The 55,785-nt window shown below is 72.1% G+C and carries 52 protein-coding genes, 1 tRNA gene and 2 pseudogenes (2 of these 55 cut by a window edge); 18 read left to right on the forward strand and 37 right to left on the reverse strand.

Annotated elements, in window-relative coordinates; all coding sequences use genetic code 11:
* The 7 genes from DQE82_RS19690 to DQE82_RS19720 all read right to left on the reverse strand — a co-directional run.
* Positions 1–97, reverse strand: partial view of an AlpA family transcriptional regulator gene (locus DQE82_RS19690; protein ID WP_018784531.1) — the 5' portion only. Its footprint begins 89 nt before the window's first position; the window shows 97 of its 186 coding nt (coding positions 1–97); it begins with the start codon at positions 95–97; the stop codon falls past the left edge of the window.
* Positions 94–1,860, reverse strand: a complete 1,767-nt coding sequence (locus DQE82_RS19695) for a replication initiator (RefSeq protein ID WP_113973449.1) — start codon at positions 1,858–1,860, stop codon at positions 94–96. The genes DQE82_RS19690 and DQE82_RS19695 overlap by 4 nt, the downstream gene beginning before the upstream one ends.
* Positions 1,857–2,411, reverse strand: coding sequence for a DUF2637 domain-containing protein (locus DQE82_RS19700; RefSeq protein ID WP_113973450.1), 555 nt, complete (start codon positions 2,409–2,411; stop codon positions 1,857–1,859). Before DQE82_RS19700 ends, DQE82_RS19695 begins: the two co-directional genes overlap by 4 nt.
* Positions 2,408–2,599, reverse strand: a complete 192-nt coding sequence (locus DQE82_RS19705) for a hypothetical protein (protein WP_113973451.1) — start codon at positions 2,597–2,599, stop codon at positions 2,408–2,410. The genes DQE82_RS19700 and DQE82_RS19705 overlap by 4 nt, the downstream gene beginning before the upstream one ends.
* A 5-nt stretch (positions 2,600–2,604) precedes the next feature.
* The gene (locus tag DQE82_RS19710) at positions 2,605–2,859 is read right to left on the reverse strand and encodes a hypothetical protein (protein WP_091426450.1); all 255 of its coding nucleotides are present in this window, start codon (positions 2,857–2,859) and stop codon (positions 2,605–2,607) included.
* Positions 2,856–4,472, reverse strand: a complete 1,617-nt coding sequence (locus DQE82_RS19715) for an FtsK/SpoIIIE domain-containing protein (protein WP_233514723.1) — start codon at positions 4,470–4,472, stop codon at positions 2,856–2,858. The genes DQE82_RS19710 and DQE82_RS19715 overlap by 4 nt, the downstream gene beginning before the upstream one ends.
* Before the next feature lie 273 nt (positions 4,473–4,745).
* On the reverse strand, positions 4,746–5,141 hold the full coding sequence (locus DQE82_RS19720) for a transcriptional regulator (RefSeq protein WP_113973452.1): 396 nt from the start codon (positions 5,139–5,141) through the stop codon (positions 4,746–4,748).
* 581 nt (positions 5,142–5,722) lie between these two features.
* On the opposite strand from DQE82_RS19720, the gene DQE82_RS19725 reads away from it, so the two are divergent.
* Positions 5,723–6,172, forward strand: coding sequence for a hypothetical protein (locus DQE82_RS19725; RefSeq protein ID WP_113973453.1), 450 nt, complete (start codon positions 5,723–5,725; stop codon positions 6,170–6,172).
* Here DQE82_RS19725 and DQE82_RS19730 read toward each other — a convergent pair.
* The 4 genes from DQE82_RS19730 to DQE82_RS19745 form a co-directional block, all read right to left on the reverse strand.
* Positions 6,156–6,932 carry a glycosyltransferase family 2 protein gene (locus tag DQE82_RS19730; protein ID WP_233514724.1) on the reverse strand — a complete coding sequence of 259 codons (777 nt, stop codon included), beginning with the start codon at positions 6,930–6,932 and terminating at the stop codon, positions 6,156–6,158. The two genes, DQE82_RS19725 and DQE82_RS19730, sit on opposite strands and share 17 nt — an antisense overlap.
* The gene (locus tag DQE82_RS19735) at positions 6,920–7,741 is read right to left on the reverse strand and encodes a GntR family transcriptional regulator (protein ID WP_113973455.1); all 822 of its coding nucleotides are present in this window, start codon (positions 7,739–7,741) and stop codon (positions 6,920–6,922) included. Before DQE82_RS19735 ends, DQE82_RS19730 begins: the two co-directional genes overlap by 13 nt.
* 149 nt (positions 7,742–7,890) lie before the next feature.
* Positions 7,891–8,232: a hypothetical protein gene (locus DQE82_RS19740; protein ID WP_233514725.1), complete on the reverse strand. Its 342-nt coding sequence runs from the start codon at positions 8,230–8,232 to the stop codon at positions 7,891–7,893.
* Positions 8,225–8,437 carry a hypothetical protein gene (locus tag DQE82_RS19745; protein ID WP_113973457.1) on the reverse strand — a complete coding sequence of 71 codons (213 nt, stop codon included), beginning with the start codon at positions 8,435–8,437 and terminating at the stop codon, positions 8,225–8,227. The genes DQE82_RS19740 and DQE82_RS19745 overlap by 8 nt, the downstream gene beginning before the upstream one ends.
* Before the next feature lie 673 nt (positions 8,438–9,110).
* Between DQE82_RS19745 and DQE82_RS19750 the strand changes: the two genes are divergently transcribed.
* The 4 genes from DQE82_RS19750 to DQE82_RS19760 all read left to right on the forward strand — a co-directional run bounded on the left by DQE82_RS19750 (position 9,111) and on the right by DQE82_RS19760 (position 13,998).
* On the forward strand, positions 9,111–9,527 hold the full coding sequence (locus DQE82_RS19750; protein ID WP_158559997.1) for a GntR family transcriptional regulator: 417 nt from the start codon (positions 9,111–9,113) through the stop codon (positions 9,525–9,527).
* Positions 9,528–9,684: 157 nt separating this feature from the next.
* Entirely contained in the window at positions 9,685–10,881 is a 1,197-nt protein-coding gene (locus tag DQE82_RS19755) for a Druantia anti-phage system protein DruA (protein WP_113973459.1), read from the forward strand.
* A 34-nt stretch (positions 10,882–10,915) separates the two neighbouring features.
* Positions 10,916–12,076 (forward strand): hypothetical protein, encoded by a 1,161-nt coding sequence (locus DQE82_RS30560; RefSeq protein ID WP_147265154.1) that lies wholly within the window; start codon positions 10,916–10,918, stop codon positions 12,074–12,076.
* Positions 12,073–13,998, forward strand: coding sequence for an ATP-binding protein (locus DQE82_RS19760; protein ID WP_113973460.1), 1,926 nt, complete (start codon positions 12,073–12,075; stop codon positions 13,996–13,998). The genes DQE82_RS30560 and DQE82_RS19760 overlap by 4 nt, the downstream gene beginning before the upstream one ends.
* 566 nt (positions 13,999–14,564) lie before the next feature.
* Here DQE82_RS19760 and DQE82_RS19765 read toward each other — a convergent pair.
* Positions 14,565–14,648, reverse strand: a tRNA-Tyr gene (locus DQE82_RS19765).
* Positions 14,649–14,795: 147 nt separating this feature from the next.
* On the opposite strand from DQE82_RS19765, the gene DQE82_RS19770 reads away from it, so the two are divergent.
* Positions 14,796–15,290: a YajQ family cyclic di-GMP-binding protein gene (locus DQE82_RS19770; RefSeq protein ID WP_064446624.1), complete on the forward strand. Its 495-nt coding sequence runs from the start codon at positions 14,796–14,798 to the stop codon at positions 15,288–15,290.
* A gap of 287 nt (positions 15,291–15,577) precedes the next feature.
* Here the strand turns inward: DQE82_RS19770 and DQE82_RS19775 are convergent, their stop codons facing one another.
* Positions 15,578–16,387, reverse strand: coding sequence for a hypothetical protein (locus DQE82_RS19775; RefSeq protein WP_113973461.1), 810 nt, complete (start codon positions 16,385–16,387; stop codon positions 15,578–15,580).
* Positions 16,374–16,898 carry an RNA polymerase sigma factor gene (locus tag DQE82_RS19780; RefSeq protein ID WP_043328223.1) on the reverse strand — a complete coding sequence of 175 codons (525 nt, stop codon included), beginning with the start codon at positions 16,896–16,898 and terminating at the stop codon, positions 16,374–16,376. The genes DQE82_RS19775 and DQE82_RS19780 overlap by 14 nt, the downstream gene beginning before the upstream one ends.
* A 158-nt stretch (positions 16,899–17,056) precedes the next feature.
* Between DQE82_RS19780 and DQE82_RS19785 the strand changes: the two are divergent.
* A pseudogene (locus DQE82_RS19785) lies at positions 17,057–18,325 on the forward strand (MFS transporter); the annotation flags it as partial.
* Between the two features lie 65 nt (positions 18,326–18,390).
* Here the strand turns inward: DQE82_RS19785 and DQE82_RS19790 are convergent.
* The 9 genes from DQE82_RS19790 to DQE82_RS19830 all read right to left on the reverse strand — a co-directional run bounded on the left by DQE82_RS19790 (position 18,391) and on the right by DQE82_RS19830 (position 27,662).
* On the reverse strand, positions 18,391–19,650 hold the full coding sequence (locus DQE82_RS19790) for an MFS transporter (protein WP_113973462.1): 1,260 nt from the start codon (positions 19,648–19,650) through the stop codon (positions 18,391–18,393).
* A 139-nt stretch (positions 19,651–19,789) separates the two neighbouring features.
* Complete coding sequence (gene htpX / locus DQE82_RS19795) at positions 19,790–20,668, reverse strand: zinc metalloprotease HtpX (protein WP_064446626.1); 879 nt, start codon at positions 20,666–20,668, stop codon at positions 19,790–19,792.
* A gap of 149 nt (positions 20,669–20,817) precedes the next feature.
* Positions 20,818–22,284, reverse strand: coding sequence for an NADH-quinone oxidoreductase subunit N (locus DQE82_RS19800; protein WP_113973463.1), 1,467 nt, complete (start codon positions 22,282–22,284; stop codon positions 20,818–20,820).
* Positions 22,281–23,786, reverse strand: coding sequence for a NuoM family protein (locus DQE82_RS19805; protein WP_043328215.1), 1,506 nt, complete (start codon positions 23,784–23,786; stop codon positions 22,281–22,283). The genes DQE82_RS19800 and DQE82_RS19805 overlap by 4 nt, the downstream gene beginning before the upstream one ends.
* Positions 23,783–25,708, reverse strand: coding sequence for an NADH-quinone oxidoreductase subunit L (locus DQE82_RS19810; RefSeq protein ID WP_113973464.1), 1,926 nt, complete (start codon positions 25,706–25,708; stop codon positions 23,783–23,785). Before DQE82_RS19810 ends, DQE82_RS19805 begins: the two co-directional genes overlap by 4 nt.
* Positions 25,705–26,058 carry an NADH-quinone oxidoreductase subunit NuoK gene (gene nuoK / locus DQE82_RS19815; protein ID WP_069088037.1) on the reverse strand — a complete coding sequence of 118 codons (354 nt, stop codon included), beginning with the start codon at positions 26,056–26,058 and terminating at the stop codon, positions 25,705–25,707. Before nuoK ends, DQE82_RS19810 begins: the two co-directional genes overlap by 4 nt.
* Positions 26,055–26,579, reverse strand: a complete 525-nt coding sequence (locus tag DQE82_RS19820; protein WP_069088036.1) for an NADH-quinone oxidoreductase subunit J — start codon at positions 26,577–26,579, stop codon at positions 26,055–26,057. The genes nuoK and DQE82_RS19820 overlap by 4 nt, the downstream gene beginning before the upstream one ends.
* Positions 26,576–27,166, reverse strand: a complete 591-nt coding sequence (locus DQE82_RS19825) for an NADH-quinone oxidoreductase subunit I (protein ID WP_051611348.1) — start codon at positions 27,164–27,166, stop codon at positions 26,576–26,578. The genes DQE82_RS19820 and DQE82_RS19825 overlap by 4 nt, the downstream gene beginning before the upstream one ends.
* A gap of 73 nt (positions 27,167–27,239) precedes the next feature.
* A complete protein-coding gene (locus DQE82_RS19830) occupies positions 27,240–27,662 on the reverse strand; it encodes an ester cyclase (protein WP_064446631.1) in 423 nt (140 codons plus the stop codon).
* Between the two features lie 95 nt (positions 27,663–27,757).
* Between DQE82_RS19830 and DQE82_RS19835 the strand changes: the two genes are divergently transcribed.
* Positions 27,758–28,804, forward strand: a complete 1,047-nt coding sequence (locus tag DQE82_RS19835) for a glutathione S-transferase family protein (protein ID WP_113973465.1) — start codon at positions 27,758–27,760, stop codon at positions 28,802–28,804.
* A 125-nt stretch (positions 28,805–28,929) separates the two neighbouring features.
* On the opposite strand, the gene nuoH is transcribed toward DQE82_RS19835, so the two are convergent.
* A complete protein-coding gene (gene nuoH / locus DQE82_RS19840) occupies positions 28,930–29,892 on the reverse strand; it encodes an NADH-quinone oxidoreductase subunit NuoH (RefSeq protein WP_064446633.1) in 963 nt (320 codons plus the stop codon).
* The gene (locus tag DQE82_RS19845; RefSeq protein ID WP_113973466.1) at positions 29,892–30,701 is read right to left on the reverse strand and encodes an NADH-quinone oxidoreductase subunit C; all 810 of its coding nucleotides are present in this window, start codon (positions 30,699–30,701) and stop codon (positions 29,892–29,894) included. Before DQE82_RS19845 ends, nuoH begins: the two co-directional genes overlap by 1 nt.
* Before the next feature lie 102 nt (positions 30,702–30,803).
* On the opposite strand from DQE82_RS19845, the gene DQE82_RS19850 reads away from it, so the two are divergent.
* A complete protein-coding gene (locus tag DQE82_RS19850) occupies positions 30,804–31,850 on the forward strand; it encodes a glucose 1-dehydrogenase (RefSeq protein WP_176722782.1) in 1,047 nt (348 codons plus the stop codon).
* Positions 31,851–31,881: 31 nt separating this feature from the next.
* Here DQE82_RS19850 and DQE82_RS19855 read toward each other — a convergent pair whose 3' ends face one another.
* Both DQE82_RS19855 and DQE82_RS19860 read right to left on the reverse strand, forming a co-directional pair.
* Complete coding sequence (locus DQE82_RS19855; RefSeq protein WP_043328199.1) at positions 31,882–33,198, reverse strand: DUF2252 domain-containing protein; 1,317 nt, start codon at positions 33,196–33,198, stop codon at positions 31,882–31,884.
* Positions 33,199–33,234: 36 nt separating this feature from the next.
* Entirely contained in the window at positions 33,235–33,795 is a 561-nt protein-coding gene (locus DQE82_RS19860; protein WP_043328197.1) for an NADH-quinone oxidoreductase subunit B, read from the reverse strand.
* 169 nt (positions 33,796–33,964) lie between these two features.
* Between DQE82_RS19860 and DQE82_RS19865 the strand changes: the two genes are divergently transcribed.
* A complete protein-coding gene (locus tag DQE82_RS19865) occupies positions 33,965–34,894 on the forward strand; it encodes a hypothetical protein (RefSeq protein WP_113973467.1) in 930 nt (309 codons plus the stop codon).
* Between the two features lie 49 nt (positions 34,895–34,943).
* On the opposite strand, the gene DQE82_RS19870 is transcribed toward DQE82_RS19865, so the two are convergent.
* Together DQE82_RS19870 and DQE82_RS19875 are read right to left on the reverse strand one after the other, a co-directional pair.
* Positions 34,944–36,422 (reverse strand): aminotransferase class V-fold PLP-dependent enzyme, encoded by a 1,479-nt coding sequence (locus DQE82_RS19870; protein WP_113973627.1) that lies wholly within the window; start codon positions 36,420–36,422, stop codon positions 34,944–34,946.
* Positions 36,423–36,450: 28 nt separating this feature from the next.
* Positions 36,451–37,818 (reverse strand): MFS transporter, encoded by a 1,368-nt coding sequence (locus DQE82_RS19875; protein ID WP_113973468.1) that lies wholly within the window; start codon positions 37,816–37,818, stop codon positions 36,451–36,453.
* Between the two features lie 123 nt (positions 37,819–37,941).
* Between DQE82_RS19875 and DQE82_RS19880 the strand changes: the two genes are divergently transcribed.
* Both DQE82_RS19880 and DQE82_RS19885 read left to right on the forward strand, forming a co-directional pair.
* Positions 37,942–38,298: a hypothetical protein gene (locus DQE82_RS19880; protein WP_043328193.1), complete on the forward strand. Its 357-nt coding sequence runs from the start codon at positions 37,942–37,944 to the stop codon at positions 38,296–38,298.
* Positions 38,298–38,954 carry a nucleotidyl transferase AbiEii/AbiGii toxin family protein gene (locus DQE82_RS19885; RefSeq protein ID WP_043328191.1) on the forward strand — a complete coding sequence of 219 codons (657 nt, stop codon included), beginning with the start codon at positions 38,298–38,300 and terminating at the stop codon, positions 38,952–38,954. The genes DQE82_RS19880 and DQE82_RS19885 overlap by 1 nt, the downstream gene beginning before the upstream one ends.
* A 58-nt stretch (positions 38,955–39,012) precedes the next feature.
* Here the strand turns inward: DQE82_RS19885 and DQE82_RS19890 are convergent, their stop codons facing one another.
* Positions 39,013–39,324 (reverse strand): MGMT family protein, encoded by a 312-nt coding sequence (locus DQE82_RS19890; RefSeq protein ID WP_043328189.1) that lies wholly within the window; start codon positions 39,322–39,324, stop codon positions 39,013–39,015.
* 13 nt (positions 39,325–39,337) lie between these two features.
* Here DQE82_RS19890 and proB point away from each other — a divergent pair, with 13 nt between their 5' ends.
* Positions 39,338–40,495 carry a glutamate 5-kinase gene (proB, locus tag DQE82_RS19895; protein WP_051611346.1) on the forward strand — a complete coding sequence of 386 codons (1,158 nt, stop codon included), beginning with the start codon at positions 39,338–39,340 and terminating at the stop codon, positions 40,493–40,495.
* Positions 40,496–40,569: 74 nt separating this feature from the next.
* On the forward strand, positions 40,570–41,811 hold the full coding sequence (locus DQE82_RS19900) for a glutamate-5-semialdehyde dehydrogenase (protein ID WP_113973469.1): 1,242 nt from the start codon (positions 40,570–40,572) through the stop codon (positions 41,809–41,811).
* An 879-nt stretch (positions 41,812–42,690) separates the two neighbouring features.
* Here DQE82_RS19900 and DQE82_RS31485 read toward each other — a convergent pair.
* The 6 genes and pseudogenes from DQE82_RS31485 to DQE82_RS19930 all read right to left on the reverse strand — a co-directional run.
* Positions 42,691–43,560, reverse strand: a pseudogene (locus DQE82_RS31485) (hypothetical protein); the annotation flags it as partial.
* A 130-nt stretch (positions 43,561–43,690) separates the two neighbouring features.
* Entirely contained in the window at positions 43,691–44,938 is a 1,248-nt protein-coding gene (gene moeZ, locus DQE82_RS19910; protein ID WP_176722780.1) for an adenylyltransferase/sulfurtransferase MoeZ, read from the reverse strand.
* Between the two features lie 41 nt (positions 44,939–44,979).
* Positions 44,980–45,825, reverse strand: a complete 846-nt coding sequence (locus DQE82_RS19915) for a DUF3152 domain-containing protein (protein ID WP_104115501.1) — start codon at positions 45,823–45,825, stop codon at positions 44,980–44,982.
* 78 nt (positions 45,826–45,903) lie between these two features.
* Positions 45,904–46,761: a DUF3152 domain-containing protein gene (locus DQE82_RS19920; RefSeq protein WP_113973470.1), complete on the reverse strand. Its 858-nt coding sequence runs from the start codon at positions 46,759–46,761 to the stop codon at positions 45,904–45,906.
* A 5-nt stretch (positions 46,762–46,766) separates the two neighbouring features.
* Entirely contained in the window at positions 46,767–47,762 is a 996-nt protein-coding gene (locus DQE82_RS19925; RefSeq protein WP_043328177.1) for an alpha/beta fold hydrolase, read from the reverse strand.
* A 39-nt stretch (positions 47,763–47,801) separates the two neighbouring features.
* Positions 47,802–50,894, reverse strand: a complete 3,093-nt coding sequence (locus DQE82_RS19930) for a hypothetical protein (protein WP_113973471.1) — start codon at positions 50,892–50,894, stop codon at positions 47,802–47,804.
* Positions 50,895–51,043: 149 nt separating this feature from the next.
* Between DQE82_RS19930 and DQE82_RS19935 the strand changes: the two genes are divergently transcribed.
* Together DQE82_RS19935 and DQE82_RS19940 are read left to right on the forward strand one after the other, a co-directional pair.
* Positions 51,044–51,682, forward strand: a complete 639-nt coding sequence (locus tag DQE82_RS19935; RefSeq protein WP_030502929.1) for a TetR/AcrR family transcriptional regulator — start codon at positions 51,044–51,046, stop codon at positions 51,680–51,682.
* Positions 51,683–51,747: 65 nt separating this feature from the next.
* On the forward strand, positions 51,748–51,975 hold the full coding sequence (locus tag DQE82_RS19940) for a DUF3107 domain-containing protein (RefSeq protein ID WP_030502928.1): 228 nt from the start codon (positions 51,748–51,750) through the stop codon (positions 51,973–51,975).
* 45 nt (positions 51,976–52,020) lie between these two features.
* On the opposite strand, the gene DQE82_RS19945 is transcribed toward DQE82_RS19940, so the two are convergent.
* Entirely contained in the window at positions 52,021–52,707 is a 687-nt protein-coding gene (locus tag DQE82_RS19945) for a ferritin-like fold-containing protein (RefSeq protein WP_113973472.1), read from the reverse strand.
* Between the two features lie 285 nt (positions 52,708–52,992).
* Between DQE82_RS19945 and DQE82_RS19950 the strand changes: the two genes are divergently transcribed.
* Together DQE82_RS19950 and DQE82_RS19955 are read left to right on the forward strand one after the other, a co-directional pair.
* A complete protein-coding gene (locus DQE82_RS19950) occupies positions 52,993–54,651 on the forward strand; it encodes a DEAD/DEAH box helicase (RefSeq protein WP_113973473.1) in 1,659 nt (552 codons plus the stop codon).
* 179 nt (positions 54,652–54,830) lie between these two features.
* On the forward strand, positions 54,831–55,785 hold the 5' portion of the coding sequence (locus DQE82_RS19955) for an SAM-dependent methyltransferase (protein WP_113973474.1). Its footprint extends 194 nt past the window's final position; only the first 955 of its 1,149 coding nucleotides appear in the window; it begins with the start codon at positions 54,831–54,833; the stop codon falls past the right edge of the window.

Genomic DNA, 55,785 nt, shown 5'->3' on the forward strand with positions numbered 1-55,785 from the left:
GTGGCCCCTTGCCGGTCTGCCGCCAGTAGAACCAGGTCGAGCGCGGCACCCGCAGCTCGGCGAGCACTTCCGGCACGGTCAACAACTCCTCGTTCACTGCGTCTCCTCCCCGTGGTGCTGCGCGCTGTGCTGAGTTGCCGAAAGATCTGCCGACCCCTGCGCGGCCCGGTCCTTGGCGGCGAGCAGTTCGGACCGCCAGCGGGCACGCTCACTGATGGAGCGCATGAGCCGGTGGGCCAGCGGCCCCACATCGGGGTCGTCGGGTCGGGCGAGTTCCCAGGCGTGCCGGACCCGTTCGACGGTGGCGCCCTGGTTGTCGACGAGCTGCCCGGCGGTGGCGCTGTCGGTGGTGGCACCGAGCAGTGCCCGCACCCAGGCCCGCGCGTCGTGCTTGTGGTCAGCGAGGGTCTTGCCGGACCAGTCGCGGGAGATGAGGATGCGCCGGCCGCCGATGCCGAGGGTGTCGCGCTGGTGGACCTTGCCCTTGCAGCGGCCGGGCTTGAGCTTGGCGTGTGCCTTCTTGGGCTGGACGCCGTAGAGCAGCCAGTTGGCGCACCGCTCGGTGCAGGGGGTGAGCTGGAGTTGCTGCCAGAGCCGGTCGAGGTGCTTGCGCTGCCGGTCGGTGGTCGCCTTGTGGACGTCGCCGGTGTGCTTGGTGATGTACTTCGTGACGTACCGGATGGTCCGTTCGGCGTCCTCGGTGCCGGGCATGACGCCGCGGGCGTCGACCTGGGCGCCGAAGCGGACGACGTGCACAGGTTCGGAGTCCGGGTCGTCGTCGATGGCGTCGAGGGCTTCCGTCCAGGTGATCAGCGGCTGCCGGGTGTCGGGGTCGACCCATGCGGCGGCCTGCTCGTCCCAGACGGGAAGCCGGTCGAGGGTGTACCGCTGGACGTCGACCGCCGGCCACCACACCTGGTGATAGGTCGCCGCCGCGACGGTGCGCAGGATGTCCCGGGGGATGGTGCCCCGGATGGCGAAGTGGGCGTGTGGGGCAAGACGGCGTTGCGGCTCGACGCAGCCGGCGTACTGGACGTTCCAGCCCTCGCACCGCCGCAGGTTCTGCCAGAACCGATCGAGCAGCCGAGGGAAGTGCACCGCGTCCCAGGCGGCGCGGCGGTAGTCGTACCGGTCGGGGTTGAGCGGGGTGCCGTCGGGGCGGACCGGGCCGTACGAGTCGAGGGTGAGCGTCAGCCACATCGACGGCCGGAACGTCGCGCCGTCCGGAGCGGTGTAGGTCTTGCCGACGGTGCGCCGCTCGACCTTGCGCCGAGGTAGCTCGGGGGCGTCTTGGCGTCGCTTGGTGGAGCGCTTGCGCCGGCGGCCGGGTTCGTCGTCGGAGCCCCCGTCGTCGGTGGCGTGCGGTGGCCCGACGCGCCCGCGCAGACCCTCGGCGGCGATGGCTTCCTCTACCTCGCGGATCGCCTCGTCGAGGTCGGTCACCTGATCCCACTGGGCACCGCGTACGGCCTCGTCGCGGGAGAACTCCAGGTGTGCGCGGAACAGGATCAGGGACTTCTGCGCCTCGGTCGCAGGTTCCGGGCCGGGTAGCGGTTCGTCGTCGCGGTGCCAGCCCTCGCGGATCTGGGCCTGCCGTAGCCGGCGGTTCTTCTTGGCGCAGGGCGCGCACTTGTCCTCGCGGGTCGCGCCGCAGGGCAGGTCGATGACCTCGGTCAGCCCGGTGTCGAGGTCGGTGCGACGCATGGCGAGGGGGCGCACGCAGACGCCGTACTCGGCGGCTATCTCCTTGAGCACGTCGACCGAGCGGGGCAGCGCCATGCGGGCCGCCCGCGACCCCGGCCGAGGAGCAACCGGGGTCGAGGCGGCGGGAGCGAGGCCGGGCAAGGTGGGAGCGGTCATCGAATGATCCCGACGACCTGGGGTCGGTTGGGCTGCACGACGCCCAGCGGGGGCAACACCGCAGCCGGTGCCGGGCGGACCGCCGGGGCGGGCACGATCGGCTGCTCGGGCTCGGCGACGACCTGCTCAGGAACCTCGTAGGTCCAGTCGACCGGCGGTTGGTCCGGCTCGGGTGCCAGGGCGGGTGCGCTGGACAGGACGACCTTGACCAGGGCGAGAAACGCCAGCGACGGCACGGCGGCCACGATCCAACCCCACACGGACGGTTCGGCTTCCGCGACCTGGGCGGCGAGGGAGAGCAGGGCGAACGCGACCAGGAGCACGGCGACCAGGCCGACCGGGCGACCCGCGCGACGGCGGGCGCGTAGCTCCAGGCCGAGGTAGATCGCCATCAGCTCGACCGCCACGGCGTTGGCCCAGCCGATCCAGTCGGGCTGGCCGTGGGCCACGGTCAGATCGTGGACGTGGGTGAACGCGGCGGCGCCGGCCATGGTCCCGATGGCGAGCAGGATCAGCACCCGGACGCCGGACTCGGCTCGGTGGCGGATCATTCGAAGTCGCCTTCCGGGATGCGGATGGTCACGGTGATGCGGATGCACTGCCCGTCGAGGTCGTCCCGGCGGCGGACCATGTGCGCCAGGCCGTGCATGGCGGCGGCGAGCCGGTCCGGGGAGCCGTCGAGGTCGATGTTCAGCGGCTTGAGTCGGTGGGTGCCGAGGAAGAAGCGCTTGAGGGACATCGGGGCTACCTCCGGTCCGGGGTGACGCGGGTACGGATGTGGTCGGGCGGGTCGCCGAGGGAGGCGACCGCTTCGGAGAGGCAGCGCCACAGCGCCCATGCCTCGTCGGGGGTCAGGTGCATGCGGCGCCGGCCACCGCCGACGGCGAGATAGACCGGGTACGGGTCGGGCCGGTCGGGGTCGACGCGGACGGACACCGCAGTGCTGCTCGCGCCGTCCGGGTTCGGTGCGCGGAGCCGGTAGAAGGTCGGGGCGGTCACCGCGACTCACCCCCGTCGGCGTCGAGGATGTTGCGCAGCGCGTCGGGCAGCAATGGCCCGCGACGCTGCCGGGGCAGGGCCGGCCGGACCGGTTCCGGCGTCGACTCGCGGCCGACCTGGGCGAGGATGTCCGCGGCGTCGGCCGGGGCCGGGTACTGCTGGGCCAGTTCCCGGATGTGGTCGTCGGTGACGTAGGAGAACCGGACCCGCATCGGTTCCGGGGTGCCGTCGAGGATCACGTACCCGACGCCCTTGGCCCATCGGGGCATCTGGTCGGCCAGGGCGCCCCGGTTGCGGGCACCGTCGCCCAACACGAGGTCGACCTGAGCCGCCTCGGTCAGACCGAGCGCGATACGGGTCGGGAACAGGTCCCGGAACGGCAGCACCTCCTTGCGGGGGTCCTGCAACGCGGCGACCACCAGGACTCCGACGCCGGCACCCTGGGACAGCAGCAGCCCGAGCGAGCCGGCGATGCGCTTGCGCAGGTCGACGTCTTGCAGGTAGGCGGTCAGCGCGGCCATCTCGTCGATGACGACGACGACCAGGGGGTCAGCCTCGGTCGGGGTGTGCACCCGGACCCTGCCGGCGAGCCGGGTTTGCCTTTCCCGCATCACGGCCACGGCCTCGTCGAGGAGGTCGGCCATGGCCTCGAAGGACTTGCAGGCGAACCGGGCGAACAGCGGCCGGCCCATCGCGAACTCCATCCCGCCCTTGGGGTCGATCACCCAGAGCCGCACCAGGCCGGAGGTGATGCCGCCGGCAAGCGAGCGGACCAGCGACCAGAGCACCGAGCCCTTGCCGGACCGGGTGGCCCCGCCGATGAGGACGTGCGTGGCGAGCAGGTGCAGGTACCAGGTGCCCAGGTCTTCCCGCCGCGCCAGCGGCAGCGCGGTGAAGTCGGGGACGGCCGGGGCGTCGAACGGCGCCACGACGGGCCGCAGGGCGTCGGTGCGGACGAGGACCAGGTAGACCACGGTGGGCCGGTCCCGGAATCGCACCCGGTCCACCCAGCCCAGCAGCAGCGCCCAGTAGCCGGTACGCGTCGGCGGGTCGGCGGGCCGCTCGGAGTAGACCCGGGCGTGCCGCCGGCCGAAGGCGTACGCGAGGTTCGCCGTGACCCGTTGGAAGTCGGCCGGGGTCTGCCCGCGGACCATGCGGATGGTCAGCACGTCGAGGGCCTGATCCGAGCGCACGCGCAGCAGCTCGGGCAGGACGGCGCGATGGTCGTACGTCTCGGCCAGGCCGCAGAGGGTCATGGCCTCGCGCCATGCCCGCCGGTAGACGAAGACCTGACGGAACCGGCCGAGCAGCGGCCCGGCGCACCACCGCCACCAGGACGCTTCGTCCCGCCACCGCCACAGGGCCGACACCACCGACGCCAGGACCAGCGGCACGACCAGGCCCGCCCAGCCGTAGTCGGCGTAGAGGACGGTGGCGAGCACGACCAGGCCGACGGTGGCCGGGTGGCGCAGGCACCACCAGCAGCCCCGGGCGAGCCAGCGCAGCACCAGGACGAGCACGGAAGCCCACATAGGCAGGACGAACCGCTTCGGCCGGATCACCAGCAGATCCCCGGCGGACGTCATCACCACCTCGCCACGCGGCCGGCGCATCATCGCGCACCCCGCAGCGACACGAACCGACCCGCCGAGTCCCGGACCGGAGGAAAGGGAAGAACGAGCTGCCCGACGCAGAGCGGGCAGCGATCAGCCGCACCGCCGGCCGGGTCGAACCGGGACTGACACACGCCGCACCGAGGCTGAGCCGGGGCAGGCGAACGCCTACGCTTGGACACGTCACTACCTCTCTCGACAGAGCAGGGGAAGAGACAGAGGGCGGGGCTGCCGTCCGCCAAGACCTAACAGCCCCGCCCCCACCTGATGCGGCTACGCCGCCGCCTTCGGGGTCACGCCCGCCGGAGCGCGCATGCCGGTCGCGCGCAGCGAGTACGCCATCCGGTTGTTGTTGGTCACGTACGGCGTGACCGTCATGCCGTCGAACTCCACCGCCTCGAACGGGGCGCCCGTCGGCGGGACTGGCTGGTAGTCGGCGGAGATCTTGACCGTCGTCTCCCGGGAGCGCTTGCCGAGCTCCGGGTCCAGGTCCATCACGCGGACCTGCCACACCCGCTGGCCGGTCAGCTTGTCCTTCGCCGGGCTACGCCGACCGGTCTTCTCGTCGTAGTCCTCGACCTCACCCAGTGACTCAGGGACCAGGGCGCATCCCGCCGGGAACACGTCCTCACAACGCACGGCGAACCTCGTACCGCCACGCAGAGCCATCGCCCAAACCTCCAAGTTGTTGGCATGTCTGCCAAGTTGAGACTCCAAGGTAGACGGCACTTGGCAGACAAGTCAACGAGTAAACACGCGCGCGCCACCAAAGACTGGTGAGGTTTTGCACCAATAGACCGCATTAGCACGCCAGGCCCAGCCCGGTGCCAGCGCCCAGCACGCTCGCCCGCCATCCAGCCAATGCCCACCTTCCGCGATGCAAGCCTCGATACCGTGCCTGCCGGCAAAATGCCACTAGGCACTTTGCCAATTGGCACAATGCCAATTGGCAAAGTGCCTATGGCGAATTTAAATTGGCTCTTGCATTTCTTGTTCGGCCCACTAGCATTTGATCGAGTGCCGGACAGGTCGGCACCCGCCGGGTTCTAGCCGGCAGATACAGGACTCAGATTGGAATCGAAGGTGGCTGAACTTCACTTCACGCTGAAGGTGCGAGCGCAGGTCTCGGTGCAGGTAATCGTGGTGATCTTGGTGGTGGTTGGGCTCAGCGGATGGACGCCGGAAGCCCTTTGATCCTCGGGCCGAAGCCTCGGCGAATAAGGTACCCACTTCGCGGGCAACCGGCCTACATGGCACATGAACAGCGAAGTGACGCCGTTGACCAGAACCATTCAAGGACCGCTGCCCTCGATGACAAGACCGTTGAAGCGTTGGGCGAGCTGAGCAAGGCACTTGAGACCATCCATCGGGTCCGAGGGCACCTGTATTCCGCACACCAGCTCGTCGGCGGGGCCGATCTCACTCTCGACCGGGTGGTGAAGCTACTCCGCGAGGCGGGGCACGACGAGATGGCCAACCGGGTCGAGCACGAGCTGTTAGGCCGCAACCTGCTACCTGGCCGGTGGACGTTCCAGATCGTGGAGGAGTTCGACGACGGCTACTACGCGGCGTTCCAGGAGATCGAGCGGGATGCCCGGGAAACGCTAGCCGGCGGCCGGCGGCACATCTACGAGGCGGAGATGAAGGAGCGGCGGCGCACCCACGGCATGCCGGGGCACGAGGCTACGCCAGAGGAGTGAGCGGGAGACCGTTCGGCAGCATCGAGGCCAGGGCGTTGGCTCTGGCCTCGATGATCCTCATTCGAGCCTGATACTCGGCCGGTTCGCGATGCGCGGCCTGGCTGGTCACCTGACCGGGCCATTTGCGGTAGAGCAGGCCGTACTCCCGGGTGAAGTACCCGGCGCTGACGGCGCTGGCAGCGAGCAGCAGGCCCGTGTCCTCGGAGGCGGGGAGCGCCATCCAGCCGCCCAGGGCGAAGACGAGATCCCGCCGTAGGCACAGAGTCGCCGGGTGCACTGATGCGCGGTAGTCGTTGGCTTGCCAGAACAACAGGACCTCACCGCGGTCGACGACTCCGCCATCTGGGTCCTTGTCCCATCCGGCGGTCGATCCGTCGGGCAGCAGGTCGAGTACCCGCGAGGTGGTCCAGCCGATGTGCGGGTGCGCGTCGAACGCGGCGATGTCTCGGGCGAGCGCGCCGGGGGTCAGCTGGTCGTCAGCGTCCAGGACCTTGATGAGGTCACCGGAGACCCGGGAAAGGGCGAGGGTACGGGCGACACCAGGCCCGCCGGGACGGCCAGTGCCGAGACTGATCCGGGGATCGTCGGGCAGAGCGTCGACCAGGGCGCCGGTCTGCCCGTCCTCCTGGACGAGCCATTGCCAGTCCCACCCGGTGGGCATTTCCTGCTTGGCCAACGACTCGTAGGCGCCAGCAAGGTGCTCGATGCTGGGCGCGTGGACCGGGGTGATGACCGAGACGAGCTGCGTCAAGTTTTCCACCGCTGGAGTTTGTGGGAGTAGACAAGCTCAGTGCGATCACCCGGCATCACGACATCGGCAACCTCGACGACCCGGCCAGTGGTGTCGACCGAGGTCTTCCTAACGGTTAGGACAGAGACACCCGGGTCGATATCCAGAAGTTCGGCCTCATCCGGGGACGGCGGACGCGCCCGGATCTCGTCGTCGATCCGGTCCAGCTCGATGCCGAGCGTGTAGAGCTGGTGCTGCGTGCCGCCGGGCCACGGTTCCTTGCTCTCGTCGAGCAGGTCCGGGTTCGCGGCAACCAGTTCGTACGGCAGGTAGGAGTACGACACGGTCAGCGGTGCGCTCTCGTGGCGGGAGGAGGTCCAGTAGACCCGGCGCAGCAGCGGCGTACCCGGCTCGACCTGCAAGGCCGCCGCCATCTCCGCATCCGCCGCCACCCGGGAGTACTCGGCGTGGAACTTCAGGTCGTCGACGGTCAGGCCGGTGTCGTGCTCGGTGGCGCCGGTCTTCGACCGCTCGGCCTCGTCGAGCAGGACCCGGTCCTTCTCCCACTGGTACCGCTCGCTGTTGCGACGGCGTACCCGCTGCCGAGGCGCCCGGACGTAGGTCCCGCGCCCCTGCTCGGCCCGGACCAGGCCCCATTCCCGGAGCTGGCGGATGGCGTTGCGGACGCTGGTGCGGGAGAGGCCGGAGGACTCGGCCAGCTCGGTCTCGCTGGGCATGAGGGTGCCCGGGGCCATCTCTCCGGCCATGATCTTTACCCGCAACTCCTCCGCGAGTTGCAGGTAGCGTGGGCGCCAGTCCCGGCCATGCACACCGGTCACCGTACCCCCTAGACGTTCCAACGTCTGCCAGGTGGTCCCGCCAACGGGCCGCTCGGGAACCGGAGGGACCGTCACCGCTGCTCGCGGCGGCTGCCCACGACGAGGACCAGGAGTACGAGGAACGGCGACGCTCCGACGGCTGCCGGAGTTCATTGCCCCTCCCCCGACCGATGGCCCTGACTGACCGGTGCCCGCATCTCCTCACGGGCGCGCGCCAGCTCGTCAATCAGCCGGTCGAGCTGCGCCGCCGAGAGGAGCACGGTTTGCGTCGCGCCGTAGCGGGTTGCGTCGAGCTTGACAGCCAGGTCCCGGCGCGCGAAGCGGTCGATGAGTAGCTGAAGGCTGACCCAACCGGTTCGCTCCCGGCCGATGGTGGCGATGAGGCCGCGGTGCATCGGGTCGTTCGGCCCGCAGCCCCGGCACCATCCCGGGCATGCGGCCGGCGTGACCGACGGCGGGGTGCTCTCGGTCGTGGGCTGGCCCTCACTCATCGCATACTCCCCGGTCGCCGCCTGCCTGCCCCAACAGGCCGCGCAGATGCTCGACCAGTTCGGCCACCTGGGGCAGCGACAACTCCGCCCAGCCGTTCCCCGTCCGGCACCACGAGTGCACAGCGACCAACGGCGCCAGGGCGTCAGCACCGATGAGGTAGGTGACGACGGCTCCGCTCGACCGGACGTCACCGATCCGGAACATCGGTCCTCGGTGGCGCCGGGCCATGTGCGCCATCAACGGAGGCACCAAATGGCCGCAGCGATCCGGCGCGCACCAGCCCGGGTGACCCGTAGTCTCGGTCGGCTTGTTCGTCCGCCTCATCGCGGCCACCGCCCACCATTGCCCCGGTAGGACTGCGCCAGCGTCATCAATGGCGCGTACCGCAGCGTAGGCAACTCCCGAGTCGGTCCCACACCCCACCAGTACGTCGGCACGGCATTGGTCGGCGTGGGCCGCATCGGCGAGACGTTGCTGTCGGTGGCCACAGCCGGCGGACGCCTCCAGCACAACCAGGACGAGAACCAACCGCGCCGACGATGAGAGCCGGACATCGCACCTCCACAGGTAGGCGGGGACCGGTGGCCAGCTACGGGGGAATGCAGCCGGCCACCGGCCCGGATGAAGGCACGGCGCACCGTCCGACACAGACGGGTCGGGTATCGCCGAGCCAACTTGTACGCGCGGCTACCGCAACCGGTCCGACAGGACGCCGCGCATCAGGTGCGACCAGGGCCGACGCGGCACCACCCCTGATACGAGCCGTCACCCTGGCCGCACACCGGGAAACGTACCTACAAGTGGACGTGTTGTCCATACGTCGAAACGGGTCACTTGATTGGCACTTGGTAAGACAAGTGCCAGGTACGGTGAGCAGGTGCCCACCCCGCACTACGGACAGCCCCGCTATCGCGCAATCGCGAGTGAGCTGAGAGAGCGAATCGCCAGCGGCCTGATGGCTGCCGGCTCGCTTCTCCCGCCCGAGAGCACGCTGACTGCGGAGTTCCGTGTAAGTCGCGGCACGGTCCGGCATGCGATTGCGTTGCTTCGAGAAGAAGGCGTGGTCGCTACTGAGCATGGCCGAGGGACCTACGTCATTGGGTCTTCCCGGACTGGGTCCGACCATCAAGGGACGACACGGCGCCGAGTACCCGCCGATGCTCGCCTTGCTGGCCTGCTCGGGGTCGAAGTCGGCACCCCGCTAGTCGAGTGCGAAACGGTAAAATCATCACAAGACAGACCGAAGAGTGTTACCAGGACCTATCAGCTGATCTCGGAAGGCGAGGCCTGGTGAAACTAGGCAGGGTGTGAACAGCTACCTTCCAGCTCGCTGCCGGCGTCCGCCTTCGTGCATCGCAGACCCGATACTCTCTGTCGCAAGCCAACGTCTAGGCCGTGGAAGCAGACGCGGCCCCGCCCTACTGTTGTCGCTCGTTACGAGGAGCATCACTATGCCAGAGCGTGCCGCCCAGTACATTGACGGCGCGGCTCCAGCAGCAGAGTTATCCGACACTGAGCAGCTTCGCAATAAGGTCTTGCAACATCTGGAGAGCATGGGATTTGCCGTGGCGAACGGCCGCGTCATTTCTCCGGTAATCGACGACAAGGAGCGTCTCCGGGTCCTGCATTCGGAGGCCGTCGCGGTACAAAGGGCGAAAGCTGCTGGCACCCTGCGCTCACACGAAGACTTGTTTGTTCGAAAGCTCGCTGAAGGCGATAGCCTAATCGTCAATAAGATCAAGCCCGCGCTCGTTCCCATCATTGATCGAAGATCTTTTGATGCCATGCTTTGGCGTTGGTGCTCACTGCACTGGTCAGTCCCCGTATCGGCAGGCTATGGCCGCCGCCTGCGATTCCTTGTAGTGGACCGAGGGAATGGCGGAAAGGTCATGGGCTTGATCGGTCTAGCGGATCCGGTCTTTGCGTTAGGGGCTCGCGATAGCTGGCTGGGATGGAGCCCTGAAGTCAGGCGCGAACGCTTGACGAACGTAATGGACGCCTTTGTTCTTGGCGCTGTTCCGCCGTATAACTCATTGATCGCAGGAAAACTTGTCGCGCTACTCGCAATAAGCAGTGAAGTCCGGCATGCGTTTCAGGAAAGATACGGCCATAGGCGTACGCTAATCACGCAGCGTGATCCGAATGCCCAGCTTGCCCTGATCACAACATCGTCAGCGCTTGGCAGGTCCTCCATCTACAACCGCCTGACAGGATTGAATGGAGAGCGAGCGTTTATCCCGGTTGGATACACCGAGGGCACCGGCGATTTTCATCTATCGGGTGCAATTTACGACGAACTCGCCGAACTTGCGGCGTCTGTAACCGAAGACGGTAGGAGTCACGCACACGCCCGCTGGAAGGGTTCTGGCCCTCGCAACCGTCGTGAGGTCATCCAGCGAGCCTTGACAACGCTAGGGCTCGACAGTCGGAGGCTTCGAGTGCATGGGGTACGGCGGCAGGTCTATCTGGCTCCCCTGATGGCCAACGCTCGTGACTTCCTGGCCGGCCATGCGGATCCGGAGTGGCTCACGGCCGACGCCGCATCCCTGGCTGACTACTGGCTCGACCGCTGGGCGGTGCCGCGAGCCGCACGAACAAGCACATGGAGGGAGTTCCGTCCCGAGCAGTGGCGGATGTACACCAAGTAGTTGATCTGTCGCAAGGATGCTCTAACCTCAGTGGATGGTCTTGACCCATCCCCTCGACGGCACCCCGCAACTACCAGCCGAAGTCATCGCGACGATGCTCAGAGGGATCAAGGAACTAAGCAAGGACGCGCGGCAGATCTTGTCGCCCATGGTCGAACAGCGTGACGAGTTACGCAAACTACTCTTACAGAGAAAATGGATCGAAAAAATCGATGCGTCTATACCTGTAGGGTCGGTTGCTGCTGTCGATGGAGCGCAGATCCAAGAAACCCTCTACGCGGGCGATTTGGTCGTCGCTGTCGCTGTGGCGGCGGAGGGCTTAACACCCGCTGGCCGACTGGGGGAGGCCACCGTCCATAGCACCTGGCAGCGATTCACAAACCACGACGGCGACAACGATCGCCTCGGCAAGGTCGCGATGGTTGCCCAAGAGTTGAAGCTGCTCCAAGGGCTGCCGCATAACATGTGCATTCTCGATGGTTCTCATCAAACACCTGTCATCGTCATCAACTCAGCACTTTCTTCGCAGAGCAAAGAAGTTCGTCAAGCGGCTTTAGAAGTTCTCGAAGAAAACAATGCGGTTTCGGCGTTACGGGATCTCTGCAGCCCGGAACGAGGCGGCAAGATAGTCGCGTGTCCCAAGTCCGATTCATCCAGAGACCTCATTGGGCTGCTAACTGACCGACTATCAGGTCATAAAACATTCGATCTTCCTGGAACCGACAAAGTACTAGCATCGCTCGTCCTTGAGCCGGGCGAAATGTTCCAAGCGTTCCGAGTGCCCAAGGCTTGGGAAGGGCTTCACATCGAAACGCGGCGGGAGTTGCGGAGCGATCCAGGCGATCCGGTCGTAAATATTGCGAGCCAGCTCGACCAATGTATTCAACCGTTGCGAGATCGGACTATTCGTATCACATATGCGAAGCCTGCAGGCTGCAGCACTGCTGTGAAGATTGAGTTTAAGGAGCACCGGGGTGCTGATTGGCGGAAAGAAGTCTGCGCCATGATTGGCGCAGAAACTCCCGCTCCCCATCTGCAGGAACCCTTCGCACAGCATCTAGCGGATCAGTGGGCAAAGTCGATCGGGATTGGTGTCCAAGCTCAACTTCAAGGAATGCGGCTCGACTTGGCCGAGAATGGTGCCCCCGAATTTCTTGAATATGTCCTACGTTCCTACCGCACGATTGGAGGATGATTCAGTTGGCGTTCGAAAGTGCCGAAGAAGTTGGCGTGGTGGGGAGCCCTTCTACTACGAGCCAGGTAACGCTGGACGTCGTCGGCGATGCAGTGCGTCGGCCACTGGTTGGCAGTATGGTTCTTCTGCAGCAAGAGATGGATGGCCAGACCGAATGTGCGCTAGGAACGGTCACGGAAATCACCACCCGTAATCAGTGGCACGAAAACACAAGCATGCGAGGAGTCGTGGCGCTGCATGGCCGACTCCTTGCATTATCCGGACGCGCTGACGTTAAGGGCGCCGAAGTAAACATCCAGGCAGTCTATGCCGACACGGGCACTGGTTATCGACCGAGCGGCTCTACTCTTTCGATGTCGCCTACCACTGGCGGCAGCGTTCTTCGTGTCACCGATACCATCCTTCAAGAATTGACGGTAAAGGCAGACGAGAACCTTTTCTTCATGGGCGATATCTATCGAATGCCAGGCGTGCGGCTTCCGCTCAATCCTGGGGATTTCTCGGGCGGGAGGGGCGCATTCCACGCGGGGGTATTCGGCCCGTCGGGCAGCGGTAAGTCGGTATTCGCGAGCTACTACATCGCGGGCCAGCTGCGGCATCGTGATTTGGGAGTTCTGATTATCGATCCGCAGAGTCAGTTTACTAAAGAGCGGGGCTTTACGTTCTCTCTTCAATCCCTTGCCAAGTTGCAAGGGCGGCAGGTCATCAAGAAAGACTTAGCGACGGAGATCAGGCTCCCGCAGGATAAGGCGCTTTTCTGTGAACTCTTGGCCAAGACTCCATTCTTCAGGCAGGGGTTGGTGCTCAGGTACCAGCCAGCCCTGGAGGGCGCGCTCGCTGCCGCTGAAGAAGCGCTCGAAAGAGCTACGAGTTGGGCCAACCGAACTTTGGACGAGGTCCTCGACATTATCCTCCAAGGCATTAGGAATGCGACTATATCAGGCGACATATACAAGGACGCTAAACTCGACAGCAGTAACCAGCTAAAGCCAGAGGGCAAGGCGTACAAGCTTCAGGAGTACATTGACGAGGCGCTCAACGGAGGCCCACGGCGTGACCGCCTCATGCGCTACTTCAGGCCTACTGCATCGCTGTTTTCACCTACAGGTCCGAGTGGCGAGAACCGAGCAAACGTGCTGGCGCTTCTTCATCAAGCATTTGAGCGCGAACCAGGACGCCCGCGCCGTGTCGTGATCCTTAACATGGCATTCTCCATGCCGGCCGATGCTGACCAGGACATGATAGAAGCAATTAAGAAGCTGAACAGCGAAGGAACTAAGGCCCGGGTTCTGCGAACTGTTTTCGACCACCTGGAGCGCATTGCGGCTGATGATTACCAGAAAGGCGCAAAACTTCTCAATACCCTCGTAGTGTTCGACGAAGCGTGGCGCTACGCGCCACGAGCAGCGGCTGATCCTGAGATCAAGTCGCTAGCTGACCAATTGGCTGGCTACGCCCGCGAGACTCGCAAGTACGGGGTGGGCTGGATGTATGTGCTGCAGTCGCCGCATACACTCCACCCTGATGTCTGGGATCAACTGAAAAGCGGGTTCCGCGCCCTTGGTTATGGTCTTACTGGAGCTGACCTTGAGCTGGTGCGGGCTCAGGTAGACCGGCCGGAGTCGATCTCTTTGTATAGAAGCTTCACTCAACCAAGCGATTCAAACAAGCAGTATCCTTTTATGCTCGTTGGAGCGATTAGCCCGCTCTCGTTTACGATGGCGCCACTGTACACTTCGATCTACACCAGTTATAGGCAATGGGTTGATGCGAACACCGACTGGCTGCCAGCCAGGTCGGTAGAGGCTGAACTTGATCCCGTGACTGGCTCATTCGTTTATGGGCAGCCTGTCCCTAATCAGCGAGTTGAGGGGGCAGCCACGGCGCATGGCGCGACGAGAGAATATGACGAGTTCATGTGACTGCCAACGGCGGGCACTGACCCGCAGAGGCGGCGCTGGCGTACGTACTGCCGAATTTCGCTGTTTCTGATCAAGGCGCCGCGCTCCGCGCGTCGCGGGGCGGTAACCCGGCCGGCGGCAAGCCGCCCCGGCTGCCTTCGGCGCCGGGGCGGAAAGCCACCGACTGCCGCCGGACCGCCGCCCCGAGTCTGCTGATCCGGCCGGCGAAACGATCACGGCCAGGCGGTACGGAAGCCGAACCAGTCGGCCTCGTCGGCGGTCAGGGCTTCCGACTGCCGCGCCAGTCCAACCCCGGGACTGGCTTGCCCCCGGCCCATCTCCCGCAGCCGGCGACACCTCACCGCGGACCCCTCAGCCGATCGCTACACGCGCGGACTCCGCCGGACCGGACCCAGGCCACCAACCCCAGCGTTCGCAGCCCCAGAAGAGCCCTCAGCGGGCAAGATCGACCTGCCCACCATCTGCCCACAACCAGTCGTAGACGGCTGGACTCAGCCGGACTCGGCCAGACGAACGAGAACGGCCCCCGATCAGCATCTCTGCTGGTCAGGGGCCGTATCTGCACCTGGTGGCGGGTAGAGGATTCGAACCTCTGTAGCTTTCGCGACGGATTTACAGTCCGCTCCCATTGGCCGCTCGGGCAACCCGCCAGGGCACACCACCGCGTCGCAACGCGGCAGCGGAAGCAAGGATAGCGGTTGCCCCCGGTACCGCCGCAACCGGGTACCGTCAGGAGGTCCCACGCTGGTCAGCGCGGGACGGACCAGGACAGACCGCCGGACAGCAGGAGCATGAGCATGGCAGCGAACCCCTCGTTCGACATCGTGAGCAAGGTCGACCGGCAGGAGGTCGACAACGCTCTCCGCCAGTCGGAGAAGGAGCTCTCGACGCGGTTCGACTTCCGGGGCACGGGTGCCGAGATCTCCTGGTCGGGCGAGGAGGCGATCAGCATCCAGGCGGAGACCGAGGAGCGCGTACGGGCCGCGCTGGAGGTCTTCAAGGAGAAGCTGATCAAGCGGAACATCTCGCTGAAGTCACTCGATGCCGGCGAGCCCAAGCAGTCGGGCAAGATCTTCAAGATCGATGCCAAGGTGGTGCAGGGCATCGACTCGGACAAGGCCAAGGCGATCAGCAAGAAGATCCGCGACGAGGGCCCGAAGGGCGTGCAGGCGCAGATCCAGGGCGACCAGCTCCGCGTCACCGGCAAGAAGAAGGACGACCTCCAGGCCGTCATCACGCTGCTCAAGGGCGAGGACTTCGGTCTGGCTCTTCAGTTCACCAACTACCGGTAAGGGGGACTCTGGCCGGCCTGGTCATCGGGCCGGCCTGGCCTTGCCATCCGCGCGGATGTCGGTCGGCCTCTCCTCGACCCGGCGCGCGCTCCGACCCCTCGCGGGCAAGGACCGCTGATGGGACACGACCCCTTCGGCCGGACGCATGATCGGAACGTGTTGCAGACTCCTCGAACACCCACGGCGGCCTACCGCAACCACCATGGACCGTGAGCCGTCGGCGGGCCTCCGTCATGCCGAAGGCGGGTGCGACCGGCCGGCCGGTCGCACCCGCGAAGGGATATCTCCTAGTCCGTCGCCTCGACAGCAGGCGTGGCGGACGTCGCGGGGCCGAGGACCAGGTGCGGATCGAGCACCACGCCGATTGCCTGGTCCGGTGTCAGTGGCAGAGATCCGTTCCTCGCGGTGAGGCGGAGGGACGCTGCGGACCCGTCGGGCCGGAGCAGGTCCACGCTGAGCGTCTCGTACCGCACGACCCCGGCGCCGCGCTCCGCCGGAAGCCGGTGCTCCCGGAGCGAGGTTCGTACTTTGATCTTCTCGCCCGCGGGGCCCAACTGCTGCACACAGGTGCCGCTCGCCGTGCGGGAGGGGCAGGCAGTGGTGATCATCGACGCGAGGGAGGTACCGGCGTTTCGCGTGAGCTGGACCGACAGGTGAGCGTTGCCGTTCCCGGCGCCGAGGGTGCCCTGACCCCAGTAGCCGGTGAGAGTCGTCTCTCCCTCCGTCCCGCCTTGCTTGTTCCAGTTGCTGAGCAGGTCGTGCGGGGCCGGGCCGCTCAGCTCGGGCGCCTGTCGAAGCAGCGCCGGGATGACGGCCGCGTCGATCCGGGCCCAGTCCTCGGGTGTGCCGGCGGCGGTGGTCACGGTCGGGGTGGGCGACGGCCCAGCCGGTGGCACCGGGTCGGTTTGGCGGGGTGCGCGGACGAGCGCGGTGGCCCCGATGGCCACCACGAGGACCGCCACAGCGGCCAACGCCATCCCGCTTCTGCGGTGCCGACGACGCGAGTCGACGGCGGCCCGGAGATCGTCGAGCGGTGGCTGATGGACGGCGTCGGTGATGGTGTCCACGTCGAACCCGCTGAACTCACGATCGGACATCGGCCCTCCTACGACTGGCTACGGCATCGACGGTGTCGGCTGGGGAGAGCAGCAGGGCGAGCGCCTGACGCCCCCGGGACAGCCGGGACTTGACTGTGCCGACGGAGACGCCCAGGGTTCGCGCCACCTCCTCGACCGGCAGGTCCACGAGGTAGTGCAGGGCCAGCGCGTGCCTCTGCCCGTCCGGCAGGCGCCGCAGCGCGGCCAGCAGCGCCAGATGCTCCGGCGCGCTGTCGGCGACCACCGGCGGCGACCACGTCCGTCGCAGCAGCCCGTCGAGCACCCGCCGACGCCGATGCCGGCTGCGGGCGACATTGACCGCCACCCGGCGCAGCCACGCCTCCGGGTTGTCGAGGCCGGCGAACCGGCGGGGCGCGGCGAGCGCCCGGGTGAACGCCTCCTGTACCGCCTCCTGCGCCTCGCTCAGGTCACCGGTCACCGCGTAGAGCTGAACGACCAGCCGCCGGAAACACCCGGCATAGACATCCGCGATCACGTCGTCGTCGGACACCCTCACCTCCCTGCTCAGCTTGTTCCACTCACGGCGGGGCGGAAAGGTTCCGTCGTTTCCGGCCGGCTTCTGCCCACAGGCAACTTCGTTGTTCCGGAGGGCGGGCGTGGGGTCGGGTGGTAGCCATGACCTCCGCGCTGCTCCTCCCCTACCGTCCGGTGCTCGGCCATCCCGTGCTGCGCCGGCTGCTGCCGGGCCTCGCCACGTCCGCGCTCGGTGACGGGCTGGCCCTGGTCGCGGTGACGTGGCTGGCGCTGCAACTCGCCCCGGAGGGGCAGCGCGGCACCTGGACCGCGTTGGCGGTGGCGGCGTACACGCTGCCGGGGGCGGCCGGTGCGGTGCTGCTCGGTCGCTGGCTGGGTGGGCGGAGCGGGGCTCAGCTCGCGGGCTGGGACGCCACGGTACGGGCGGCCGCGCTGGGCGCGATCCCGGCCGCACACCTCGTCGGGGTGCTGGACGCCGGTCTCTACGTCGTCCTGCTGGCGGTGTCCTCGCTGTTGCACCCGTGGGGGTCGGCCGGTCGGTTCACGCTCGTGGCCGAGCTGCTGCCGCAGCGGCACCACCTGGCCGCGAACGCGCTGCTCGGGACCCTCGGCCAGGCGGCGACGATCGTGGGGCCGCCGCTGGCCGGTCTGCTCATCGCCGGGGTGGGCCCGGTGTGGGTGATCGCGATCGACGCGGTCAGCTTCGCCGTGCTGGCCGTCAGCTACCGCCTCGTCATCCCGACCACCCGCCACGTGGGCACAGACCGCCACGAACGCACCGCCGGCACAGACCGCCACGCAAGCAACGCGAGCACAGGCAACCATGCAAGCAACGCCGGCACAGACCGCCACGCGAGCAACGCGGGCACGGGCAACCGCGCAGAACGGCCGGCCTCCGGATTCCGGATCATCGCGCGGGACCGGTCGCTGCTCGGTCTGCTGTCGCTGTCCTTCGCGTTCTTCTTCCTCTTCGGCCCGTTCTACGTGGCCATGCCGGTGCACGTCACCGACGACCTGCACGCCTCCGCCGGAACGCTCGCGGCCTACTACACCGCGTTCGGCGTCGGCTCGCTGCTCGGCGGGCTGCTCACCGGGCACCTGCGCGGCTGGCCGCCGCGGACCACGCTCGCCGGCATCGTGGCGTTGTTCGGCACCGCGCTGCTGCCGCTCGGCCTGGGCGCACCGGTGGTGCTGTCACTGTCCGCGTTCGCGCTCGCCGGGCTGGTCTGGGCCCCCTACCAGCCGACCGTGACGGTGTTGTTCCAGCGCCGGGCCGGGGCCGCCGACCTGCCTCGCGTACTGGCGGCGAACGGGGCTCTCCTGGTGCTGTCGGTGCCGCTGGGCACCATGCTCGGCGGTCCGGCGACCGCGTTGCTCGGGGCGCGGCCCACCCTGCTGACGTGCGCGGTGGCGATCCTCGTCCTGGGCCTGCTCGTGGCCGGGCGCCCCGGGTGGGGAGGCGCCGGGAGGGGACCGGGCCGCCGGCCGGCGCACCCGGACGCCACCGGTCAGGCGGCCAGTGACTGCTCGGCGCGTACCGCTGTGGCCTCGGCCCGGGCGATCGGCCCGGCGGGCAGCGCGGCGACCGCGGCCCCGACGGCGACCGCCACCCCGGCGAAGACGAACGCCCAGGACACGCCGCCGGCGTGGTCGATGATCAGGCCGGCGATCGAGCCGCCGGCGGCGCTCGCCGCGACCGACATGGTCACCACCCAGGTGTACGCCTCGTTCAGCATGCCGGCCGGGGCGATCCGCCCGACCAGTGTGTTCTCCAGAGTGAGCGCGGGGGCGATGGCCGCGCCGCCGAGCACCAGCGCGACGCCGAGCGCGGCCGGGCCGGGCATCACCGCGAAGACGGCGAAGCTGGCCGCGACGGTGCCGAGCAGCCAGGCGAACTGGCGGGTCATGTTGGCGGCGGGCTTGCGTACGCCGAACCAGAAACCACCGATGGCGCTGCCGATGCCCCAGACCGCGAGCAGCACGCCGGCCAGGCTTTCCGGGTCGTCGGCGCCGGAGTTCCCGGCGAAGGCCGGGACGATGACGCCGGAGGCGCCGAAGGCGATGCCGAGGCTGGCCACGCAGAGCAGCAGCGCGGGGAAGCCGCCGATCCGCAGCGGGCCGAGGCCCCGGGCGTGGTGCTCGCGCGGGTGCGGGCGCCAGCCGCGCATGACCCGGCCGAACGCGACGGCGCCGGTGCCGACCAGGGTGACCACGGCGGCGCCGACGAGCGCGGCGGAGGCGTCGGCGAACAGCACGAACCCGGCCACCAGCAGCGGGCCGATCACGAAGACGACCTCGAAGAGGGTGGTCTCGGCGGCGAGCGCGGTGTTGCGCAGGTGCGCCCGGCCGGTAGCGGGGGCGGTGAGGTCGTTCCAGGCGCCCCGGATCGCTGCGGTGAGCGGCGGGTACGTGGCGCCGGCCAGGCCCGCCGCCAGGTAGATCAGCGGGAGGTTGCCGGTGCCGGAGCGGGTGGCGACGAGCAGCCCGATCAGGGCGAGCGGGTGGGCCAGCGCGGTGGCCACCAGGACGGGGGTGGGGCCGACCCGGTCGGCGATGCGTCCGGCGACCGGGCTGAGCGCGGCGCCGGAGAGCGCGTAGATGCCGCCGGCGACGGCGGCCAGGGAGTAGCGGCCGGTGACCTGCTCGACGACGAGCAGCAGCGCCAGCGGGGTCATGCCGATCCCGAGCCGCCCGATGATGCCGAGGATCAGCAGCATCGGCGCGCCGGGGATCCGCCAGACGCCCTGGTACTGGCGCAGTGCGGCCACGGTCGACCTCCGAGGGAGTAATGGGTGGGAGACGTTTCGACCCTAACGGCGCGGCCTGATCGGGGGAAACGCATTGTGCCCGGACACACCACCGCGCCCGCGTCCTGGGGACGCGGGCGCGGTGCGGGCGTACGGCGGGTCAGCGCTGGAACTGCACCGGCCCGGAGTTGCGGGCCATCTGCTCCAGGCGGGCCACCCGCTGCTCCATCGGCGGGTGGGTGGCGAACATCGCGGCGATGCCGCCGCCCCGCTTGAACGGGTTGTCGATCATCAGGTGCGCGGTGCTGGCGAGCTGGCCCTGCGGCGCGAGCGGGCGCGCCTGCGTACCCATGTGGATCTTGCGGAGGGCGCTGGCCAGGGCCAGCGGGTCGCGGCTCAGCTCAGCGCCGGACTGGTCGGCCTGGAACTCCCGGCTCCGGCTGATCGCGAGCTGGATCACCGTGGCGGCGATCGGGCCGAGGATCAGCGTGAGCAGCAGCACGGCCGGGTTCGGGCCGTCCTCGTCGTCGGACGAGCCCAGCGGGATGAACCAGGCGAGGTTCGCCAGCATGGTGATGATGCCGGCCAGGCCGGCCGCCACGCTGGAGATCAGGATGTCCCGGTTGTAGACGTGCGACAGCTCGTGGCCGATCACGCCACGCAGCTCCCGGTAGTCCAGGATCTCCACGATCCCCTGGGTCACGCAGACCGCCGCGTTCTCCGGGTTACGGCCGGTGGCGAACGCGTTGGGCTGCGAGGTCGGGCTCACGTACAGCCGGGGCATCGGCTTGCCGGCGAGCGTCGACAGCTCCCGCACCATCTGGTACAGCTCGGGGAACTGTGCCTCGCTGACCGGTTGCGCCTTCATCGAGCGCAGTGCGAGCTTGTCGGAGAAGAAGTAGGTGACGCCGTTCATCAGCAACGAGACGACGACGGCGATGACGAGACCGCCGCTACCGCCGAACCAGTAGCCGATCGCGAGGATCAGCGAGGTCAACAGGCCGAGCAGCGCTGCGGTCTTGAGACGGTTGTGATGCACGATCTCTCCTTCGGTGCGCGGGCCCTTGCGGGAGGCCCGCTGACCGGTTCAACACACCGGTACCCGTCAACCATCCGGCTCATGGCTGAAAGTTGGCTGGATGTTGCTGTGCACACGCTGAAGCGGTCGCCCACCAGGGCACGAACCGGTCAGCGCGCCGCCACGTCCAGCACCAGCTGCGGTGCGAAACCGATCACCACCGCCGCCACGGTGGCCACGCCGAGCGCCAGCGCCACGGTCCGCGCCGGCCGGACCGCCGCCGCGCCCGTGGGCGCCGCGTAAAGCGAGGCGGTGACCCGCAGGTAGTAGGCCAGGCCGATCACCGCGTTCAACGCCACCACCAGCGCCAGCCAGCCCGCGTGCCCGGCCAGCAGCGCGCGTACCACTGTCACCTTGGCGAACAGCCCGGCCAGGCCCGGCGGCAGGCCGGCCAGCCCGATCAGCGCCAGCGCGAACGCGCCGCCCACCCACGGGTGCCGCCGCGCCGCGCCGCGCAGGTCGGCCAGCGTGCCGCCGTCGCCGTCCGCCGGGCGCAACGCCACCACCGCCGCGAACGCGGCAAGCTCCAGCAGCACGAAGAAGATCGCGTACGCGACGGCTGCCGCGTACGCGGCCGTGCGCGCGTCGCCGGTGCGGCCCGCGGCCAGCGCCAGCGCGCCCAGCGGGGCGAGGATGTACCCCGCCTGGGCCACCGACGACCAGGCGAGCAACCGCACGGTACGCCGCTGACGCAGCGCCACCAGGTTGCCGACGGTCATGGTCAGCACCGCCAGCGCCGCCAGCACCGGGCCGGTCTGGTCACCGGGCAGCGCGCGCTGCACCACCGCCAGCAGCGCCACCACGCCACCGAGCTTGGAGGCGGTCGACAGGTACGCGGCCACCGGCAGCGGCGCGCCGTCGTACGTGGCGGGGGCCCAGGCGTGGAACGGCACGGCGGCGACCTTGAACGCCAGCCCGGCCACCACGAGCGCCGCCGCGACGCCGGTCAGCGGCAGATCGGTCAGGTCGGCGCGGTCGGCCAGCGTGGCGCCGAGCCGGTCCAGGTGCAGCGTGCCGGCGACCGCGTAGAGCAGCGCCGCGCCGAGCAGCGTCACAGTGGTGGCGACCACGCTGACCACGAAGAACGTCACCGCCGCCTCGGCGCCGGCGAGGCTGCCCCGGCGCAGGCCGACCAGCACGTACAGCGGGAGCGTCAGCGTCTCCAGCGCCACGATCAGCGTGATCAGGTCACCGGCGGCGCCGAGCACCACGCCGCCGGTCATCGCGCAGGCGAGCAGGAAGCAGTACTCGCCGACCGGGGTACGCCCGGCGCGCAGCAGCGGGCCGGACAGCGCCAGCACGCCGAGCGTGAGCAGGGCGATCACGGCCCCGACCAGCGCCGCTCGCCCGCCCCACACCCAGGAGCAGTCGTCGCCGACGCAGAACGTGCGCCGGGTCCCGGCCGTGCCGACGAGCGCCGCGCCGGCAGCCGTACCGGCCGCGCCGAGCGCCGCCACCGCGACCGTGACGGCGGGCCGCGCCACCAGCAGGTCGACCAGCAGCACCAGCACTGCGGTGCCGGCGGCCAGGTACGCGGGCAGCATCGCCACGTTGTCGACGCTCTGCACCAGGCTCATGGGACGACCCCCAGCAGCGCCTCCACCGGACCGGAGGCGTAGGACAGGACCAGCGCCGGGGCCAGGCCGACCGCGAGCGCGAGCAGCACCAGCGGCGCCCAGGCGGTCAGTTCCGCACCGGCCAGCCCGGGTGCGAGCCCCGCCACCGCCGGGCTGGGCCGCCCGTGCGAAACCCGGCGCAGCAGCCGCAGGAAGTACGCGGCGGTGAGCGCCCCGCCCAGGGCGGCCAGCACGGCGAGGGTCAGCCAGAGCGGGCCGCCCCGCTGCACGGCGGCGACCACGGCGAACGCCTCGCCCCAGAACCCGGCCAGGCCGGGCAGCCCCAGCGAGGCGACAGCCGCGAAGCCGAGCAGCCCGGCCAGCCGGGGCGCGGTCTCCCGCAGCCCGGACAGGTCGGCCAGCGAGCCGGTGTGCGCGCGGTCCTTGACCGCGCCGGCCAGGAAGAACAGCAGGGCGGTGATGACGCCGTGGGCGATGTTGCCGATCAGCGCGGCCTGGAGCCCGGTGGCGGTGAGCGTGGCGATCCCGAGCAGCACGAAGCCCATGTGGCCGACGCTGGAGTACGCGATGAGCCGCTTCAGGTCGTCCTGGGCCAGGCAGACCAGGCCACCGATCAGAATGGCGGCGACGGCGAGCACGCCGAGCACCGGCGCGGCCCAGCGGGCGCCCTCCGGGGCCACCCCCACGGCGACCCGGATCATGCCGTACGTGCCCATCTTGAGCAGCACCCCGGCGAGGATCACGCTGCCGACCGTCGGCGCCTGGGTGTGCGCGTCGGGCAGCCACGAGTGCAGCGGCCAGAGCGGGCTCTTCACCGCGAACGCGAGCGCCAGCAGCGTGAACGCGGCGAGCTGGGTGCCCCGGGACAGCCCGGCGCCGCCGGTGAGCGCGACCAGGTCGGCGGTGCCCGCGGCGGCCACCACCACGTAGACGCCGACCAGCAGCAGCACCGAGCCGAACAGCGTGTAGAGCGCGAACTTGCGGGCCGCGCGACGACGGTCCGCGCCGCCCCAGCCGGCGATCACCGCGTACATCGGCAGCAGGACGACCTCGAAGAACAGGAAGAACAGCACCAGGTCGAGCGCGAGGAACGTGCCGAGGATGCCGACCTCGACCACCAGCAGCAACGCCACCAGCGCCCGTCCGCTGCCGCCGCCGGACGGCACCCGCCACAGCGTGTACGCGCAGCACAGCAGCGTGAGCAGCGCGGTCAGCACCACCAGCGGCCAGGAGATGCCGTCCACGCCCAGGTGGAAGCGCAGGTCGAGCCCGGGCACCCACGGCAGGTCGACCTGGTGCCAGGGCTGCACCGCCGGGCGCGGCCCGTACCCGAACCAGCCGTGGTCACCGCCGACCAGCGGCAGCGTCGCCAGCAGCGTCAACGCGGCGGCGACGGTGCCGACCACCCGGCCGGCCCGGTCACCGGGCACGACCGCGGTGGCCAGCGCGCCGAGCGCCGGGACCGCGACCACGGCGACCAGCAGGACCTGCCCGAACGTCATGAGGTGACTCCGATCAGGGCGACCGCGAGGCCGATCAGCAGCGCGCCCGCCAGCACCCCGGCCGCCGCCCGCGGCAGCGCCGCCCGGTGCAGCGCGGCCAGGCCACCGCCCACCTCGACCGCCGTCCGGCCACTGCCCTCGACCAGCCCGTCCACGCCCAGTTCGTCACCGGTACGCACGACCCGCGCGAGCGCGCCCACCGGGCGTACGACGACTGTGTGCTGGACGTCGTCGAGCCGGAACGCCCGGGCGAAGACCGGCCGCAGCGGACCCAGGAAGCGGGCCGGGTCGGCGGCCGGGTCGCGGCGCCAGCCCGCCCAGGCGACGCCCGCGCCGACGAGCAGCAGCAGGAACGGCAGGACCAGGTTCGGCGCGAGGTGCACCAGCTCGACCGCCTCGCCGGTGTCGTCGCCCGGCACGCGCAGCCGGTCGGCGAACCACGGCGCGAACGCGGCCAGGCCGAGCAACGCGGCCGGGACCGTGAGCAGCAGCACCGGCCAGCGCAGCAGCGCGGGCGGGTCGTGCGGGCGCAGCAGCGGCGTGCGCGTGGTGCCGAGGAACGTGCGCAACAGCAGCCGGGTCGCGTACCAGGCGGTCACCGCCACGCCGACCAGCCCGGCCAGCCAGACCAGCCAGCCGACCCAGGCCGCGCTCGGCCCGGCGCCGTCGAGCGCGGCCGCCTCGGCGGCGGCGAGCACGCCGTCCTTGCTCCAGAAACCCGAGAGCGGGGGTACGCCGGCCAGCGCGCCCAGGCCGACCACAGTGCACCAGAACGTCACCGGCATGGCGGTACGCAGGCCGCCCATCCGGGACATCAGCGTGGTGCCGACGGCGTGGATCACCGCACCGGCGGCGAGGAACAGCAGCGCCTTGAACGCGGCGTGGGTGAGCAGGTGGAACAGCGCGGCAGCCGGTGCGCCGACCGCCAGCGCGCCGGTCATGTAGCCGATCTGCGACACGGTCGACCAGGCGAGCACGCGCTTGATGTCGTCCTGCGCGGTGGCGGCGAACGCGCCGAGCAGCATCGTGATCGCGGCCATCACGCCCAGCACGGCGAGTGCGGCCGGTGCGCGCTCGAACAGCGGGAACAGGCGGGCCACCGCGTACACGCCGGCGGCGACCATCGTCGCGGCGTGGATCAGCGCGGACACCGGCGTGGGACCGGCCATCGCGTCGGGCAGCCAGGTGTGCAGCGGGAACTGGGCGCTCTTGCCCGCCACCCCGGCGAGCAGCAGCAGGCAGGCGGCGGTGAGCGTACCGGTGCCGTAGTCGTGGGCCAGCACGTCGGCGATCCGGAAGCTGCCCGCGCCCACGCCGAGCAGCGCGATGCCGAGCAGGAAGCCGACGTCACCCACGCGGGTGACAAGGAACGCCTTCACCGCCGCGCCGGGCGCTTCGGGTAGCCGCCGGTCGTGGGCGATGAGCAGGTACGAGCAGACGCCCATCACCTCCCAGCCGACCAGCAGCATGATCAGGTCGCCGGACACCACCACCGTGAGCATGGCGGCGGTGAAGAGGCTCAACTGCGCCGCGTACGGCGGGTAGCGGTGGTCGACGTCCACGTCGTCGTGCGGGCCCCGGCGCAGGTAGCCGATCGAGTAGACCTGCACGGCCAGCGCGACAGCGGCGACGGCGGTGGCGACGAGCACTGCCACGCCGTCCAGCCGCAGGCCGAGCGTGACCCGCAGTCCGCCCAGGTCGACCCAGGTGGTGGACGCCTCGACCGGCGCGTCCACGCGGACCAGCAGCGCCAGCGCGGCCAGCAGCGACACCGCCGCACCCGTCACGCCCAGCGCGACCGCCAGCCGCCGGGCCGACGCGCGGTCGTGGCTCGGGGCGGGCGGCAGCAGCAGGCCGAGCAGCCCGGCGACCAGCGGGGCGCCCGGCAGCACCGCCGCGAGCCACAGCGTCGGCGTGCTCACCGGACCGCTCCTTCCGGGCGCTCGGCCGGGGTCACCGCGGGCGCCGGCTCGGCCAGCGGGACGTCGTCGACCGTGACGCTGGCGCGCAGCCGGTAGAGCTGGAGCACGATGGCCAGCCCGACACCGATCTCGGCGGCGGCGAGCACGATCACGAACAGCGCGAACACCTGCCCCGAGTGCGGCAGCGCGGCCTTCACAGTGGTGTCGGCGGTGACCAGCACCAGGTTCACCGCGTTGAGCATCAGCTCCACCGCCATCAGCACCAGGACGGCGTTGCGGCGGCGCAGCACGCCGTACACGCCGAGGCCGAACAGCAGCGCGGCGGTGACGTACGGGATGACCGGCCTCACGGGCGCCCGCCCTCGTCGGCGGGCCGGCGGCCGATGTCGGGGCGGGAGAGCACGATCGCGCCGACCAGCGCGGCCAGCAGCAGCACCGACAGCACCTCGAACGGCAGCACCCAGGAGCGGAACACCTGCTCGCCGAGGCGCTCGGCGGTGCCGGCGGCGGGCAGGTCCACCCGGGACCAGCGGAAGGCGTCGATCAGCAGCACGGCCAGGCCGAGGCCGCTGCCGCCGCCGACGAGCGCGGCGGCCCAGCCCGGCCGGTCCAGGTCGTCCGACGGGCCGATCGGCGCGCGGGTCAGCATCACCGCGAACAACAGCAGCACCACGACCGCGCCCACGTAGATGAGCACCTGCACCCAGGCCACCAGCTCAGCGGTCAGCACCAGGTAGTCACCCGCGAGCGCGCCCAGGCACACCACCAGCCACAACCCGGCCCGGACCAGGTGGCGGGTCGCGACCACCAGCGCGCCCGCGCCCACCGCCACCGCGCCCAGCGCGAGCAGCAGCACGTCCGCACCGGTCATGAGGCAGTGCCTCCGCCCGGATCGGTGGCGGCGTCGGGGCGTACCCGGGAAGGAGCCGGACGGGCCGACGGACCCGCCGCCTTCCGGGCGGCGGTGGTCTCCTCCTTGGAGGGGTCGCCGAGCGGGTCGTGCGCCGGCGGCGGCGGGACGGTGGCCATCCACTCGCCCAGGTGGTCCTTGTCGTGCAGCAGGTCCTTGATGTCGTACTCGGCGTACTCGAACTCGGGCGACCAGTAGAGCGCGTCGAACGGGCAGACCTCGACGCAGATGCCGCAGTACATGCAGAGCGAGAAGTCGATGTCGAACTTGTCGAGCACGTTGCGCTGGCGGGGGCGGGCGGCGCCGGGCACCGCCACCTCCTCCTTGTGCGAGTCGATGTAGATGCACCAGTCCGGGCACTCGCGCGCGCAGAGCATGCAGACCGTGCAGTTCTCCTCCAGCAGCGCGATCACGCCACGGGAGCGCGGCGGCAGCTCGGGCGCCACATCCGGGTACTGCTGGGTGGTCGAGCGGCGGGTCATCGTCTTCAACGTGACCGCCAGGCCCTTCACCAGACCGCCGCCGGGCACTCCACCGTGCTCGCTCATGCCGCCCATCCTGCCCTGTGACCCGGGCGCGCGCGACCACCACCCGGCGCTTTGGCCCGGGCGTGCGGCCGGATCACGCCTCGCCGGGTGTGAGTGGGGGCAGCATCTCCACGCCGAGCTGCTGGAGCACCTGGAACAGCTCGTTGACGCTCCACACGTCCACGATCCGCCCGTCGTCGTCGAAGCGCAGGAACGTCGCGCCCGAATAGCTGACCACCCGGCCGGTCGGCGGCACCGGACCGAACTGGCCCGCCTGGGTGCCGGCAGCCCGCCAGCGGACCGCCACCCGCGTACCGGCCGCCACCACGTCGACGATCTTGTAGCGCAGGTCGGGGAACGACGCCCGCCGGTCCCGGTGCCACGCCAGCATCGCCGCCGGGCCGGTGCCGCCCAGGCCCGGGCACTCCGCCGCCACCAGCTCGTACGCGCTCTCCTCGCGCCCGGCGTTCCACACGTCGGCGACGAAACGCCGGGCCGCCGTCTCCACATCGGTCACGGCGGGCAGCCTATGCCTCTTTGTGACGCGCTCGACCTGCCGGGAGCCGCCCGAGCGACCATGATGGGAGCGAAAAGCGAACTCGGAGGTAGAGCGTGGGCGGCAGCGACGACGAGGTCCTGGAACGAACCGGCGGCAAGTACGTGGAGCCGGGTGGCGAGTTCACCCGCGACCAGCGCTACATCGCCACCCGGATCACCGCCGACGGGCGGGACGGCTGGCCGGTGGAACCGGGGCGCTACCGGCTGGCGGTCAGCCGGGCCTGCCCCTGGGCCAACCGGCTGATCATCGTCCGGCGCCTGCTCGGGCTGGAGGACGCCATCTCGATGGCAGTGGCCGGGCCGACCCACGACAAGCGGAGCTGGACGTTCGACCTGGACCCGGACGGTAAGGACCCGGTACTCGGCATCGAGCGGCTCGCCGACGCCTACTTCGCCCGCTTCCCCGGCTACGAGCGCGGCATCACCGTCCCGGCGCTCGTCGACGTGCCCAGCGGGCAGGTCGTGACGAACGACTACGCCCAGATGAGCCTGGACCTCACGACCGAGTGGACGGCGTACCACCGTCCCGGCGCGCCGGACCTCTACCCGGAGCCGCTGCGCGCCGAGATCGACGAGGTGAACGCGGTCGTCTTCGCGGACGTCAACAACGGCGTCTACCGGTGCGGCTTCGCCGGCAGCCAGGAGGCGTACGACAAGGCGTACCACCGGCTGTTCGACCGGCTGGACTGGCTGAGCGAACGGCTGGCCGGGCAGCGGTACCTGGTCGGCGACACGATCACCGAGGCGGACGTACGGCTGTTCACCACGCTCGTCCGCTTCGACCCGGTCTACCACGGGCACTTCAAGTGCAACCGGCAGAAGCTCAGCGAGATGCCGGTGCTGTGGGCGTACGCCCGGGACCTGTTCACCACGCCCGGGTTCGGCGACACCATCGACTTCGACCACATCAAGCGGCACTACTACGAAGTCCACCGGGACATCAACCCGACCGGGATCGTGCCGCTCGGCCCCGACCTGAGCAACTGGCTCACCCCGCACGGCCGGGAGGAGCTGGGCGGTCGCCCCTTCGGCGACGGCACCCCACCCCCGCCCCCACCCCCGTCCGAGCGCGTAGACCCGTCCCACACCCCCTTGCGCTGACCCGCCCTGCCCCGCCCCGGCGATCTTGCACTTTGGGCCCCGAACCTGGACGCCTTGCCCCTTTTGCCGGGGCAGAAAGTGCAAGATCGCCGGGGAGAGGGCGAAGGGTGGGGAGGGTGGGTGGGTTACAGGGCCAGGCGGACTGCGGCGGTCAGGACCAGCTGGGCCAGGGCCAGGGGGACCAGGACCAGCCAGCAGAGGCGCTGGAGCTGGTCCTCGCGCAGCCTCGGGTAGCTCACCCGCAACCAGATGATCACGAAGGCGACGGCGAACACCTTCAGCAGCGTCCACAGCCAGCCGAGCTGCGCGTCGGCGAACGGGCCCTGCCAGCCGCCGAGGAACAGCACTGTGGTCAGCGCCGCGATCACCACGATGCCCACGTACTCGGCGAGCAGGAAGAACGCGAACCGCAGCCCTGTGTACTCGGTCATGTAGCCGAAGACCAGCTCGGAGTCGGCCACCGGCATGTCGAACGGCGGGCGGCGGATCTCGGCCAGTCCCGCCACGAAGAAGATCACCATGGCCGGCGCCTGCCAGAGCAGCCACCACGGCTGCCACGCCTCCACGATGCCGGAGAGGCTGAGCGTGCCGGCCGCCATCGCCACCGAAGCGGCGGCCAGCACGAGCGGCAGCTCGTACCCGAGCAGCTGGGCCGCGCCGCGCAGCCCGCCGAGCAGGCTGTACTTGTTGGCTGACGCCCACGCGGACATGAGCACCGCCAGCACCCCGACGCCCACCACGGCGAGCACGAAGAACAGGCCGATGTCCAGCGGCTGGGCGACCAGGTCACCCGGGCCGAGCGGGATCACGAGCAGCACGAGCAGGTACGGCACCAGCGCCACCGCGGGCGCCAGCCGGAACACCTGCCGGTCCGCGTCGCGCGGGGTGACGTCCTCCTTCTGCACGAACTTGATGCCGTCGGCCACCAGTTGCGCCCAGCCGTGGAAGCCACCCGCGTACATCGGGCCCAGCCGGCCCTGCATGTGCGCCATCACCTTGTGCTCGGCCTGGCCGACGATCAGCGGCAGCGTGAGGAACGCGACGAGCACGCCCGCCACGCGCAGGACCAGCTCCAACCAGTCCGGCATCAGCTCTCCCCCGCCGCGTCGGGGTCCGGCTGCTGCCGGGGCGGACCGGTCGGCGGTTCCCCGGGCAGCGGCCGCCCGAGCGGACCCGCCTCATCGGCCGCCGGAGCAGCGTCGGACCGCGCTTGCCCCGCGCCGGTGGAGGGACGGGCAGCACGCGCCGGACGCTCCCGGGCCGGGCGGGCCGGCGTACCCCCGCGGGGGCCCTCACCGGCGCCCGCCGCACCCGCCGGCGTGGGCGTCGTGCCCCACTCACCCGGCGCGGGCACGCCCGGCGGCCGGACCGGCCGGCGGCCGCCGCCCGCCTCCGACTCGCCCGGCTCCTTCGCGCCGGGCCACGGCTTGGCGACCCGGGAGGCGAGGACGAACTCCTTGCGCAGCGGGTGCCCCTCGAACTCCGGCGGCAGCAGCAGCGGCCGCAGCTCGCCGTGGCCGGCGAAGTCGATGCCGAACATTTCGTGGGTCTCCCGCTCGTGCCAGGCCGCGCCGGGGAACAGGTCGACCACCGAGGCGACGACGGGCGCGTCGCGGGGCACGCGGGTGCGCAGCAGCAGCCCGTGCCGGTGCGCGACCGACCAGAGGTGCAGCACCACGTCGAAGCCGTCGGCCAGCTCGTCCACCGCCGACAGCCAGTCGAGGAAGTCGAGACCCAGCTCGGCGTCGTCGCGCGCCGCACGCACCGCGTCCGCCCAGCTCGCCGGGGGTACGTCAACGGTGGCGCGGGCGTACCCCTGACCGCCGGAGACCGACGCGGTGGCCTCCACGGGCGCGAGCAGCTCGACCACCCGCCGGCCGACCTCTTCCGGAGTCATGCGCTGATCCTATGGCCGACGGCTGCGGACCGGGTCGGGCCGCCCGTGCCGGATCGTCGCTTTGCCGGGCGGACGGCGGGAGCGCGCGGGAGGATGAGGGACGTGCGCGCTGTGACTGTGACCCCCGGTGTCCCGGACTCGCTACGGCTGGTCGAGGACTGGCCCGAGCCGGCGCCCGAGGAGGGTGCGATCCTGGTGGAGGCGCTGGCGGTGGGCGTCTGCGGCACCGACCACGAGATCGTCGCGGGCGAGTACGGCGAGGCGCCGCCGGGCCAGGAGCGGCTGGTGCTCGGGCACGAGTCGCTGGGCCGGGTGCTGGAGGATCCGACCGGCACGTTGCAGCCCGGCGACCTGGTGGCGGGCGTGGTCCGCCACCCCGATCCGGTGCCCTGCGCGAACTGCGCGGTGGACGAGTGGGACATGTGCCGCAACGGGCTGTACACCGAGCACGGCATCAAGGGACTGCCCGGTTTCGCCCGGGAACGCTGGCGGCTGCAGCCCAAGTTCGCGGTCGGCCTGGACCCGGCCCTCGCGTCGGTGGGCATGCTGCTGGAGCCGGCCAGCGTGGTGGCGAAGGCGTGGGACCACATCGAGCGGATCGGGCGCCGGGCCGAGTGGACGCCGAAGAGCGTGCTGATCACCGGGGCCGGGCCGATCGGCCTGCTGGCGGCGCTGCTCGGTAGCCAGCGTGAGCTGTCGGTGCACGTGCTGGACCGCAACACCACCGGCCCGAAGCCGGACCTGGTCCGGGCGCTGGGCGCCACGTACCACACGTCGTCGGTGACCGAGCTGGACGTGAAACCCGACGTGGTGATCGAGTGCACCGGCGCGCCGACGGTGGTGCTGGACGCCATGTGCAAGGCCGCGCCCACCGGGATCGTCTGCCTGACCGGTGTGTCCAGCGGCGGGCGGACCATCAACTTCGACGCCGGGGCGCTCAACCGGGAGCTGGTGCTGGAGAACAACGTGGTGTTCGGCTCGGTGAACGCCGGCCGGCGGCACTGGGACCTGGCCGCCGAGGCGCTCGCCCAGGCGGACCAGTCCTGGCTGACGTCGCTGATCACCCGCCGCGTACCGGTCTCGAACTACCGGGAGGCGTACGCCCGCACCGGCGAGGACATCAAGGCGGTGCTGGACTTCACGCAGTGAGGCGGGGCGCCGCGGTCGGCGCCCCGCGCCCTCAGATGCCGGGCAGCCGGCCGTTGCGGAACAGGTCCACGAAGAGCTGGTGGTCCTCGCGGGCCCGGATCCCGTACCGGTGCGCGAAGTCGACCAGGTAGTCGACGAACCCGTCCGGGTCGGAGTCGACGGCAGCGACGATCGCCTCCTCGGTGGAGTAGTCGACCAGGTCGTGGCTGGACTCGTCGTCGGCCACCGAGTGCATCCGGGCCACCGCGCGGCCCAGGTCGGCGAGCACCCCGGCCAGTTCCTCCGGCTCGTTCACGTCGGCCCAGTCGAGGTCCGCCGCGTACGGGGAGACCTCCGCGACGAGCTGGCCGACGCCGTCCAGCTCGGTGAAGCCCAGCCACGGGTCGGCGTGCGCCTGCAACGCGCGCTGCGACTCGGCGGTGCGGTGCCCCTGGTGCCGGAAGTACGACCGGACCCGCTCGTCGTCGACGTACCGCGCCACGGCCGGCACCTGCGCCTGCTTCATGTAGATGACGACGTCGTTCTCCAGCGCCTGGGTGTGCCCCTCCAGCAGCAGGTTGTACGACGGCAGCCCGGCCGACCCGATGCCGACGCCCTTGCGCAGCACCACGTCCTTGATGCCGGTGGCCACCGGGCGCAGCCGGGCGGCCGAGTCCGGCAGCGTGTGCAGGTAGTCGGCGAACGCGGCGCAGACCTTCTCCCGGGTCGCGTCGTCGATCTCGTGCACGCCGTCGCCGAGGGAGAACCGGCGCTCGTAGTTGTCGACGGTGGTCTGCGCGGCGAGCAGGTCCACCCGGGTATTCAGCCGCGCCTGCTGGAGCACCCGGCGCAGCACGCCGTCGGCGTTGTCCAGCGTGATCGAGCCGATCGCGTCGTCCCCGCCGGCCGCGATGGCCCGCAGCTCGGCCAGGTACGACCGGGCGAAGCCGGTGACCAGTTCGCCGATCACCCGGTCGGAGAGGGCCTTCGCGTAGCCGATCAGCGCCACGCTCGCCGCAAGGCGCTTCAGGTCCCAGGTGAACGGCCCGACGTACGCCTCGTCGAAGTCGTTGACGTTGAACACGAGCTGCCCGGAGGCGTTCATGTAGGTGCCGAAGTTCTCGGCGTGCAGGTCGCCGTGGATCCACACCCGGCTGGTCCGGCCGTCGAGGAACCGGTCGCTGCCGAAGTCGCCGCGCTGGTCGGCGTAGAACAGCGCCGCGCTGCCCCGGTAGAACGCGAACGGTGACGCGGCCATCTTGCGGAACTTACGGCGGAACGCCGCCGGGTCGATCGCCATGGACGCGCCGAACTCCTCGGTCAGCACGTCGATGATGAATGCGGAGCGCTTCTCCGCGAAGTCGGTCATGAGCCGCAGGCTAGACCGGCGGCGCCACCCGACGGCTCAGCCGAGCGGCGGACGGACCGGCGGCGCGGTCAGCGCCTCGACCGGCCGCGCCACAGCGTCCGCCGGAGAGGCGAGCGCGTCGGGGCGGGCCACGCCGCCGACGCCGGACTGCTCGGCGGCGATCTTCTCCTGGAGGCGCAGGATGCCGTGCAGCAGCGCCTCCGGGCGCGGCGGGCAGCCGGGCACGTACACGTCGACCGGGATGAGCTGGTCGACGCCCTTGGTGACCGAGTAGGAGTCCCAGTACGGGCCGCCGCAGTTGGAGCAGGCGCCGAACGAGATCACGTACTTCGGTTCGGGCATCTGGTCGTAGAGCCGCTTGACCGCCGGGGCCATCTTGTCGGTGACGGTGCCGCTGACCACCATCAGGTCGGCCTGCCGGGGGCCGTGGGCGAACGGGATCACGCCGAGCCGCATGAAGTCGTGCCGGCCCATGCTGGTCGCGATGAACTCGATGGCGCAGCAGGCCAGGCCGAAGTTGAACACCCAGAGCGAGTAGCGGCGGCCCCAGTTCAGCACGAACCGGATCGGCTCGCCGAGCACGCCCGGCAGCTGCATCTCCGACCTCCCGCTGTCCGTGAACCCCGAGCAGACAGTCAACCACAGCGGTCCGGTGTCGTACCCACGACAGGGAACCCGGGCAACTGTCCCCGGGGCCGGCGGGTGTCTTCACTGTCGGGCGGACGGAACCACCGCCGCCCACCACGGGGATCACGGAGGACCTGTCATGACCACACGTACGGCACGAGTCGCCACCGCGCTGCTGGCCGGGGCGGCAGCGCTGTTCGCGCTGGCCACGCCCGCCGCAGCCACGAGCGGCACCGCTGCGGCACGGCTGACCGTCGACACCGGGCCGCTGGTGCTGACGCCCACCGACCGGGGGTACGTCGGCACGCTGACCGCGACGATCAGCAACCGGGGCCGGGCCGACGGCGTCGCCGACCTGCGCATCACCGAGCCGGCCGGCGCCTCGTTCATCGGCCTCGACGACGGCACGCCGTGGTTCACCGAGGGCCTGGTGGAAAACCGCCGGGTCATCGGCAGCTTCGGCGGCCGGGTCGCGGCGGGCGACAGCCGGGCCCTGCGGCTCAACTTCCAGGTCTGGACGACAGCGCGCGCCTACCCGATGGTCGCGCCGGGCGGCTCGATCGCGGTGGTGCCGGGCGGCGGCGCCCGGGTCGCGGATCGCGACGCCTTCCCGACCGTGTTCCGGTCCACCTCGGGCAGCGTCCGCGCGCCGCGCGTCTACCGGCAGGCCACCGCGACGGACCTGACCGTAAACGGTCGTGACGTGACGCTGACCCGCCAGGCCGACGGAAGCCTGCTGGGCCGGATGCCGGTAACGGTGCGCTACGGCAACGACGCGCCGTCGTTCCGGCTCGCCGCGCGGGCGGCCCTGCCCGCCGGGGTCGAGGTCTGGAGCACCGATCCGCAGGACCTGCCCAGCTTCCCGGACTCGTTCGACGTCCCGGGCGGCCGGTTCATGCCCGGCGAGGAGCGCACGTTCGACGTCGTCCTGCGGGCACCGGCCGGAACGCCGGCCGGCGTGCTGGGCAGCGGCACGTTCACCGTCGAGGCCCGCTACGTGAACGAGCCGGTCGGGGACGTCGACCCGGCGGACGACACCACCACGTTCAGCGTCGGCGCGGCCGGCTGAGACACCGCACGACACGGCCCGCCCGGAATCCGGGCGGGCCGCGTTCGCGTCACCAGGCCGGGCGCTGGAGCAACCCGACGAACTCGGCGAGCAGCCGCTCCCGCAGCCGGGCCGGCGCGGCGTCGAGCAGCGTGTTGACCACCGCCATCCGCTCCGGCGCACCGGCGTCGGCGGCCAGGCCGAGCCCGCCCGCCAGCCCGGCCACCAGATCGGGGGTGAGCGCCTCCGGGGTGAGGCTGCCGGTCAGCGCCAGCAGCTCCGGCGGCAGCACCACCGGCCCGGCGGCGCGGGCCGCCGCGACCGCCTCGGCCAGCGCCGGGCCGAACTCGGCCACCCGGGGCGCCACCGCCGCGGTCACCGTCAGGTGCACGCTGGCCGGCAGATCGGCGTACGTGAGCTGGGGCTGGGTGTGCCAGCCACGCTCGGTCAGCTCGTCGACCAGCACGAACAGGTCGAGCCCCGGATCGTCGCTGGTGAAGCAGACGACAGTGGTCTCCGGTTCGGCCATCAGCCGCAGCCCGTCGGTGGCCCGGATCGCGTCGGCGAGCCCGGCGACCGCGTCCCGGGTGGCGGCGGCAAGCCGCAGGTACCCGTCCTCGCCGAGGTGCCGCAGCGTGGCGTACGCGGCGGCGATCGGCCCGCCGGAGCGGGTGGAGGCGATCACCGGGTTGACCATCGTGTACCCGGGCCAGTCCGCGTACGCGAAGAACTGCGGGGCGCGCAGCGCCGGATCGCGGTGCAGCAGCACCGAGACGCCCTTCGGCGCGTACGCGTACTTGTGCAGGTCCACCGAGATCGAGGTGACCCCCGGCACGGTGAAGTCGAACGGCGGCACCGGCGCGCCGAGCCGACGCAGCCAGGGCAGCGCCCAGCCGCCGAAGCAGGCGTCCACGTGGCATCGCACCCCGGCGGCCTGCGCGACGGCGGCGATCTCCGCGACCGGGTCGACCACCCCGTGCGCGTACGACGGCGCGGACGCGACCACCAGCACGGTCTCCGGGCGGATCGCGGCGGCCACCGCTGCCACGTCCGGGCGCAGCGTCACCGGGTCGACCGGCACCGTGTCCAGAGCGACCCGCAGGTAGTGCGCCGCCTTGGCGAACGCGGCGTGCGCGCTCGCCGGCGCCACGATCCGCGGCTCGGTCAGGTCGGGGCGGGCGTCCCGGGCCGCCTTGACGGCGAGCAGCAGCGACTCGGTGCCGCCACTGGTGACGCTGCCCACCACGTCCGGCGCGCCGGTGCCGGGGCCGCCGCCGAGCAGCCGGGCGGCGGCGCCGACGAGCGCGTTCTCCATCGCCAGCAGCGACGGGAACGCGGTCGGGTCGAGGCCGTTGACGTGGGCGCTCTGCGCGTACGCGGCCTGCGCCAGCTCGTCCAGACCGGCCACGCCGGGGTCGTAGACGTACGCGAACAACCGCCCGCCGTGCGTGGGCCGGTCGGCGTCCCGCAGCGCGCGGATCTCGCCGAGTACGTCCGCCGCGGGCATCCCCTGGGCGGGCAGCGCACCGGCGCCTGCCGTGTCGGTCATCGGGTGGTTCCTCTCGTGGACGGGGTGCTCACGCCCGCGCGGCCGGCGCGGCGTCATCGGCCTCGGGTGCGGCGGCGGTCAGCTGGGCCGGGGTCAGGGTGTAGCCGCGCAGCAGCACCAGCGGGATCGCCACCAGCAGCGCGGGCAGCACGGTGAAGCCGAGCAGCACACCGAGACGTGCCGTGTCGGACTGGACGGCGGCGGTACCGGTGGACGAGGAGACATAGCCGGAGAGCTGGAGCACCAGCCCGTAGATGCCCGGTCCCAGCGCCAGCCCGAACGTCTCCCCGGCGGTCCAGAGCCCGGTGAACACCCCGGCCTGCCGGCGTCCGGTGCGCGCCGTGTCGTACGCGATGCAGTCCGGCAGCATGGCCAGCGCGAACACCTGCTGGCCCGCGTACCCGACGCCGATCACCGCGACCACCGCGTAGGCCGCGGCGGCGGGCAGCGCGGGCGCGGCGACCAAGGCCAGCGCGCCCACCGCGAAGATCAGCGACGCGGCGACCAGCGACGCCCGCTTGCCCAGCCGGGCGCCGGCCCGCGACCACAGCGGCATGACCAGCAGCGCGGGTGCCACGAAGCAGGCGAACAGCAGCGTCGGGCCGCTGTCCGGCTCGCGCAGCACCTGGCCGGCGAAGTACTTCACCCCGGCCAGCACGGTGGCCACCCCGGCGGACTGGATCACGAAGCAGATCAGCAGCACCCGGAACGGCCGGTTGCCGGTGGCGACAGCGAGCTGGGCGCGCAGGCTCGGCTCGCTCTCCCCCACCGTGCCGGTCGGCGCGGACCGGGTGCCCAGGAACACGCCGACGGTGCCGGCGACGATCAGCGCGGCGACGAACAGGCCCATCCACCGGTGACCGGGCACGCCGTCGCCGCCCGCGCTCACCACGGCCGGGGCCACCGCGCCAGAGACCAGGATGGCCAGCGCCAGCACCGCGATCCGCCAGGTCATCAGCCGGGTACGCTCCGCCGGGTCGGCGGTCAGCTCGGCCGGCATGGCCACGTACGGCACCTGGAAGAACGCGAACGCGGTGGCTGTCGCCAGGAACGCCAGCGCCACGTACGCGGCGGCGGCCGGACCGTTCGCGAACGGCGCGGCGAAGATCGAGGCGAACAGCACGGCGAGCGCCAGCCCGCCGACCAGCAGGTACGGACGGCGGGCGCCCCAGCGGGAGCGGGTCCGGTCGGAGATCCGCCCGGCGACCGGGTTGACCAGCACGTCCCACGCCTTCGGCAGGAGCACCAGCAGCGCGGCCAGCCCGGCGGCGACGCCGAGCGTGTCGGTGAGGTACGGCAGCAGGAGCAGCCCGGGCACGGTGCCGAACGCGCCGGTGACCAGGGAACCGAGCGCGTATCCGAGGTGCACCCGGCGGGGCAGGCCCGAAGCTGTCATGGAGCCGAATGCTACTCACGTTATGGCTCGCGTCACATCCCCTCCCGGACGCTGCTTGTTCGATGCCGCCAGGCGCTCGCGAGTCGCAACAAGCCGCAGGTCGGCACCGTTACCCTGTAGGGCATGGACCCGGCCCGATCCGTTCGCAGCTCGCGGGCACCGTACGAGGCCCGCCCCGGCCGCCGTGCGGTCGTGGTCCCCGCCCTGAGCGAATTGCAGGGCCCGGTCACCGGCATCGTCGAGTTGCCCCACCGGCTGTTCTGGCAACCCGACCGGCACGTCGACCTCGACGTTCCGGGGCTGCTCGCCTGGATGTACGAGACGGTGCTCACCGAAGCCGTTCATCCCGACGAGCTGCGCACCTGGCTGCACGGACCCACCCTCGTCCGGCTGTGGCCCGAGCTTTACGTGCCCCGCGGTGTCCGCCGCGCCTGGGAAGAGAGCCACCCGGTGCTGCGCGCCCGGGACGTCGCCGCCTGATGTCACCCGCGCCGGACCCGTTCCAGCACGAGGTCGCCCGTATCGCGCTCGCCGTGGCCGGCCGACACGGCTTCGCCCTCGCCGGCGGCCAGGCCCTCATCGCCCACGGCATCGGCGCCCGTCCCACCGAGGACGTGGACCTGTTCACCGATCTCGACGGCGGGGTCACCGCAGCCGCCGAGCTGGTGCACGCCACCCTGCTCGATGCCGGGTTCCAGGTCGAGACCATCGCCGAGCCCACCGAGCTGGACGATGTCTTCTACGGCTTCGAACACGACATGACCGAGTTCGAGGTTCGCCGCGACGACCGGACCGTACGACTGCAACTCGTGCGCTTCGCGCGCAGCGCCAGCCCGATCGTGCTCGACGTCGGGCCGGTGCTGCACCTGGACGACGTGATCGGCACCAAAGTCGCCGCCATGGTGACCCGTGCTCAACCCCGCGACTACATCGACGTAGCCGCCGCGCTCCGCCGGTACAGCAGGAACGACCTGGTGGACCTCGCACGGCGTGCCGACCCGGCGCTCACCGACGAAGAGTTCCAGGACGCGCTGCAGCGCCTCGACCGCCTCCCCGACACCGTCTTCGCGCTCTACCGCCTCACCCCGGCTGAGATCCACGACCTCCGGCACGCGTTCTCCGAGTGGCCGCGATGACTCGGCCCCGTTGAGCGGAGTCGCGATCGATCGACCGGCCGCCTCCGACGCGGTCGGGTCACCCCTCGTCCGGCGACCAGGACGCCGCCGCCAGGTCCACCCGGTCGCCGCGCAGCGGGCACCCCTCGGCGAGCAGCCGTTCCCGCGCCTTGCGCTCGTGACCCGGCGGCAGCCGGCCGGCCGAGTTCACCACCCGGTGCCACGGCACGCCGCCTCCGTGCCGCGCCATGATCGAGCCGACCAGCCGCGGCGACGCCCGCCCGGAGCGGTCGGCGAGCGCGTCGGCCACCGCCCCGTACGACATCACGCGGCCCGGCGGGATCCGCTCGACAAGTGCCAGCACCGCCTCGACGTACTCGTCAGGTGTCACGAGCTGCCACGATATGGGAACGCGCCGCGGCGTCACAGACCGCAGCGCGCAGAATGGTCGGGTGCGCGAAGCAGTCACCTCGGCCCGCCGGATCGTCGTCAAGATCGGTTCGTCCTCGCTGACCACCGCGACCGGCGGCCTGGACGACGCCCGGGTCGACGCGCTCGTCGACACGCTCGGCGGGCTGGCCGCCGCCGGACGCGAGGTGGTGCTGGTCTCCTCCGGCGCGATCGCCGCCGGCCTCGCCCCGCTGCGCCTGCCCCGGCGCCCGCGCGACCTGGCCACCCAGCAGGCCGCCGCCAGCGTCGGCCAGGGCCTGCTGATCGGCCGGTACGCTGCCGCGTTCGCCCGGCACGGCCGCACCGTCGGGCAGGTGCTGCTCACCGTGGACGACGTGACCCGGCGCGCGCACTACCGCAACGCGTACCGGACGCTGCGGAAACTGCTCGACCTGCGGGCCGTGCCGATCGTCAACGAGAACGACACGGTGGCCACCGAGGAGATCCGGTTCGGCGACAACGACCGCCTCGCCGCGCTCGTCGCCGCGCTCGTCGACGCCGACCTGCTGGTGCTGCTCTCCGACGTCGACGCGCTCTGGACCGGCAACCCGGCCCGCCCGGGCAGCACCCGCATCACCGAGGTGCACGGCGAGGGTGACCTCGCGGGCGTGGACATCGGCGGGGCCGGCCGGGCCGGGGTGGGCACCGGGGGCATGGTGACGAAGGTGGAGGCGGCCCGCATCGCGACCGGCTTCGGCATCCCGGTGGTGCTGACCGCCGCGCCGCTGGCCGCGCCGGCGCTGGCCGGGGAGCCCGTCGGCACGTACTTCCACCCGAGCAGCCGCCGTCCCGCCGCGCGCCTGTTCTGGCTGGCGCACGCCACCGCGCCCCGGGGCCGCCTGCACCTCGACCCGGGCGCGGTGCAGGCGGTGGTGGGCCGCCGCAAGTCGCTGCTGCCCGCCGGCATCACCGCCGTCGACGGCGCGTTCACCGCCGGGGACCCGGTCGACCTGGTCGACACCGCCGGCGCGCCGGTGGCCCGCGGGCTGGTCAACTACGACGCGGTGGAACTGCCCGGCCTGCTCGGCCGTTCCACCTCCGAACTCGCCGCGGCGCTCGGCCCGGCGTACGAACGTGAGGTCGTCCACCGCGACGACCTCGTCCTGCTGTAAGCAAGGGCCCCTTATTAACAGACGTCTGTTAATAAGGGGCCCCTCCTTAAAACACCTCCGAAGGAGTACGCACGATGAGCGTCGTCGAGCAGGCCCGGCGAGCCCGGGACGCGGCGGAAGCCCTGGCCACGGCCACCCGTACCGTCAAGGACGCCGCGCTGCACGCGATGGCCGACGCGCTCGTGGCGCGTACCCCCGAGGTGTTGGCGGCGAACGCCGCGGACCTGGCGGCCGGGCGCGAGGCCGGGCTGTCCGCGGCCGTGCTGGACCGGCTCGCGCTCGACGAGGGCCGGGTGGCGGCGATCGCCGACGCGCTGCGCCAGATGGCCGCGCTGCCCGATCCGGTCGGTGAGGTGGTACGCGGCTCGACGCTGCCCAACGGCCTGGAGCTGCGCCAGATCCGGGTGCCGTTCGGGGTCGTCGGCATCGTCTACGAGGGCCGGCCGAACGTGACAGTCGACGCGGCCGGGATCTGCCTGAAGTCCGGCAACGCGGCGCTGCTGCGCGGCTCCTCGTCGGCCGCGCACTCGAACGCGGCGCTGGTCGCGGTGCTGCGCGACGCGGTCGCCGGCGCCGGACTGCCGGCCGACGCGGTGCAGCTGCTCGACTCCAGCACCCGTGACTCGGTCAAGGAGCTGATGCGCGCCCGCGGCCTGGTCGACGTGCTGATCCCGCGCGGCGGCGCGTCGCTGATCCGCGCCGTGGTCGAGGAGTCGACGGTGCCGGTGATCGAGACCGGCGTGGGCAACTGCCACGTGTACGTCGATGCCGCCGCCGACCTCGACAAGGCGCTGGCGGTCACGTTGAACGCCAAGACCCAGCGCCTGTCCACCTGCAACACCGCCGAGTCGCTGCTGGTGCACCGCGACGTCGCCGACGCGTTCCTGCCGGCCGTGCTCGCCGCGTTCGCCGAGGCCGGGGTGACCGTGCACGGCACGCCCGAGGTGGCCGCCCACTCCGACGCCGTGGTGCCGGCCACCGAGGAGGACTTCGGCACCGAGTACCTCTCCGCCGACATCTCCGTCGCCGTGGTCGACTCGCTCGACGCGGCGGTCGCGCACATCCGCCGGTACGGCACCGGTCACACCGAGGCGATCGTCACCGACTCGCAGCGGGCGGCCCGGGAGTTCGTGGCCCGGGTGGACTCGGCCGCGGTCATGGTCAACGCGTCCACCCGGTTCACCGACGGCGGCGAGTTCGGATTCGGCGCGGAGATCGGCATCTCGACGCAGAAGCTGCACGCGCGCGGCCCGATGGGCCTGCCGGAGCTGACCAGCACCAAGTACGTGGTGACCGGGGACGGTCACCTACGCTGACCGACCTTGCCCGTTGTGGCGCGCCGGCGCCACCCCCGCACTTTGATGCCACCACCTCCCCGAACTGGTGTTGATCATCAGCTGGCCGGGCTAGGCGATCTGGAGTGGATCTCCGTCGGCCGGTGCGGCGGGGGCGACCGGCGGAACTGTGCCGGGCTGCGGCGGTGCGGCGATCACCTGGGCGGTGGGCTCCGATGGCGGCGTGACCAGCGGAGGCAAACCCGGGGACACCGGGGCGGCCGGTGGCACCGCAACCGCCGGAGGCAGAGCGGGCGGCACCGGGCCGGGCAGCAGCTCCGACACCAGCTGCGCGGCAGGCCCGGCGCTCTCGTCGGGAAGCAGATCGGGCGTGACGATCCAGGCGGACCACGGCGCCTGCCCGCTGTCCGCACCGGCCGACACCTCAGCACCGGCCGACGGATCAGGCCCTGCTCCCGATCCGGGCGTCGCATCCGGCCCGGTGTCCGGACGGAACCAGGTATCCGGCCCGAGACCCGGGGCCGGAAACAGCTCCGGCGCGCCGTCCGACAGCGCGGGCGCGATCCCGGCCGACGGGTCGGTGCCGAAACTGGACGACAGGTCGGAGCCGAAGCCCGCCGAAGGGTCGGAAGCGGGACCCGCCGATGCGACCGATGCCTCGGCCGGGCCGGTCAACGGGCGAGCCGGGCCGGTCAACGGGCGAGCCGGGGCGGGCTGCGGAGACACGGGCGCAGGCGACGCGGACGTGGAGGCGGGCGGCCCAGAGTCGGGCGCGGGCGGAGACGTCGAAGCGGGGAGCCGGCGCGGGCGCGGGGCCGGCATCGCGGGCGGCGGGGGCAGCTCGGCGGGGCGCGGCGCCACGAACGGCGCGCCGGCTACCGGGGCCTCGGGCGTGTTCGGACGGCACGCCCGGATCGCCCGCAGCGTGGTGTGCACGTCGAACTGGTGGCCGTCGTCGCTGTCCCAGCCGCCGTCGCTGCGCTGGGTCTCGGCGAGCCGCCTGCGCGCGGACACCAGCAGCCACTGCTCCTCGCCGACGTCGACCCGGCGCAGCGTGGCGGCGAGCCAGGCCACGTCTGCCGGGGACATCCGGGGGATCCGGTCGGCCAGCACCGCCTGGATGCGCGCCGACTCGTAGTACATCTGCTGGCGGTGCAGCACCGCCGCGGCGAGCCAGCCGGCGGGCAGGAAGGACGGCCAGCTTCCGTCCGGGGCGAGCTGGGCGGCGAGCGCCTGGGCCGCCGCCTGCACCACACCGGCGTACGCGCCGCCGACCCGGTGGTCCAGCGGCCCGGCGGCCCGGGCGTCCAGCCCGGCCACCGTGAGCCAGAATCCGGCGTTGGCGGTCTGGTAGAGCCGGGCCTCCGGATCGCCGGGGGTGGCCCATTCGGGGGCGAGCCCGGCCAGCGACGGATCCTCGTCCCAGCCGCCGTCTGGTAGTTGCCGGGCGGCCAGCCAGTCCAGCGCGTGCCGGGCCGCCGGGCGGCCGAGCGCGCCGAGGTCGTCCAGCTCGGCCAGGCGGAAGCAGGTCGCGTCGATCGAGGCGACTTCGCCGTCGAGTACGGCGGGCCAGCCGCCGCCCGGCGCCGGCCCGGACTCGGCGGCGTCGAGCACGTCGGACGGCGCCGGAGCGCCGGTGCGCAGCCGGGAGAGACGGGCGCGGTCCACCGCGTCTCCGTGAGCGACGACGAATCCGATCGCCGCGTCCAAGTCCACCACGGCCCTGACGGTACTGGCGCGGCCGGGGTTACGCCTCGGTAGCTCGGTCAGGGCCGGTACCGCCCACCGGTCGCCGAAGGCATCCACCTGCGGGTCGGGCGACCAGGCGTTTGTCCACGCCACGGGGTACGGAAAGCACGACGGGCCCGCCCGGGGAACCGGGCGGGCCCATCGACGCGACTCAGTACGACGGCAGGGACGGGTCGATCTGCTTGACCCAGGACAGCACACCGCCCTGGACGTGCACGGCGTCGTTGAAGCCGGCCGCCTTCAGCGCGGCGAGCGCCTCGGCCGAGCGGACGCCGGACTTGCAGTGCAGCACGATCTGCCGGTCCTGCGGGAACTTCGCCAGCGCCTCGCCGGAGAGGATCTCGCCCTTGGGGATGAGCGTCGAGCCGGGGATGCGGACGATCTCGTACTCGGCGGGCTCGCGCACGTCGACCAGGAAGATGTCCTTGCCGGAGTCCTGCCAGTCCTTCAGCTCCAGCGCGGTGATGGTCGAGTCGACCACCGCCTCCTGCGCCTCGTCGGAGACCGCGCCGCAGAAGTCCTCGTAGTCCTCCATCAGGTCGGTGAGGGTCGGGTTCTCACCGCAGAGCACGCAGTTCGGGTCCTTGCGGACCTTGATCTTGCGGTAGCTCATCTCCAGGGCGTCGTAGACCATCAGCCGGCCGACGAGCGGCTCACCGATGCCGGCGAGCAGCTTGATCGCCTCGTTGACCTGGATCGACCCGATGGACGCGCAGAGCACGCCGAGCACGCCGCCCTCGGCGCAGGAGGGGACCATGCCGGGCGGCGGCGGCTCCGGGTAGAGGCAGCGGTAGCAGGGGCCGTGCTCGGCCCAGAACACCGACGCCTGGCCGTCGAAGCGGTAGATCGAACCCCAGACGTACGGCTTGCCGAGCAGCACCGCGGCGTCGTTGACCATGTACCGGGTGGCGAAGTTGTCGGTGCCGTCCACGATCAGGTCGTACCGGGAGAAGATGTCCCGGACGTTCTCCCGGTCCAGCGCGGTGTTGTGGATCTCCACGTTGACCAGCGGGTTGATCTCGCGGATCGACGCGGCGGCGGACTCGGCCTTGGAGCGGCCCACGTCGGAGACGCCGTGGATGACCTGGCGCTGCAGGTTCGACTCGTCGACGGTGTCGAAGTCGATGATGCCGAGCGTGCCGACACCGGCCGCGGCCAGGTAGAGCAGGGCCGGCGAGCCGAGGCCGCCGGCGCCGACACAGAGCACCCGGGCGTTCTTCAGCCGCTTCTGCCCCTCGACCCCGACGTCCGGGATGATCAGGTGGCGCGAGTATCGGCGGATCTCGTCTACGGTCAGCTCGGCGGCGGGTTCGACGAGCGGGGGCAACGACACGGTGGACTCCCCGGGATCGGCGGTGTGACCGCGCCATTGTCGCTCGCCCGGACGGGGATCGGCCATGATGAGGGACACTCGGCCCGAACTGCGGGACCGGGAATAACTCAGACCCCGTCGGTGGGCTCGCCGGAGTATCGGGCCCCGTCGACGTACGGCCAGGCGTTCGGCAGGCAGCCGTCCAGCCCGTACGTCTGCTGCTGCATCACCGGGGCGGGCGCGCCGGGCGCCGGGCACGCCTGGTGCAGCTCGCCGAACTCGTGCCCGACCTCGTGGTTGATCACGTAGGTCCGGTAGACGTCCAGCGGGGCGCCGTAGTCGGGCACCGCCGTCATCCAGCGGGCCAGGTTGAGCACGACCCGGCCGGGCAGCCGGCAGGAGGTGTACCGGTCGGTGCGCAGTCCGCCCTCGGCGCACATCCGCTCGGAGGTGACGGGGGTGGCGAGGTAGACGGTGAAGTCGGCGGCGGCCGCCTCGGGCACCCGCTGCACCCGCAGTTCCCCCGACGCGATCCAGCTGCGCGGGTCGCCGAGCACCGCGTCCACGGTGGCGGCGAAACCGTCGGCGTCCTGCCCCGTACCGTGCTCGACCTCGACCCGGTAGCGGCGCAGCGGCCCGGCGTGTCCGCGTACCGGGGATCGGCCCTGGGCCACGGCGAACGTGCCGGGGCCGGCGGTGGGGTAGCCGGTCGGCGGCGCGGCCGGGACGTCGGCCTCGGCGGCCCCGCGGGCGAGCGACGGCTCGGCCGCGAGCGACGTCCCGCCGGGCCCGGGGGCGTTCAGCCGGGTGACGCCGACCGCTCCGCTGCCGGCGGCCAGCAGCATCGCCAGCAGCAGCACCGAGCGGCGGCGACGACGGCGCATGCGGCGCACCGTGGGACGCTCGGCCGGGTGACGGGGCGGCGGTCGGCGGCGCGGCTCGGCGTGCATGTCGTAAGGGGACGACGAGGTCATGACACCAGCGTGCCATGCAATTCGGGCATTTAGCTGCTTTTGCCGCCTATGCCGCGAATGTTCTTCACGAACCGGCGGTCACAGGCTCGGCCCGGCGTACCGCTTCCCGCCCACGTAGGGCCACGGGTTCGGGCGGCAGCCGTTGAGGAAGAGCGTCTGCTGCTGCATCACCGGCGCGGCCCGCCCCGCCCGCGGACACCCCTCGTGCCGGTGCCCGAGCTGGTGGCCCACCTCGTGATTGATCACGTAGAGCCGGTAGTCGTCGAGCGTCATCCCGGCGGCGACCAGGTGCGGCGCGGAGGTCCGCCACCGGTCCAGGTTGATCACCACCTTGCCCGGAACCCGGCAGGACGTGTACGGCACCCCGCCCACGCGGATGTCGATCCCGCCCGCGCCACACAACCGCCGCGCCGTCTCCCGGGTGGCCAGGTAGATCGTGAAGTCGTACCCGCTGCCCGGCCCGACCCGCTGCAACCGCAGCCGGCCCCCGTCCACCCAGCTCCCCGGGCCGGCCAGCGCCCGCTGCACCGCCTCGCCGAAATCGCGGACCTGCTCGCCCGAGCCGTTCTCGACCGCCACCCGGAACCGCTGCAGCGGCCCGGAGCGGCCCAGCAGGCCGCCGGGCCGGTCGTCGTAGCCGAAGCTGCCCCGCCCCTTCGCCGGCCCCGGGTCGGACAGCGTCAGCACCGGCGGCGGCGAGGAACTGGGCGTCACCACCGGCGACGGGGACACGCTCGGCGGCGTCCGCGTCGGCGCCGGCGGCTGGGCCACGAACCCGTCGGTGACCCGCGTCCCCGCCCCCGCCGACGGAAGTTGCAGCGCCGCGCCGACGCCGACCGCGGCGACGGCGAGGAAGGCGCACACCACGAGGGCGGAGCGCCAGGGACGAGCGGAGGCCCGGGACCGGGCGGTGCGGGGAGGGCGTGAGCTGGGCATCCGGCTCAGCCTGCCATGTCGCGCCCCGTTCCGCTCTCCCCCGCACCGGCGTCCGGCGACGACGGCTCGCCGAGCAGCCCCAGCACCGCCCGCGCCACCGTCCGCGGGACCTCCAACTGCGCCACGTGCCCGACGCCGTCGAGCATCAGCAGCCGGCTGTCCGGGATCACGCGGGCCGCCTGCGGCGCCACCCGGACGTCGACCAGGCGGTCCTGCCTTCCGCCCACCACCAGCGTGGGCGCCCGCACCGCCGCCGCCTGCCGCCACAGCGCGCCCTCCCCCGGCAGGTACGAACGCAGGAAACTGCCGACCAGTCCCCGGAAGGTACGCACGTACGCGGCGGCGTGGTGCGCGGCCTCGTACCGGACCCGGATCTCGTCGATCGCCTCCTGCCGGCGCTGCTCGCTGATCCGGGTCAGATCCGCGACGCACGCCTCCATCACCTGCTGCGCCGCCACCTCGGGCGTGAACTGGGCCAGCCGCCAGGCGGCCAGCCGCTCACCACGGGGGATCGCCAGCAGCGGAAGCATCCGCCCCTGCAACGAACGCCGGAAGTCCAGGAACGGCAGGGCCGGCGAGATCAGGGTGAGCGTGCGGACCAGGTCCGGCCGCAGCGCCGCCACCCGGACCGAGATCGCGCCGCCGAGCGAGTTGCCGAACAGGTGCACCGGCCCCCGGTCGGTGTGCTCGATCCAGCGGATCACCCGGTCGGCGAAGGCCGGGATGGTGTAGCGCGGTCCGGGCTCGCTGCGCCCGAAGCCGGGCAGGTCGATCGCCTGGCCGTCGAGCCGGCCGGCGAGCAGGCCGGCCAGGTCGGTCCAGTTCTGCGCGGACCCGCCGAGGCCGTGCACGTACAGCGCCGGTTCCGCGCCGGGCCCGGTCGCCGGGGTCTCCCGGACGTGCACGAGCGTGCCGTCGAGCCGGACGTGCCGGCCGGGCCAGGGCGGCGGGACCTCGTGCGCGGGGAGGCTGTGCTCCGGCCAGAGTGCGGCGCGTTTCATGTCTCCAGTCTTCCCCGCGCGCGCCGTACCGCACACCGTTCAGGCGAGCAGCGCCTCCAGCCGCCGGTTCACCGCCGCCAGCGTGGCCCGCACGACCGCCTGCCGGGGATCCCCGGCGACCAGGGCCGACCCGGCCAGTTGCTCCACCCAGCCGTCGCAGACCAGCAGCACGACAACGGTCGCCACCTCGCAGTTGCCGAACGGCACCACGGCGGCGTGCTCCACGAAGCACCGGCCGTGCTCACCGGCCGGGACGCCCCGGCCGAGCAACTCGTCCACCGCCGCGGCCGCCGCCACCGCGCACAGCCGCAGCACGTACCCGTCGACGGCCGGCCCGGTCGCGTGGCCCTCGGCCGTCCGGTCGCCCGCGATCAGGCGGACCTCAGTGGTGGCGTCCAGGCCGAACGTGCTCACCAGGACGTGCTCGATGACCACCCGGGGCCCGGGCGCGCCGCCGGTGTCGAGCGGTCGCGACGGCGCGGTCTCCGTCGTGGTCATCTGCCCACCGGAGTACGAGGTGCCGAGCGTCACCGGGCTGCCGGTGGACATGCCGGTCGGCGCGGCGGCCAGCGACGTCTCGTCGACAGCGGCCCGGCCCCGGTGGGTGGCCTGCCGGCGGCGGCGCGGCGGCTCGTCGCCCTCGGCCGGGGCGTCGGCCGGACGCGCCGCGCGGTCCGTGCCGCCGAACCGTCCCTCACCGGAGCGGTTCGCGGCCGGGCGCACCACACCGGTACGCGTCGGCGTCTCGTCCCCGGCCGGTCCGGGCTCGTCACCGTTGCGGGGCGCGGGCACCGCCGTCCGCGTCTCGTCCGGCAGGGCGCGGGCGTGGATCGGCCCGGGCGAACGGCCCTCGCCCGCCCGTGCCTCACCGGCCCGGTCCAGCCGGGCCGATCGGCGGCGCAGTGGGGCCGGCGGCGGCACGACCGGCGCGCCGGGCAGGTTCTGCGGCGCCGCCGCCAGGCCCATCCGTTCCTGGAGCAGCCGGGCCACCAGGCGGCTGACCTCTGCCGGGTCCGCGCCGTCGGCCAGGTCGAGCCGGAGGCTGTGTGCGCCGGCCGGGGTACGGCGCAGCGCCGCGTCGCGTACGCCGGCCACCTCGCGGACCGCGTCCAGGATCGCGTTGACGTCGAAGCCCTCCGGGCGCTCACGCAGCGGCGCGGGTTCGTCGTCCCGGCGCAGGTGGGTGGCGATGCGGGCGAGTTCGGGGGTCTCGGCGGACGGTTCCACTGCGGGCGGCTCCGGCACGACTGGCACGTCCGGCTCGGCGGGGACGCGCTGCGGCAGCACCACTGGGGCCGGTTCCTCCGGTCGGGGCTCGGTGGCCGCGTCGGCGGCCGGCACGGGTTCCGGCGCGGACCGGCGGGCGGCGTAGGGGGGCGCGCTCGCCGGTTGGGCCGCGGAGGTGCGGTCGGTGTGGGCCGCGCCGCTCGTGGCGGGGACACCGGAGATCGGCCGCGCCGGCACACCGGAGATCGGCCCGGCCGGGACGCCGGACGTCGGCCGGGCCGGCACGCCCGAGATCGGCTGTGCCGGGAGGCCGGAGGCCGGCTGCGCCGGGACTCCGGAGATCGGCCGGGCAGGGGCGGCCGGCGGCTGCCGGGGATCGTCGGCGGTCTCACCGGTGGCCCGGGTCGCGGGGTTGGCGACGGGCGCGGCGGCAGGCGGCGGCCCGGCGGGCGCGGAGGGGTAGCCGGGGAACGTCGGCGTGTACCCGCCGGCCGGGGCGGGTGGGACGCTCGCCGGCTCGGGACCGGTGGCCGGGTTCACCGGCGGGACCGGCACCGGCGGCCCGGCCCACGAGGGTCGCTCGTACCCGTGCGGCGGCTCGCCGTCGCCCCGGGCCAGCCGGAACGGCCGGGTCGCCTCACGCGCCGGCTCCGGACCGGCGCCCGGCTCGGACTCGTACTGGCGCGGCGGTTCCGGCTCGTACGGCCGGGTCGGTTCCGGTCCGGCGGCCGGCTCGGCGCGCAGCGGCTCGTACGGCCGTACCGGCTCGGGCCGGGGCGGCTCGTAGCCGGACGGCGGCTCGACGCGGGCCGGCATGTACGGCCGCACCGGCTCGGGCGCCCACTCGGCCGCGCGCTCGTCGCGGGCCGGCCGGTCGTCCCAGCCCGCCCGGTCGTCCCAGCCCGCGCGATCGTCATGGCCGGCACGGTCGTCGTGGGCCGCGCGGTCGTCGTGGCTGGCACGGTCGTCATGGGCCGAGCGGTCGTCGCGGGCGGCGCGGCGGCCGGCGGTGTCGTCCTCCCGCTCGCGCCGGTCGGCGGGCTCCGCGGCGCGGCGCGCCGCCGGCTCGTCGGTGCGGGCCCACGGCGGGGCCCAGCCGTCGCCCCAGCTCGGGCGGTTCCAGGACGGTCCGGACCAGTCGGGTTCACCGGCGCCCGGGTCGTCCGCGGCGGGCTCCCGGGAGTCGGCGGCGGCCCGGGGCCCGGCGGCGCCCGCCGGTCCGTCCGGCGGGCGGACGTCGCCCACGGGCTGCGCGGAACGGCCGGCCGGGTCGGCGGACGGCTCGCCGGGCGCCCGGTCGGCCCAGCCACGGGAGAGCGACGGGGTGGACTCGGTGTTCGGCGCGTGGAAGCCCGGTGGCACCTCGAAGCCGGATGCGGCGGCGCCGACCGGCGGCACCTGCAGGGCCGGGGGCGCGGAGGCGGGGCCGCTCTCGGCCCAGCGGGGCGCGGCGGCCGGGTCGTCGGCGGCGTGCCGGGAGCCGGCGGCGTCGGCCGGGTTCACCTGCTGCTCGGCCGGGGGCGCCGGTCGCGGGGCCGGTACGGCCAGCCGCTCGCCGTCGCTCTGCCGGGGCGGTTCGTCCGCCGGCGGGGCACTGACCGGCGCCTGGCGGGTCACGCGCGACTCCTCCCCGGCGTGGTGCACGCCGTTGACGTGGCGGCCGTTCACCGGTCCCGGCTCCGGTCGGCCGGGTAGCGGAGCCGGCAGGTCACCGTGCCGGGGCGAGGAGGCGGCCCAGCCGCCGAGATCGCCGTAGGGCCAGCCGCCGGGCGCCGGAGCACCACGGGACCAGCCGTTCGGCGGGGGCGCCCAACCGCCGCCGGTACGGGCGGGTTCGTCCTGCCGGCCCGTCCCGTCGCCGTGCTCTCCCGGGGTGGCGGCTCCGGGTTGCCCTGTTTCACTCACCGCGCGCTCCTTGGTCGCCCCCGCTGAGGCTACCGTGTGGTGACAGTGGCGATAAGTTACAGCGGCGGGCCAATTCCGCGACGGGTTCACGAACCCGCACCGGTTCGGGTGATACGTGCCGGCTCGTACGCAGATACTCGGAGGTTCCCATGACCGCAGTGGGGAACGGTGCACAGACCGCCGGTCGGCCCACCCGCCTGCCCCGCTCGGCACGCCGTAAGCAGCTGCTCGCCGCTGCTCAGGAGGTGTTCGTCGCGCAGGGCTACCACGCCGCCGCGATGGACGACATCGCCGAGCGGGCCGGGGTCTCCAAGCCGGTGCTCTACCAACACTTCCCCGGGAAGATGGAGCTCTACCTGGCGCTGCTGGACACGCACTGTGACGCGATAGTGGCAAACGTGCAGGGCGCCATGAGCAGCACCAGCGACAACAAGGAACGGGTCAGCGCCGCGGTCCGCGCGTACTTCGACTTCGTCGACCACGAGAGCGAGGCGTTCCGGCTGGTCTTCGAGTCCGACCTGCGCAACGACCCGGCGGTGCGGCAGCGGGTGGAGCGGGTCGAGCAGGGCTGCATCGCGGCCATCACCGACACGATCATCTCGGACACCGGCGTCAGCCGGTCGCATGCCGAGCTGCTCGCATCGGGCCTGGTCGGCGCCGCCGAGACGGCCGCCCAGTTCTGGCTCGCCGGCGGCCGTCAGGTGCCCAAGGCGGAGGCCGAGGCGCTGGTCGCGGCCCTGTCCTGGCGGGGCATCGCCAGCTTCCCGCTGCAAGGTGAGTCAGCCTGAACATCGGGCCGCCGGATCGGATAGCCTTCCCACGGTGGCTTTTTCGCCCCAGTTGAGGAGGCACAGTGGAGGTCAAGATCGGCGTGCAGTACGCGCCGCGGGAGCTGGTCCTGGAAAGCGCGCAGTCGCCGGCCGAGATCGAGCAGATCGTGACCGACGCCTTCGCCAGGAGCGAGGGCACGCTCTCCCTGACCGACGAGAAGGGCCGGCGCGTGATCGTGCCGGTCGGCAAGGTCGCCTACGTCGAGATCGCCGAGGCGTCGCCTCGCGCGGTCGGGTTCACCGTTCGCTGATTCCCGCGGCGCCGGCCGCCGTGGCGGGCCTCCCGCCACGGCGGCTCAGTTGTTCAGCCCGACCGCCGTCATCCGCGCGGCGTGCGCCTCGGTCAGCCGGCGCAGCAGCCCCGGCACGTCCCCGCCGGTCCGGCCGATCAACGCGCTGAGCGCGCCCCGGTCGGCGGCGGTGACCCGGCCGGCCTGGGACAGCGCCTCCCCGAGCAGCCGCCGGGCCCACATGGAGAGCCGGCCCGCGGCCCGGGGATCGGCCTCGATCGCGGCCCGGATCTCGGCCGCGGCGAACTCGGCGTACCGGGAGTCGTGCAGCACGTCGAGCAGCAGCGTCCGCTCCGGCCCGTCCAGGCCGTCGGCGATCCCGCGCAGGAAGTCGTCGGTGATCGCGTCGCCCACGTACGCCTTCGTCACCGCCTCCGCCCAGTCCCGCGGCTCGGTCGAGTCGTGGTACGCCCGCAGCGCCTCGACGTAGGGGACCATCGCCTCCTCCGGGGTGACGCCCCACGCGGCGAGGCGGTCGGTCAGCCAGCGATAGTGGGCGATCTCCGCGGCGGCCATCTCGCTGAGCGCGGCGCGGCGGCCCAGGTCGGGCGCGAGGCGGGCGTCGGCGGCGAGGCGGTCGAAGGCGAGCAGTTCGCCGTACGCGACGAGCCCGAACAGGTCGATCGCGGCGGGATCGGGGGCGGTGGGACCGGCGGCGGCAGAGCCGGTCGCGGCGGGGTCGGGGGCGGCCACGAGCGCAGGCTACCGGCGCCAACGCTGTGACTCAAGTCACATCGAGCCGCCCCGCGCGCACGGCCACCACCTGGGAATCGGGACGACTCAGGGGCCGTTCAGGTAGGATGAGACAGTTGCCGTGGGCACCGATTCGGTCAGCTTCGCTGATCAAGACCGGTCCCCGACGCGCGTGCGGCCCGGTCCGGCTCGGCGATTCGCCCCCGACCGCGTGGCCCGCGCCACACACCGAACGCGCCCTGAGGACATGAGGGGCGCACCACGAGAGGGCACCCCCACATCCACATGAGCGACCAGATTTCCGGCCAGCCACTGGCCCCCACCGCTCCGGTCCCGCCGGAGGCACCCACGTTCGCCGCGCTCGGCGCGCGGCAGGAAACCGTCGAGGCGCTGGCCGCCGCCGGCATCACCCGCGCCTTCGCCATCCAGGAGTACGCGCTGCCGATCGCGCTGCGCGGCGTCGACCTGATCGGGCAGGCCCCGACCGGCACCGGCAAGACGCTCGGCTTCGGCATCCCGCTGCTGGAGCGCGTGTTCGCCCCGTCCGAGGGCAGCGACGGCGTCCCGCAGGCGCTCGTCGTCGTACCCACCCGTGAGCTGGGCATCCAGGTCGCCAAGGACCTCGACGCCGCCGGTCGCACCCGGGGCGTCCGGGTGCTGCCGATCTACGGCGGCGTGGCGTACGAGCCGCAGATCGAGGCGCTGCGCAGGGGCGTCGAGATCCTGGTCGGCACCCCCGGCCGCCTGCTGGACCTGCAGAAGCAGAAGCACCTGCGGCTCGACCGGGTCCGCGCGCTCGTCCTCGACGAGGCCGACCGCATGCTCGACCTGGGCTTCCTGGACGACGTCGAGAAGATCCTGGCGATGCTGCCGGAGGACCGGCAGACCATGCTGTTCTCGGCCACCATGCCGGACCCGATCGTCGCGCTGTCGCGGCGGTTCCTGCGCCGGCCGGTGACGATCCACGCCGGGCACACCGCCGAGACCGGCCCGTCGCCGCAGACCACGCAGCTCGCGTACCGCACGCACTCGCTGAACAAGGTCGAGATCGTGGCGCGCATCCTCCAGGCGGAGGGCCGTGGCCTGACCATGATCTTCACCCGTACGAAGCGGGCCGCCGACCGGGTCGCCGAGGATCTCGACTTCCGTGGTTTCGCCGTGGCCGCCGTGCACGGCGATCTCGGCCAGGGCGCGCGGGAGCGGGCGCTGCGGGCGTTCCGCGCCGGCAAGATCGACACGCTGGTCGCGACCGACGTGGCGGCCCGGGGCATCGACGTCACCGGCGTCACGCACGTGATCAACTACGACTGCCCCGAGGACCAGGACACCTACACCCACCGCATCGGCCGTACCGGCCGGGCCGGGGCAACGGGTGTCGCGGTGACGTTCGTCGACTGGGACGACATGCCCCGCTGGCGGATCATCGACAAGACGCTCGGGCTGGACATGCCCGAGCCGCCGGAGACGTACCACACCTCCGCGCACCTCTACACCGACCTGGCCATCCCCACCGACGTCAGCGGCACGCTGCCGACCGCCGAGCGCACCCGCGCCGGGCTGTCCGCCGAGGTCGAGGAGGACCTGGGTGGCGGCGGCCGGGCACGCCGGGGCGCGCGTCGGGGTGACAGCCGGGGCCGCGAGCGCGGCGACCGTGACCGTGGTGACCGCGGTCGGGGCCGTACGAGCGACGGCGGGGACGCGCCCGCCGGGCAGGCCGAGGCCGGGGACGGCGAGGCGACCCGTACGCCGCGTCGGCGGCGGCGTCGCCGGGCCGGCGAGACGGTGGCCGGCGAGCCGACCGCGGTGATCAGCACCGAGGGCTCGACCGAGACCGCCGCCGCACCGCAGGCCGCGGAGGGTGAGACGGCGAGCAAGCCGCGTCGCCGTCGTCGCCGCCGCAGCGGCAGCACCGGCGCGCCCGCCGAAGCCAGCAACGCCGACTGACGAACACCAACGGAAACGGCCTCCCGGACCCCGGTCCCGGAGGCCGTCCCCGTCCCACGACCGCCGGACCCACGCGGTGATCATGAAGTTGACGGCGCGACACGCCGTGCTCACGTACGGCCAACCTCATGATCGACCAGGTCGGCGGGGTGGGTGGAGAACTGGAGAGGTAGGTAGGGATGCCGGAAGCGCTGGAATCGGCGCTCGCCGAGGTACGGACGCTGCTGCTCGCGCCGGGGCTGACCCGGGCGGTGGCCGCCGGGCGGCGTCGTGGGCAGCGTCCCTCGGTGGTACGCGCGGAACTGCGCCCGGTCGCGCTCAAGAGCGGCCCCCGGTTGCAGATCGCCACCTCGGACGGGTCACGGCCGCACACCCGCAACGTGGCGCCGGGAGCCGAGGCCGACGCCGCGGTGGACGAACTGCTCGCCGAGCCGTTCGGCAACTGGCATGTCGAGACCGCCGACGCCACGATCCAGCTCCGGGTGACGAAGTCCGGTGAGGCGCAGGTGCACCGCGCGGCGGCCAGCCGTACCGCCGGCGAGCCGGAGCGGCACGACCGGGCCAAGGAGTGGCTGCTCGACCCGGGTGATCCCCTCTTCAAGGAGATCGGCGGCTCGGCGGCCAAACGCCGGCAGGTCGACGCGTTCCTGCGCGCGCTGGCCGCGACGCTGCCCGACGACCTCACCGGCGCGCTGCGGGTGGTGGACCTGGGCTGCGGCAACGCGTACCTGACCTTCGCCGCCTACCGCTACCTGCTGCGGCGCGGCCTGGACGTGACACTCGTCGGCGTGGACGTACGCGAGGACCAGCGCCGCCGCAACACCGAGCTGGCCGAGCGGCTGGGCTGGGCCGACCGGGTCAGCTTCGTGGCCGGCACCATCGCCGAGGCGCCCGTCGAACCGGCGCCGGACCTGGTGCTCGCGCTGCACGCCTGCGACACCGCCACCGACGAGGCGCTGGCCCGGGCGGTGCGCTGGGACGCCCGCTGGGTGCTCGCCGCGCCCTGCTGCCACCACGACCTGGCCGCCCAGCTCCGGGCGCGCCCGGCGCCGGGCCCGTACGAGCTGCTGACCCGGCAGGGCATCCTCCGGGAGCGGTTCGCCGACGTGCTGACCGACGCGCTGCGGGCCGGTC

Source organism: Micromonospora sp. LHW51205 (genome assembly GCF_003315815.1).
Classification (GTDB): Bacteria; Actinomycetota; Actinomycetes; order Mycobacteriales; family Micromonosporaceae; genus Micromonospora; species Micromonospora chalcea.

What these genes read in the sequence shown, in the direction of transcription:
- DQE82_RS19705 (WP_113973451.1), bottom strand. Translation starts at nt 2,599, where the DNA reads ATGTCCCTCAAGCGCTTCTTCCTCGGCACCCACCGACTCAAGCCGCTG.
- DQE82_RS19925 (WP_043328177.1), bottom strand. Translation starts at nt 47,762, where the DNA reads ATGAAACGCGCCGCACTCTGGCCGGAGCACAGCCTCCCCGCGCACGAG.
- DQE82_RS19805 (WP_043328215.1), bottom strand. Translation starts at nt 23,786, where the DNA reads ATGACGTTCGGGCAGGTCCTGCTGGTCGCCGTGGTCGCGGTCCCGGCG.
- DQE82_RS19740 (WP_233514725.1), bottom strand. Translation starts at nt 8,232, where the DNA reads ATGAGTGAGGGCCAGCCCACGACCGAGAGCACCCCGCCGTCGGTCACG.
- DQE82_RS19725 (WP_113973453.1), top strand. Translation starts at nt 5,723, where the DNA reads ATGGCACATGAACAGCGAAGTGACGCCGTTGACCAGAACCATTCAAGG.
- DQE82_RS19745 (WP_113973457.1), bottom strand. Translation starts at nt 8,437, where the DNA reads ATGTTCCGGATCGGTGACGTCCGGTCGAGCGGAGCCGTCGTCACCTAC.
- DQE82_RS19695 (WP_113973449.1), bottom strand. Translation starts at nt 1,860, where the DNA reads ATGACCGCTCCCACCTTGCCCGGCCTCGCTCCCGCCGCCTCGACCCCG.
- DQE82_RS19770 (WP_064446624.1), top strand. Translation starts at nt 14,796, where the DNA reads ATGGCAGCGAACCCCTCGTTCGACATCGTGAGCAAGGTCGACCGGCAG.
- DQE82_RS19855 (WP_043328199.1), bottom strand. Translation starts at nt 33,198, where the DNA reads ATGACCGACTTCGCGGAGAAGCGCTCCGCATTCATCATCGACGTGCTG.
- proB (WP_051611346.1), top strand. Translation starts at nt 39,338, where the DNA reads ATGGGAACGCGCCGCGGCGTCACAGACCGCAGCGCGCAGAATGGTCGG.
- DQE82_RS19715 (WP_233514723.1), bottom strand. Translation starts at nt 4,472, where the DNA reads ATGCGCCGGCCGCGTGGCGAGGTGGTGATGACGTCCGCCGGGGATCTG.
- DQE82_RS19700 (WP_113973450.1), bottom strand. Translation starts at nt 2,411, where the DNA reads ATGATCCGCCACCGAGCCGAGTCCGGCGTCCGGGTGCTGATCCTGCTC.
- DQE82_RS19860 (WP_043328197.1), bottom strand. Translation starts at nt 33,795, where the DNA reads ATGCAGCTGCCGGGCGTGCTCGGCGAGCCGATCCGGTTCGTGCTGAAC.
- DQE82_RS19755 (WP_113973459.1), top strand. Translation starts at nt 9,685, where the DNA reads ATGCCAGAGCGTGCCGCCCAGTACATTGACGGCGCGGCTCCAGCAGCA.
- DQE82_RS19870 (WP_113973627.1), bottom strand. Translation starts at nt 36,422, where the DNA reads ATGACCGACACGGCAGGCGCCGGTGCGCTGCCCGCCCAGGGGATGCCC.
- DQE82_RS19900 (WP_113973469.1), top strand. Translation starts at nt 40,570, where the DNA reads ATGAGCGTCGTCGAGCAGGCCCGGCGAGCCCGGGACGCGGCGGAAGCC.
- DQE82_RS30560 (WP_147265154.1), top strand. Translation starts at nt 10,916, where the DNA reads ATGGTCTTGACCCATCCCCTCGACGGCACCCCGCAACTACCAGCCGAA.
- DQE82_RS19845 (WP_113973466.1), bottom strand. Translation starts at nt 30,701, where the DNA reads ATGACTCCGGAAGAGGTCGGCCGGCGGGTGGTCGAGCTGCTCGCGCCC.
- DQE82_RS19885 (WP_043328191.1), top strand. Translation starts at nt 38,298, where the DNA reads ATGTCACCCGCGCCGGACCCGTTCCAGCACGAGGTCGCCCGTATCGCG.
- DQE82_RS19880 (WP_043328193.1), top strand. Translation starts at nt 37,942, where the DNA reads ATGGACCCGGCCCGATCCGTTCGCAGCTCGCGGGCACCGTACGAGGCC.
- DQE82_RS19950 (WP_113973473.1), top strand. Translation starts at nt 52,993, where the DNA reads ATGAGCGACCAGATTTCCGGCCAGCCACTGGCCCCCACCGCTCCGGTC.
- DQE82_RS19935 (WP_030502929.1), top strand. Translation starts at nt 51,044, where the DNA reads ATGACCGCAGTGGGGAACGGTGCACAGACCGCCGGTCGGCCCACCCGC.
- DQE82_RS19775 (WP_113973461.1), bottom strand. Translation starts at nt 16,387, where the DNA reads ATGTCCGATCGTGAGTTCAGCGGGTTCGACGTGGACACCATCACCGAC.
- DQE82_RS19920 (WP_113973470.1), bottom strand. Translation starts at nt 46,761, where the DNA reads ATGCCCAGCTCACGCCCTCCCCGCACCGCCCGGTCCCGGGCCTCCGCT.
- moeZ (WP_176722780.1), bottom strand. Translation starts at nt 44,938, where the DNA reads ATGGCCGATCCCCGTCCGGGCGAGCGACAATGGCGCGGTCACACCGCC.
- DQE82_RS19915 (WP_104115501.1), bottom strand. Translation starts at nt 45,825, where the DNA reads ATGACCTCGTCGTCCCCTTACGACATGCACGCCGAGCCGCGCCGCCGA.
- DQE82_RS19720 (WP_113973452.1), bottom strand. Translation starts at nt 5,141, where the DNA reads ATGGCTCTGCGTGGCGGTACGAGGTTCGCCGTGCGTTGTGAGGACGTG.
- DQE82_RS19800 (WP_113973463.1), bottom strand. Translation starts at nt 22,284, where the DNA reads ATGAGCCTGGTGCAGAGCGTCGACAACGTGGCGATGCTGCCCGCGTAC.
- DQE82_RS19820 (WP_069088036.1), bottom strand. Translation starts at nt 26,579, where the DNA reads ATGACCGGTGCGGACGTGCTGCTGCTCGCGCTGGGCGCGGTGGCGGTG.
- DQE82_RS19865 (WP_113973467.1), top strand. Translation starts at nt 33,965, where the DNA reads ATGACCACACGTACGGCACGAGTCGCCACCGCGCTGCTGGCCGGGGCG.
- DQE82_RS19760 (WP_113973460.1), top strand. Translation starts at nt 12,073, where the DNA reads ATGATTCAGTTGGCGTTCGAAAGTGCCGAAGAAGTTGGCGTGGTGGGG.
- DQE82_RS19825 (WP_051611348.1), bottom strand. Translation starts at nt 27,166, where the DNA reads ATGAGCGAGCACGGTGGAGTGCCCGGCGGCGGTCTGGTGAAGGGCCTG.
- DQE82_RS19875 (WP_113973468.1), bottom strand. Translation starts at nt 37,818, where the DNA reads ATGACAGCTTCGGGCCTGCCCCGCCGGGTGCACCTCGGATACGCGCTC.
- nuoH (WP_064446633.1), bottom strand. Translation starts at nt 29,892, where the DNA reads ATGCCGGACTGGTTGGAGCTGGTCCTGCGCGTGGCGGGCGTGCTCGTC.